Raw genomic sequence first — 52,387 nt, 5'->3', positions numbered from 1 at the left:
TCTCCCAGGTCAGCAAAACCCGGGGAGAGTGACATTCCAACTTTGCAGGATCAGGACACTTTAACTTTGCGGCTACACACAAGGATCACATAAGATAGATTATGGAACTATCGGATATGCCGGAAAACATGGATTGCGGCTGATCCTTGCCTTGCCGCGCTTGACCCGGCCTTTCCGGCCTGCTTAGCGTTCCAGCACCGAAGCACCACTTTCAAGGCCAGATGTGATGAGCGAATTGCGCGTTCTTTCAGATGCTTTCATTCCAGAACTGCCAAACCGCTACAAAGGCAAGGTTCGCGAAAACTACGATCTGCCCGATGGCAACCGTATCATCATCGCCACGGATCGGCTGAGCGCCTTCGACGTCATCCTGACCTCGATCCCGAACAAGGGTCACGTGCTGACCCAGACCGCGCGCTACTGGTTCGAGGAAACCGCCGACATTTGCCCGAACCATGTGGTCAGCTATCCGGACCCCAATGTCGTCATCGGCAAGCGGCTCGACATTCTGCCGGTTGAGGTCGTCGTGCGCGGTTATCTTGCCGGCACCACCAGCACCTCGATCCTGACCAAGTACCGCAATGGCGAACGTGAGATGTACGGCATCACCTTGCCGGACGGCATGCGCGACAACGAGAAGCTGCCGCAGCCGATCATCACGCCCACCAGCAAGGCTTTCGACGGCGGTCACGACGAGCCGCTCTCGGCCGAAGCGATCCTCGAGCAAGGACTGCTGACGAAAGAGCAGCTGGATACGGTCTGGCAATATGCGCTGGCCCTGTTTGCCCGTGGCCAGCAGCGCGCCGCCGAACGTGGCCTGATCCTCGTTGACACCAAATACGAGTTCGGTACCGACGAAAACGGCACGATCATTCTTGCCGACGAGATCCATACGCCCGATAGCAGCCGCTATTGGATCGCCGACAGCTACCAGCAGAGCTTCGAACGCGGCGAGCGCCCGAAAAGCTTCGACAAGGATTTCGTGCGCGCCTGGGTCACCGCGCGCTGCGACCCTTACAAGGATCCGATCCCAGAAATTCCAGTCGATCTCATCGAGCAGACATCTGCGGTCTATATCGAGGCTTTCGAGACGATCACCGGTCAGCGCTTTGTCCCGGACCTTTCAGGCGCATCGGTTCTGGAGCGTATCCGCACCAATCTGGCGCCCTATTTCTCCAAGTGAATCCGTATCTTAGATAAGAATGCTAATCTGATTTACGCGTCACCAGACGTCGGATCGCCGACGTCGAATTCGAGCCGCATCATGTCGTAGGCCGGCTCGATATGATCGGGCGTTTCGCCCTGAACCGTGTCGTAATCCAGCGGCACATGCATGTGCGTCAGTACCGCCCGCTTCGGCTGCAGTCTGGCGATCCAGCCGAGCGACTGCACCAGCGACAGATGGCTCGGGTGGAACTTATACTGCAGGGTGTCGAGAACCAGCAGATCGAGACCGTCGAGCTTGGCGACGGTTTCGGCGGGAAAGTCGCTGACATCGCTGCAATAGGCAAAGTCGCCGACCCGGAACCCGAGCGAATGGATGTTGCCGTGAAACTGCATCAGCGGCCGGAACGGGATCGGCCCGCCGGCACCGTTGATCACCACAGGCGATAGATCGTCGGGAATGATCCGCGGCTCGACGATCGGTGGGTAACCGCTGCCGGGCGGTGATTCCAGGCAATAGCCGAATCCCTCGCGGATTCGCCCCATCGTATAGGCATCGGCCCAGATCGGCACCCGCCTCCGGTTTTCAATGACATAACCGCGCAGATCGTCGATGCCATGCAGATGATCGGCATGGGAATGGGTGTAGAGCACCGCATCGATGTGGTGCACCCCTGCTGCAACCATCTGCGCGCGAAAATCCGGACCGGTGTCGATGACGACGGTCGTCTTGCCACCATCGGGCGCGGTCTGCTCGACCAGCAAAGCGGCGCGCATGCGCCGGTTCTTCGGATTGTCCGGATTGCAGGCGCCCCAGTCACCGGTGATGCGCGGCACGCCCGGCGACGAGCCGCAGCCGAGAATGGTGAAGGCGCGCCGGAACGCCACGTCAGACCCTCGGCATCTTGGAGAAGATGCGGAAGGCGTTTTCCGTGGTGATCCTAGCGATCTCCTCGTTGCTCACACCGATCGTTTCGGCGAGCACGGCAGCCGTATGGGCGACATAGGCCGGCTCGTTGCGCTTGCCGCGGAACGGCTTCGGCGCGAGATAAGGCGCGTCGGTCTCGACGATCATCCGGTCGTGCGGCACGGTCTTGGCGATCTCGCGCAACTCTTCGGATTTCGGAAAGGTCAGGATGCCCGAGAAGGAGACGTAGCCGCCGAGCTCGACGCCGATACGCGCGAGGTCAGGGCCGGACGAGAAGCAGTGCAGAAGGAAAGGGAAGGCCCCCTTCCCTGTTTCCTCGGTCAGGATCGCCGCCATGTCTTCGTCGGCCGAGCGGCTATGAATGACGAGCGGCAAACCGGTTTCGCGCGCTGCGGCAATGTGCCGGCGCAGGCCTTCGACCTGGGCGTCACGCGGAGCGTTGTCATAGAAATAGTCGAGACCCGCCTCGCCAATCGCGACCACCTTCGGATGCACCGACAGCCGGACAAGATCTTCAGTCGTGATGTCCAGTTCCTCATCCGCATTGTGCGGATGCGTGCCGACGGAACAGAAGACATTCGGATAGGCCTCAGCGATCGCAAGGATCGTCTCGAACCGCTTCACGCGGGTCGAGATCGTGATCATCTGCTCGACACCCGCCTCATGCGCCCGCGCGACGATGGCGTCACGCTCCGCTTCGAAATCGGGAAAATCCAGATGGCAATGGGTATCGATCAGCATGCTCAAAGTGCCTTATTGCGCTTCCGGTGCAATGTAGCGCGGGAACACCGGCTTCGGCGCTTCAAGCGGCGTGCCCGACACGAGACGTCCCGCCTCGCCGAGGGCTGCGAAGTCGCGCTTGTCGGCGGGCGCCGCCACCAGGTCGAGCAGCTTTGCCGACGAGTCCGGCATGAAGGGCTGCAAGAGGATGGCGATCTGGCGCACCACTTCCGCCGTTACATAGAGCACGGTTCCCATGCGGGCCGGATCGGTCTTCTTCAGGGCCCAGGGCTCCTGGCCGGCGAAGTAGCGGTCCGTCTCGGAGACGACGGCGATGATCGCGGCCAGCGCCCGGTGGATCATCTGCTTGCCCATCTCGTCGCGCGTGATCTCGTGCAGCGCATCTGCGGCCGCCAGCATCGCCTTGTCCTCGTCGGTCAGGGTACCGCAGACCGGGACCTGGCCGTCGCAGTTCTTGACGATCATCGACAGCGAGCGGCTCGCCAGGTTGCCGATGCCGTTGGCGAGGTCGGAGTTGATGCGGGTCGCGATCCCCTCCTCGCTGTAGCTGCCGTCCTGGCCGAACGAGACTTCGCGCAGGAAGAAGTAGCGGATCTGGTCGAGGCCGAAATGCTCGACGAGGTTGAACGGATCGACAACGTTGCCGAGCGACTTCGACATCTTCTCGCCCTTGTTGAGCAGGAAGCCATGGGCAAAGACGCGCTTGGGCAGCGGCAGGCCGGCCGACATCAGGAAAGCCGGCCAATAGACTGCGTGGAAGCGGATGATGTCCTTGCCGATCACATGGATGTTGGCTGGCCAGAACTTGGCGCGTGGACCCTTGGGATCGTCGAGATAGCCTGTTGCGGTGATGTAGTTCGTCAGCGCGTCGACCCAGACATACATCACGTGCGCCGGGTCGTTCGGAACCTTGATGCCCCAGTCGAAGGTGGTGCGCGAAACCGAGAGATCCTTGAGGCCCGATTTCACGAACGAAATCACCTCGTTGCGGCGTTCGGCCGGACCGATGAAATCAGGATTTTCCTCATAGTGCTTCAGGAGCTTGTCCTGATAGGCGGAGAGGCGGAAGAAGTAGCTCTGCTCCTCGACCCATTCGACGGGCGTTCCCTGCGGGCCGTAGCGGACGCCATCGTCGCGCAGTTCGGTCTCGTTCTCCTGGTAGTAGGCTTCGTCCCGCACAGAGTACCAGCCGGCGTAGGAATCCTTGTAGAGGTCGCCCGCCTCGCCCATGCGAATCCAGATGTCCTGCGACGCATCGTGATGGCGCTTCTCGGTCGTGCGGATGAAGTCGTCGTTGGACGCATTCAATAGCACGGCCATCTTCTGGAATTCCGCGGAGTTGCGGTCGGCCAGTTCCTGCGGAGTCACGCCTTCCTTGCGTGCCGTCTGCTGCATCTTCTGGCCGTGCTCGTCGGTGCCGGTCAGGAAGAACACGTCACGTCCATCTAGGCGCTGGTAGCGCGCCATGGCATCCGTCGCGATCAACTCATAGGCGTGGCCGATATGCGGCCGGCCGTTCGGGTAGGAAATCGCGGTGGTGATGTAGAAAGGGGACGTGTCTCTCATAGGCGGATTCGATCTATCTCGGATTAAGCTACGCACGCTCTTAGCGCATACGCCGCAAGGAAGAAACATGCGATCCGTGAAAAGCCCGGTCGGAGAGGTCGCCGCTGGCGCTGCCAGCCTTGCATAATCCGCATGCGCGATCTAGAACAAAACAGAAACAAACGAAAGAGGGTGAATCATGCTGGAGCGACTTGGCAGCCAATTTGAAACCGCCTCCGCCGGCTATGCCGGCGCGCACGGAATCGAGCGCGACCCCGACTGGTTCATCCTGAAGATGCAGGAGGAATTGGGGGAGCTGACGCAGGTCTGGAACAAGCTCAGCGGCCGCGGCCGACGCAACGGGAAATCAACGGACGAACTCAGGTCCCTGATGGCCGACGAGACCGCCGACCTGCTCGGGCATGTGCTGCTTTTCGCCCACCACCACAAGCTCGACCTGCAGGCGGCAATCGAGCGCAAGTGGCGCTTCCAGGCGGCGCTATAGCGCCGCTTTCAAATCGTCGAGCAGCGACAGGATGGTCTGCTTGCGGTCGAGATTGTAGGCGTCGCTGACGGTCAGCCGCTCGGTCACGGAAGCCGAAAGCCGCGCGAAGCGCTCGGCGCGCACGATGTCTCCCGCAATCGCGGCCTCCCGCGCGTCGCGCATGATGCGGTCACTTGCGAGAGCCTGGAAGAATTCGAAGATCGTTTCACTGTCCTTGCCCGAGAGCACGTCGGCCAGCTTGTGCATGTCCTTGCGGACCGCCGGGCCCTGCCCTGCGAGGATTCCTTCGAATGTCGCGGCAATTTCCAGTCCGCCATAATTGATGAGCTTCAGCGCTTCGGCGACGCTGCCATTGGCGGCCGCGACGATGCGCACGGCGTTCTCGCCTTCGAGATCGAAACCGAGATGCGCCATAGCCTGACTGAGCGGCGCGACGTCGAGCGGCTTCAGCCGCAGCGGCAGGCAGCGCGAGCGGATCGTCGGCAACAGTTTTCCGGGCGCATGCGTCAGCACCAGGAAGAGCGAGCGGCGCGGCGGCTCCTCGAGGATCTTCAGGATGGCATTGGCCGCATTCCGGTTGAGGTCGTCCGCCGGGTCGATGATGACGATGCGCCAGTTGCCCGTACCTGACGTCTGGCTGAAGAACTTGCCGGCGCGTCGGACCTCGTCAACGGTGATCGCGCCCTTCGCCCTGCCCGTCTTCTCATCGATCGGGCGGCTCAGGTGCAAGAGATTGTGCGAGGCGCCCGAGGCGAGCTGCCGCCCGATGGCGGAAGCCGGATCGGGATCGGAAATCGCTTCAGGCGCTTCCGCGGGTTCCGGATGTTTCAGGATGTGATGCGCAAAGCGAAAGGCAAGCGTCGCCTTACCAATCCCCTCCGGCCCTTCGATCAGGATCGCGTGGTGTCCCTTGCCGGAGCGATAGCTCTGCGCCAGGAAGCTTTCCGCCTGTTCGTGGCCGAACAGTCGATTGTTCTCGGCGGGCGCGATGGCGCCATCCAGGACGCCGCCTCTTTCCGCGCTCATGACACGACTTCCTCGGTCGACGTGTCGGTGCCGTCGCCATGCGGCAGGAGGGCCTCGACGAGGGAAAGCACCTCGGTGGCGATGGCCTCGACAGGCTGCGTCGCATCGACGACCCGGCATCGCTCGGAATCGCGCCTGGCGATATCGAGAAAGGCGTCCCGCCGTTTCTCATGCGTCTCCAGCTGCTCCTTCTCGAAACGATCAGGATTGTCGTCCCCGGCGCGGCGTTGCGCCCGCTCGAGGCCGATGCTCGCCGGCAGATCGAAAATCACGGTCCGATCCGGCACGACACCGTTGATCGCCACACGCTCCAGACTTTCGACGAAGCTTTGCTCCAGGTTGCCGGTGATGCCCTGATAGACGCGCGAAGAATCCATGAAACGGTCGCACAGCACGATCGTACCCTTGTCGAGCGCCGGCCGGATGACCTCTTCGACATGATCGCTGCGGGCCGCTGCAAAGAGGATCGCCTCCATCCTGACCCCGAAGGCCTCCGCGGCTCCCGAAAGAAGCACGTGGCGCACCGCTTCGGCGCCGGCTGAACCGCCAGGCTCGCGTGTCGTCAGCACCTCGTAGCCGCGCCCGCGCAGGGATTCGGCAAGAAGACGAAGCTGCGTCGACTTGCCGGCACCTTCCCCACCTTCGAATGTTACGAACAGACCTTTTTTCAGCGACACCATGCGTTCCCATATCGGCATGCGACCCAGGTCACGATGATTTCAGGTCGAATCGACCTGAAATCATCGTGACCTGTTCTAATAAGCTAGAGCGGAACGCGGGCGGAAAACCGCGCACACTTTCCTCATTCCGCTCTGGCCCTGTTTAACCGATTGGTCCGCCGTGTGAAACCGTCAGGTGGCGATGAATTGGCAGGAACCGCCCTCGCCGCAACCAGCTGCGGCTAAATCCAGAAAAACAGCAGTTCCTGCAGCGCATCGAGAGCACGGCTGGTCAGCGTGCCCTGCCCGACGGCGTTGGCGGTCTTGACCGGCACTTCGCGCAGCAGCTTCTCGCCGTTCCACAATTTGACGACGCCGACTTCCGTCCCCGCAGTCACCGGCGCCCGCAAGGGCCACTTATAGACGATCCGCGCCGTCAGCCGTTCCGGATTGTCGACCGGCAAAAGCACGTCGACCGGACCGCCGGCAACCAAGGCGACGTGGGCGGCATCGCCGCCATAGACGGCCGCTTCGCCAATCGCCTCCCCGTCGGCAAAAATCCGCTTCTTCTCGAAGGCGGTCATTGCCCAATCGAGCACCTTGCGGCTCTCCTCGATGCGCTCCTTGTCGGTTTCGAGACCGCCCATGGCGAGATAGACCCGGCGGTCGCCGCGCTGCAGCGAAGCGGCCAGGGAGAAACCGAAGCCTTCGGCAAAGCCGGTCGCCAGGCCGTCCACACCGATATTGGCCGCGATCAGCGGGTTCTTATTGCGTTGCAGGATCTTGTTCCATTCGAACTCCGGCTGCGAATAGAGCCTGTAGAGATCGGGATGTGCCTCGTGGAGGTGCCGAATGAGCGTTACCAGTTCGCTCATCGTGATCTGGTTGCCGGGATCCGGGAGCCCAGTGGCATTGCGGAACGTCGCAACCGGCATGCCAAGCTCGCGCGCGCGCGCCGTCATCCGCTCGGCAAAAGCGCCCTCATTCCCGGTCATGCCTTCAGCAAGGATAATGCAGGCATCGTTGGCAAGCTGGACCGCCACACCCTGCAGGAGGTCGGCGACGCGGATGCGGGATTTCAATGCGGCAAACATCGTCGAGGTGCCGGCGGGCGCACCGCCGGTGCGCCAGGCGTGCTCGGACACCTCGAAGGTGGTTTCGGCGGAAAGCTCGCCCTTGCCGAGAGCCTCGGCCACGACCTCCATCGTCATCAATTTGGCGAGCGATGCAGGCGGTATCGGTTGATTTTCGGCGCGTGAGAAAAGCACGGTGCCGGTTTCGGCATCGACAAGCAGGATCTGCTTTGCCTTGGTATCGAAAGCGGGCGCCGGTGTCTGCGCGAATACGGCGCCTGTAAACAGCGCAACGCCGAAAAACACCGCCGAAAACATCTTCATGCGCATGGGAAACTCCGGTTTCCCCTTGGGCATAGCAGCGTGGTCATTTTGGCACAACGCCGCCTGCGGTTAACGGACAGAGCCGCTTGCTTTCTGGCGCTCGGCGTAATCGACAATCACTTGGGGGGTAAGCTGCTTCCGGTCGACCATAATTGCTTCAAACGGCGACTCGGCATCGCTGACGCGGACTTCGACGTAAGCTGCAGCATAGGCCATGTTGCCGTCGGGCATCGGGATGAACTCGGGCCGCTCACGCGGGATCGGGCCGATTTCCGGCAGCATCACGAACTCGTTCAGCGATTGCGGCTGGGCGAACTGCGGCACGGGAGCTGCGAGCGCCGTCACCGGTTCGCCAACATCGAGCGAGGCCTTTGCGGGGACGGTGATCGTGCCAAGGCTCTGTTTGCGGAACGGCTCGTTCGAGGCGACCATTACGCCGGTCTCGATCTGGCCTTCCGGCATCACGCTCGGGCCACGTTCGCCCTTCTGAACGTAGGACGCCATCAGATAGGGCATGTCGTTGCCTTCAAGCGGCGCGCGGCCGACATATTGCACGCGCACCTGCGCGCTGCCCTTGCGCTTGATATCGAGCATGTCGGCCGTCTTCGAGGAAACGTCGATGATCCGGCCGAATTCATAGGGGCCGCGATCGTTGACGCGCACAATGACGGACGTACCGTTTTCCATGTTGGTGACGCGCGCGTAGCTCGGCAGCGGGAACGTCGGATGGGCGGCCGACAGATGGGCCTTGTCATAGACCTCGCCGTTGGCGGTCAGGCGACCATGAAAGGCCGAGCCGTACCAGGAAGCCGTACCGGTCTTGTTGTAGCCGAAGTCTTCCCTCGGCTGATACCACTTGCCCTTGACCTGATAGGCCTTGCCGACCTGATAGCGTCCGCCGCCCTTGGGGATGTTGTTACCGGTGGCAACGCGCGGGCTCGCCTTCACGCCGTAAACGGATTCGGCGAAGTATTCCTTGCTCCGCGGCTTCTTTTTGATGCTCGACGTGGATCCGCAGGCCGCGAGCGTTACGCACAGCGCAGGAATTGCCGCAAGGCGCAGTCCCTTGACCAGATATGCCGCATTTTTACTGGATGTCATCTGTCCCACAACATCGATCGAATAAGCCGTACTCGAAACCTTCCGCTCGTGCCCCCAGCGGAAATCTCGGCGTCCCGAAACGGAACAGTCGATTAAACATGACAGCAACAAGGCGAAAATGCGAACTCATCCACAGATCAGCGCCGGATTTCATGCGTTATGGTTTACAGATGGTTACCGGCAAAGCGTGCCCGCACGCTCCAGTCCGGCCATCGAGAAAATCTTTCAGCGACGCATGTTAAATCTTGCAAAGCGACGGGGCTTCGCGCAATAACGCCGTGCCCGGTAAGCAGTTGACTGCGAGCTCAGGCAAGGACAGGTGGCCGAGTGGTTTAAGGCTCTGGTCTTGAAAACCAGCGTACGGGAAACCGTACCGTGGGTTCGAATCCCACCCTGTCCGCCATTTTCCCAAGAAATATAGTCCGACGATGGACCGCCATCCCTGGCGGTGCTTCATTTTAACGAGCGCTTGTCGGCAGGCGTCAGCGCCGTGTGGTTCGCCTCGGGCAGACGACGACTGGGCCCTCCGCCTTTCACTCAAGCCGCGGGTTAGAGGCTGAACGGATCACGCGCTGAGCGCTCCCGCTCGGCGCGTTGAACGGATCGGCCTTCTTCTCCTTGGATTTGCGGCCCTCGCCGGCGATGATCTCATCCACGGCCCGCTGGCATTTGAGGAGTTCTTCCGCCAACGTCCTTTTGCGCACGAACCCCGTCAGGAATTCCGCATCGGTGACGTTCACGAAGAGGAACTCGCCGGTCTCGTCGCCGGCGGCGGTGGCCGCCGCACTCCAGGGATCGCCCTTGCAACCTGTCGAGACGGAGACATCTTCACAACACGGATTTGTGCACGCCGGCAGCGAGGCCGCGACCTGGCGCAACCGAAGCGATTGCGACGCGGCCGGCGCGCCGGGCTGAGGCGGCTTTGCCGCTGCGTGCCCCTGGCGCAAAACGGCCACAGCCTGCACTCAAAGAGCTGTTGAACATATGGCAGTGATCGCCAAGCTTGCTGGACTTCGGAACGAAAGCGCGGTTCACATCGTTAACCGCCCCGTAGTCCCACCCTTGCATCAAAGTGGACGATCACCGTGCTTGCCGCCCTGCTTCTCGCTTCGATAGTCGCATCGCCTAATATGCCTGACGTCAAGCTCAGCGCTGCCACGGTGGACGAACTTCAGACCGATTTCGAGAGCGCCGTGCCGTGCCATCAGATCGATGGACGCAAGGTGTGGAAGGGTGCGATCGCGTTCTACATCCAGTCGTTCGTCTATGATGGCGACAGGCCGGTCGCGACCGATGCGGCGGATGCCGTACTTCCAGAAGACAACAGCGCCGAGACGGTGAAGGAATTCGAAGACGCCTGCGCCGCCACGCAGCCCGCCTAGCCTCTTTGCACAAAAACGCTCGCGATTCGTTCGAATCGCCGTGCCGTCGCGCAATGCGCTCCGCCGCCGCCCTCCGTTTGGGCACGATCATCGCCCAAATCCGCTCTGCTCCCGTAAAAGTGACCAATCGACACGCACAGACGCGCCAATTGTCTGAATTCACGGAATTTTAGGCACTTGCGGAACACATATGGAACAGATAGTGTCTGTTCTTGATTTGTTTCACGCCTCTGGGAGCGACGTGCCATGCTGACCCGCAAGCAACAGGAATTGCTTCTCTTCATTCACGAACGCATGAAGGAGTCGGGCGTCCCACCATCATTCGATGAAATGAAGGATGCGCTCGACCTGGCGTCGAAGTCCGGCATTCACCGTCTGATCACGGCACTCGAAGAACGCGGGTTCATTCGCCGTCTGCCGAACCGGGCTCGCGCGCTCGAGGTCATCAAGCTTCCGGAAGCCTACGCGTCCAGCCAGCAGCAGCCCCGCCGCGGCTTCTCGCCCAGCGTGATCGAGGGCAGCCTCGGCAAGGCGCCAGCGGCCGCACCGCCGAAGCCCACGCCCGTGGCCGACAACACATCGGTTTCCGTGCCGGTCATGGGCCGCATCGCTGCCGGTGTGCCGATCTCGGCCATCCAGAACAACACGCACGACATTACCGTTCCGCTCGACATGATCGGCAACGGCGAACACTACGCTCTCGAAGTCAAGGGCGACTCGATGATCGAAGCCGGCATCTTCGACGGCGACACCGTGATTATCCGCAATGGCAATACGGCCAATCCCGGCGATATCATCGTGGCGCTCGTGGATGATGAGGAAGCGACGCTGAAGCGCTTCCGGCGCAAGGGCGCATCGATCGCGCTCGAAGCCGCGAACCCTGCCTACGAAACAAGGATTTTTGGGCCCGATCGGGTGAAGATCCAGGGCAAGCTCGTCGGGCTGATCCGCCGCTACCACTGATTCCGAGGGAAACTTGGCATCCGACAGAGCCTCGCCACCGCTTGCGGCGGCGAGGCTCTGTTTATTGAAGGCGACCTGATGCGCGTCCAGGGCGGCTATTAGCGCCTTGATCTCGTCTCGGCTAGGTATGTCGACGCCAATCTCCAAGCGGCCCTTCTGGCGCCTCTCTGCACGTCTCTCGCGGCCTTTCCGGCCGCCGCGCATGTCCCGCACCGGATTGCGTGTCGCCAGCCCTCGCTCGTTCGCATCGGCAAGGATGGAGCCGAGCGAGGTGATGATTTTCTTTGTCATGGCCGGCGAGCGGCCTTCCTTGCGTAGCCGGTCCTCGAAGTCGCGCACGGCCGGCAACGTCAGCTTCGACAAGAGCGTGCTGCCGATCAGCGGCTTGATATGGTTCTCGAGGTGGTTCTTGCGCTGGTTTGTCGTCGAGCGCTCCAAGCCTGAACTCTCGCCAGATGAGATCCAGAGCGAGCCGGATTTCTCCACCGTCACGGTGTCCCGATCGGCGACGTGCGTTCCCTCTCGGACCTCGACAGAGGCCGTAGCGGCGAACGCGTCGGCCTGCTTCTTAAGCTTGAAGGTCTTCTGGCGCCGTATTCCCTTGGCGTCGACATAATCAACGATCCAGGCGGTCTTCTCTTCGCCCTTAGCGGTCGTCCATGTGCGCTTGCGGACGGACATCGCGGCTCACTTTTCCGGCTTCTTCAAAGGACCATCAGCGTCGTCGGCTCGGCTGTCAGGGTCATTCGCCTCTTGGCTGCCTTTGGCAATTTCTTCAGCTAACAGGCCTGCACGGATGCGCTCCAGCTTTTTTGCCAGCTCATCAATCTCATCCATGAAGCGGAGTTCGCGTGCGAAAGGGTCAGGATAGGCTTCTTCCAAGGTCGCCACGATCTCAGCGTTCGCGCTTCGGCCGCGGCGGTCCGCGGCGGCCTTTACCCGCTTGCTCTCCGGTTCCACGGCTAGCGCAAACGATCTCTCAGCCGCCATCACCGGCATAGCAACCGCTGCCCAGGCGGCAAATACCGGCGTGGTGGACGTCACCCAAAGCTTGGCGATGGCTCAGATGCAGCAGCTTTCGGCGTTGCAGCAGTCGAGCACCAATCTCCGCACCATGGAAAAGGAGTTGAAGGATATCAACGTCGCGCTCAGGGCCGCCTCTGATATTCCGTCGTCGGAAATCTTCGGTGGTCTGCTGAGTGATGCAGCAGGGGCTAAAGCGATCGACAACGCCGCCACGAGCATCGAGAAGGTTATGACTGCTATCGGAAAGGGCGGCACGACTGCGGCGATGGCGCACGAGTCCATCGAGCTTGCGCGTCAGAGCCTCATGGCCTTGGGCGGCGATACCGTGGCCGTCGATCGGCTCATCAACTCCATGGTTGCCGGCTACATGGAAGTGAGACGCCTGGAAGGTGGCATCAAATCCCTTTCTCAGTCGATCATGAACATCCCGAACAAGATCGTCTCTATCGGCATCCAGCAATACGAAGTACCGGCCTCTGGCGGCGGCACTACGGGTGTCAGGGTCCACGGCGGCGAGGCTGATATGAGCTATCAGTCCTACAGCCTTGGCGGCAAGACCATCGGCGTATCGTCTGGCAATGGCCCTGCCGTCCGTACGCAAGGCTATCTTGTCGACCAGTCCGACATTCAGACCATGCTCGAACTACAGGGCAAACGCGCAGCGGGTGGTCCGGTCTCGGGCGGCGATCTGTACCTCGTCGGCGAACAGGGCCCGGAACTCCTGAAAATGTCCGGCGCAGGCAACGTCACCAACGCGAACAGCACGGCGTCGATCCTCTCCGGTGGCCGAGACATGCTCTCCCTGATCGAAGACAACACGTACAACATCATGGCCGAGCTGCGCATTCACACCCGTTTCTGGGAGACAAATGACGACGACAACAATCAGATCCTTGCCATGCTGAAGAAGCTCGAATCCTACGGCGTCAGTTCCTCCTCCTCTGGTGGTGGTTCGCGTTCTTCGTACTCCTCTGGCAGCTCCTACAGCGGCTCTTCGGGTTCGGAAGGCCAGAGCCATTTGGACCCGTTCGCGCCCTATTACTTCAACGCTGCGCGGAACAACGCCGGCCGCGGCGGTGACCGATATGATCCCGTCGCCGATGCGCTGATGAACGGCAACACGGAAGCCTTGCGCGGTCTCAGCGGTGGCCCGACAGAGGCTCTGAGCCGGGCACTCGGTGCCATCAGCGGCTCGGGCGGCCCTTCGCTCCTTGACCGTCTGAAGAAGCATGCGGGCTTTGCCACGGCGGTCAGATCATGGCCGGCGAAGATCAACGAATCGAGTTTTTCAAGCGCCGTCGGGAAAGAGTGATCATCGTCGACGATACCAACGTCTCCGATCAGCGCGGGGCAGCGGCGTCGGCTGCGCGGTCTGAACATCCGATCCAGATCGTCAACCACTTCAACGGCGGTAATGTCGGCAACGACCTGTCTCGGCGAGCTATGGCCGATCAGTTCCGTAACGCCGTCAGACAAGCCATGCTGGAACGGTGACGCCCATGAGCGCCCCACTGACAGAAATCGAAATCGAAGACGTCGGGATCATGCGACTGCCGAATATGTGGCAGTACGATCGGATCAGGGCGATGCCTCCTGGCCACAACAAGGCCATTGCGCCGGCAGCATTCGGCCTCGGCATGACGATCCGGCAGTTCAAGAGGTTGCCAGTTGAGAAAGCAACGAGAGGCAATCGCGGCTTCATATCGCCTAACAGAGCCGCCCATTCCCGCTGTCCAGCCAGAGCAAGCCCGTCGGCGCATCCCCAGGCGCAATGAGCGTGTATCGAAGGAAAGGATGATCGAACTTGGCCGGGAACTCCTCGCCATCAAAAAGAGGCTCCCCACAGGCCATTTTCAGCCGTGGATCAACGAGAAGAGCGGGATCTCCTACCATGCAGCACTGCGGTTCATGCGCGCAGCGAAAGAGGCAGACCGGCAATAGCGATCGATGGCGGGCAACCCGAACCTATGAGCGGTTGATCAGATTGTTATACTCAACCTCAGCGGCGGCCTTTGCCTCATCGACGCCCCGAAAGCGCTTCGAGAGTTCCCTTGCTAGGACTGTAACCGAGTAAACATCATTATTGATTTTCGTGTGCTTGTGAGTGCCAAGAGTATGGACTTCAGCCACAATCTCATTGCCCACTCGTCCGCGTCTCACCTTTGCGTGTCTGCCCTTTTCCCACTCGATTGCCATTATCTTTCCCCCATACTTATCCGCATCAGGACTGTTTGAACCCAATCCAACGGTGCGCCAGCCCCTCGTCGACGAGTTGAGAGCCGAGCGATTGACCGCCGCGGTAGACTTCGCGCAGTTTCCGGCCGTATTTGTCCTCGTCACGCAAGCCGGCCTTGAGACCGAAGGCGCCGGCATTCAGAAGCGACTGTAGACGGAACTTGGCTTGCTCACCCAGCGCCTTCTCCTCGGCGCAACGCGGCTCGCTGATCTCGGGCGTGTCTATGTCCGCGATGCGGTACTTGGTGCCTTCGAGCCAGAACGTATCACCGTCCACGACGCACGTTGTTCGCACGCTCGATGTGCATATGGGGAAGGATGCGGAAATGGTATCTTCCGGCGGCACGGTTGCCCAGCCGTAGGCTCCACCTATCACGACGCCAGCTAGAGGCAACACAAACACCCAGGGCGATAAACCGCTTCTCGGCGCCGCCGTGCGTTTGGTCGAATTGAATTTGGTGGACCTCCCCACAGCCTCAGGCGACGCTTGAAGCTTGCCTGTCCCTTTTGAAGGCAGGCTTTTATCAAACACGGAATTGGCGACAAGTATCGCGCAAACTACCACGCCACCTATGAGCAGCGCGAAGGGCGAACGACCTCCGCCACCGCCTCCCCATCGCCCGCTACGACGGCGCGCCTCAGCGTCTTTTGGAAGTAAAAGCAGAAGTGGGCCGAGCACTAAAGCACGGCGCCTTAACTGGGATGGTTCGCGTAAATCTGGTCCCCTCAAACCAACTGCAGATTTCCCTGCTTTTGACCGATCGGCGGCTTGGGCCCCTAGCGCTTGTTTTGGTAACAAGACAGTTCCGCCTGGTTACGGAATTCGGCAACCGCCTCTTGCTGGTTTTCCTCGACTGAAAAATCGGGCTTCTGATAGGCCATGATGATTAGCAGGCGGGCGAGAGGTCTCGTTGCTTCATCGACACCGTCAATGCTTTGCATCAACGTGGACATCGGAAAATCGGCTTGACGTTTTGTCATGATGACTCGGGCGAGTTCACCAACATTGGTGCAGAACTCATTAGTGTCGGCCTTGGCTGATGTCGCCAGTGCAAAGACACAGGTCGCGGCAATGCATGCAGTTAAAGGCCTCATGGTGTCCCCCCACGCCCTACAACCGAGGGTCTTAGGTTCGCACAGCGCACGTATTAGTCAATGGTAAAATATAGGCAACAAAAAAGGCCGGGCTAAACCCGACCTTCCGAGAACCGGTAGCGGGTGGTTCTGGTTCCTCCGATGAGCCTCTTGAAACCCATTGGAGATACCGCAAATCAAGCTTTGTCGTCACTTGACGCGAGCCAGACGCTACCGGCAAGAGGGATTATACTCCTCCCCTAGCTCATTGCCAAATCCTTTGAACGCATTTGCGCCAGGGCGCGGTCGGGCGCTTTGGGCTCTCCTACAGCAGGAAAATGCTCGGGCAACGGACAGCCTATGTCAGACACCGGGCGCCATGCTGGACGGCGAAAATCCGCCTCCTGCACGGGGATTTTGAGGGCGGCGCTCAAACTCCCACATGATATCCTGCGAGGGAAAAATGGGAGGGTGAACGCGATGCCATACACTTACCGGTGCAAGGACTTCCCCGGTATGGAAGCCTGTCCAGGATCATTCACGGCCGAGACTGAAGCCGAGCTTTGGAAGCACATCGAGCTTCACGGCGCGACCGCTCACGGTGAAAAGCCGGAGCAGTGGTCCAAGGAGGATCGCGAACAGGTCGCAAAGATCGTCTGCCAGTCGTAAGGCAGACGCCGCAAGCAAAGCAGGGGGATCTACTCACTGCAACAAAAAAGGCCGGATAACCCGACCTTTCGTGATCGCCTCCCGCCGCTGCCAGTACATCCGTGGTCAGCAGGCGAGAGGGACCGTATGCCTTCAATATAGGTTTGGTTGAAATTTAATCAAATCCCAAAAGTCGGTTATTGGACCGGCTCCGAGATGAGCGCATTGGCGATGTGGCCGGTCACGGTGCTGTGATAGAAGCCAAAGTGTTGAAGTTGGAACTCACCATCATATCGACCGTTCGAAAGCCCTGCCCTTTGCAAATACACCAGCAAGTCGTCTGGCGACTTGTGGCAAGATAGGGTCTTCGTCCACAGATACATCTCGGTCAGACGATCGCCCGCGATGCTCTTTGTCAAGCTCTCGAAGAGAGAGACGCAATTCTCGGAAATGTCGGCAAGATGCATCACTGCATATTCAGGCGAACCCGTTACCTTCGAGATGCGTGTCCCATCCGTCGTATTCATTTCGCCCCTCAGCCACTCCAGTGTCTGGGGTGAGTTTCGCGGAATGCGGCTATCGAAACTTTTCCAATAGGCTAGTGCAGCCTCCGCCAGTGCTTGCCGATCCGCTGCAGGCATGGGTTTTAGGCCGAAGCGGGTCGCCTGCATTGCAGCAATGTCGAGTTCTTTAGTGCTGTCACGATCGAGGGAATCCACCTCAAGGCCGAATACATGATGGCTTGCTTCGTCTTCGTCGGCGGCGAGGATGGAGATCCAGATTTTACGCACGCGCAGTTGGTCAGCGGGTTTCTGCCGGCGGCTACCTGATTCGTCAGATGCTTAACGGCGCCGAAGCGGCCTTATTTGGGCTGGAGGGCCTTTTCGTCTTCGATCGCCCGGAGCAAGGCATCTATTGCTTGCTGAGTCTGCACAAACTGGTCGCGCCAACTCTCAGTTTGGCCCCGGTTATAATCGCCAGCCAATTTAGCAGCTAGAGCCCTTCGATGCTCTCGCGCTTTCTCCAGTGCCGAGTCCAAGGTCTTCAGATGCTCGCCTGCCATTTCCCAAGCCCTCTATGTCGCGTTTCATGTCGCGTGGAGTAGCCGAGTGTCGCAGAAAACCATTTGAAATCAATCGTACTGGCTTGCAACATGACGCGACATGGAAGCGGGGATTTCCCCGCCTCGACATCGCTACAACGTGTTGATTTCGTTGGTGAAAATGTTTGGAGGCCTCGCCCGGAATTGAACCGGGGTACAAGGATTTGCAGTCCTCTGCGTCACCACTCCGCCACGAGGCCTCACAGCTCGGATAACCGAGCGTTGGCGCGGATTTAGAATGATTGCAGAAAAACCGCAAGAGGCATTTTCCGAAAAACGCGTCGTCGATTTGTAAGACGGATACTTTCCACAGAGCGATCGCGAACCTCCGCCGATCGCATCTGGGGTGGCCTCAACACCAGGGCGTCGCGTGTCCTGTCCACGGCCGCACCAGCCCCTCGGATACGAGCACGCGCCCGATGGACTGGTCGCCGCGGGTAACCAGCCGCAGCTTTTCACCGGCCTTGGCATCCTGACGACCGCCCGCCGTTTCCAGCCTGAAGTCACCCGCATTCAACAATTCGCGCAGGCGCTGCTTGGCGTAGAAGCCGCGCGAACGTTCCTTGTCGCAGCTTGCCTGGCGAATACGCGGCGCATCGACGTCTGCCACGCGGATCGTTTCGCCGTGGTAAAGGAAGGTGGCGCCGTCGATCACGCAGTTGTCGTTGCGAATCCCGCAGAAATAGAACTGATCCGTTCGGACGGATGCCGTCTTCACTTCCTCATTGGGCCGCACCACGGGTGTCGGCGCGTTGGCGCCGACGTCGACGGATGGCACCGGAGCGGCAAGGGCAACTCTTGTCACCGGATTCGGCTTCTGCTTCTCCGCCTGCTGCGCGGGACGCTCGTCCGCTTTCTGCGCGACACGAACGGGCTTCGGCTTCGATTCGTGTCGAGACGTGAACGCGGCCACGTCCGATACCACCGGCCAATGTTTCAATTCGGCGCGATGATCGTAAGCGACCACGCCGCCGACAGTGAGTGCGGCGGCCAGATACCACGGCGCCATCCCGCCTTGTTTGCCCCTGCTCCGACCGGAATTCCGGCTTCGACGTTTCGTAGTGGCTTTGGCCATGCGTCCCCATCCTGATTCGCGACCGCATTATGCGATTGATGGGTTGCCGAAAAGTTTTCGGCGGCCTCCCTCAACAAAGGGTTCAGCCGCTTCGCTGGGAATCAATTGGCAGGGAATCGAAGCCGAGGCATCCGGGACGGATGCGTTGACCGAAAATGTGCGTAATCGCTCCGGTTCACGAGCCGTTCGAAGAATTGGCTCGTCCGCGCCAGCGCGCCCACCAGACAGCCAGGCGACGCCGGCGACGGCGGACGGATGGGATATCGTGCGAAAGCACGATGAGGCCCAGCGGTATCATCCAGAAGCCGAGCACCGGCAGAAAGCCGAGAAAACCAAAGAACACCAGGAGCGAGCCCAACAGGATACGCAGCAGTGGCGATTCCGGCAGCGTGATGCGCCACTTCCCGAGCACGATCTGACGCGTCTGCGGATCAATCCCGAAATGCGTCTGCTTCCTGTTTTTATTCATCATTCCCTATCCGGCATCTTTTCCCACAATTGGGGACTTCTCCACAGCCTCGCAACCGAACTTGTCATTTTTTTTGAAAAAACCGCTTGGCAAATCGGAAAAGCATGCGTATTAGCAGCCTCACTTCTGAAGCGCACAGCGAAACAGCGGCGCGGATGATCCCTGGTAGCTCAGCGGTAGAGCATTCGACTGTTAATCGACAGGTCGCCGGTTCGAATCCGGCCCGGGGAGCCAGTTTCGAAAAGAGCCATTTGCAGAAAATGCGAATGGCTCTTTTTCATTTTGCACCTAAGTTCCCCCGGTGATCAATCCCAGTCCTAGACGGCACCTATGACAAAGGCGGCGCCCATCATCGTCTGGTTCCGCAAGGACCTGCGCCTTGGCGATAACAGGGCCCTTGCGGCTGCGGCCAATGAGGCTGCCGTCATTCCGCTCTATATCCGGGAGCCGAACGAAAGCGGCAACGGTCCGCTGGGCACGGCGCAGCAATGGTGGCTGCACCATTCGCTGGAAGCATTGGGGGCTCGACTGGGCCGGCTCGGCTCGCGACTCATTCTCCGCTCCGGCGACCCGCTGGACGTCCTCAGCGAGGTGTCGCGCCTATCGGGAGCGAAGCGTGTCCATTGGAATCGCCGCTACGACCCGTGTGGCATCGCCACCGATATAGCCCTGAAGAAAACACTCGCAGCTCAGGGCATCGCGGCCGAGAGCTTTGCCGGGCAATTGCTGCACGAACCCATGCGCTTGCTGACGACGACCGGCGGGCCCTATCGCGTGTTCACGCCTTTCTGGCGCGCTCTCGAAGCGAAGGTTGAGCCGGCTTCACCGATCGACGAGCCGCAAAAGATCGCGACGCCGGAAAGCTGGCCCCCTTCAGAACGGCTTGAAGCGTGGTCGCTTCTGCCAACGAAGCCGAACTGGGCAGCGACGTTCAGCGAAGTATGGGCGCCGGGGGAAAAAGGCGCGACCACCCGCCTCGACGAATTTATCGACGAAAAGCTTGCAGACTACAAAGTGCGCCGGGACCGTCCAGAGGCTGACGGCACCTCCCTGCTCTCTCCTCACCTCGCCTTCGGAGAAATCTCGCCAGCGCAGGTCTGGCACGCGACGCAGGGAATCGAGACCGATGGCGGTGAAGGTGTTGCCACCTTTCGCAAGGAGATCGCGTGGCGCGAATTCTCCTACCATCTGTTGTTTCACTATCCCGAACTCCCGCGTCGCAATCTCGATCGGCGGTTCGATCGTTTCCGCTGGCTGGACCACGAAGGCGATTTTTCCCGCTGGGCCAAGGGTTTGACCGGATTCCCGATCGTCGACGCCGGCATGCGGCAGCTCTGGCGGCATGGCCACATGCACAATCGCGTGCGCATGATCGCCGCCTCGTTCCTCATCAAGGACCTGTTGATCGACTGGCGGAAAGGCGAGCAATGGTTTCGCGACACGCTCGTGGATGCGGATCCGGCCAACAACGCCGCAAGCTGGCAATGGGTCGCGGGATCGGGCGCGGATGCGGCGCCGTTCTTCCGTATTTTCAATCCTGTTCTCCAAGGCGAAAAATTCGACCCGGACGGAGCCTATGTGAAGCGATTCATACCGGAACTCGATCGGCTGGAACCACGCTATATCCATCGCCCCTTTGCGGCTCCGGCTGCCGTGCTTTCGGGCGCCGGCATCGAGCTTGGCGCAACCTATCCAAAGCCGATCGTCGACCACGCCCTTGCGCGGGATCGGGCGCTTGTAGCGTTCCGCGAGATCACAAGCCCGCCAAGAGAACCGTAACGGATACGCGCCCCCGGTAGAAATCCATGGTTGGCGTCTCGGGCGATTGCCGCTAGGCTCACCTTACGGATGCAACAGCTGAGGGGGTGGTGTATGCGTGAGCTGGAAGCAAGCCTCGCCGCGTTCAACGGCGCACAGGAGCTTTCCGCCGAGAATCTCTCGATGGTCCTGCGGGATTTCCCATTGAAGGCACGGATGGTGCTCAGCGCGCTCGTGCATCTTCAGGCCGGGACATTGATGCTCACGGTGCCGGATGGCCGCAAACTGGTGATCAGGGGCAAGAGAGCGGGCCCAAGCGCTATCCTCACCTTGAACAACTGGAACCTGCCGCAACGCGCCATGTCAGGCGGCACAATCGGGGCGGCCGAAAGCTATATCGACGGCGACTGGGACAGTCCCGATGTCGGCGCTTTTCTCGAGCTCTTCCTCGTCAACGCCGAGATTGGCAAGCACTTCCCGAACCGGGCGCGTGGCCCGATTCATCTTGTCGAAAAGTTCCTGCACTGGCGCAACGCGAATACGAAAACCGGCGCACGCCGCAACATCTCAGCTCACTACGACCTCGGCAACGCCTTCTACAGCGAATGGCTGGATCCGAGCATGACCTATTCGTCCGCACTCTACGCCACCGGCGCCAACGACCTTCGCTCCGCGCAGGCGGCCAAATATCGCGCACTGGCGGAAGCCACCAACCTGCGCACCGGCGACCACGTGCTGGAGATCGGCTGTGGCTGGGGAGGCTTTGCGGAATTCGCGGCGAGCGAGATCGGCTGCAAGGTGACCGGGTTGACGATCAGCCGCGAGCAGCTGGCCTTCGCCCGCGAACGCATCCACCGGGCCGGCCTTGCGGACCGCGTCGAACTGAAATTCCAGGACTACCGCGAGGAAAAGGGCACCTATGACCGCATCGTCTCGATCGAAATGTTCGAGGCGGTCGGCGAAAAATTCTGGGCGACCTATTTCTCGCAGCTCAAGCGATGCCTGAAGCCCGGCGGCAAGGCCGGCCTGCAGATCATCACCATCAAGCCCGAAGCCTATGAGGAGTACCGCTCCAATCCGGATTTCATCCAGAAATACGTTTTCCCGGGCGGAATGCTGCCGACGCGCGAACATCTCATCGACCTTGGCCGCCATGTCGGCCTGCGCATGATCAACGATTTCGGCTTCGGCATCGATTACGCCCGGACACTCGGCGAATGGCGCGAGCGCTTCTGGTCGGTCTGGAACAGGATCGAGCCGCTCGGCTTCGACCTGCGCTTCAAGCGGCTGTGGGAGTTCTATTTCTACTACTGCGAAGCCGGCTTTCGCGCCCGCAACATCGACGTCCGCCAGATCGTCTTCGAATAGGGACGCGCATCGCGCGTCTTTACCGCGTCACGCGTAGCGCTTAAGAGGCGGTCGTTCCAATTCTCTTGTGAAGGTTCCGCATGCGCCTTGCATGGTTTTTCCTCGCGCTCGCCATCGCGACCGAAGTGGTGGGGCTGACGGTGATGAAGGCCGCCTCTTCGAGCGGCTCTTATCTCGGCCACATCGTCATGTATGTCTCGATCGCGCTTTCCTACGTCTTCCTGGCCAAGGCCGTGAAGACGATCTCCGTTGGCGTCGCCTATGCGATATGGGAAGGTTCAGGCGTCGCGATCATCACGCTGGTTTCCGTCTTCGTCTTCGGCCATGTGTTGACCGGATGCGAAATGCTGGGGCTTTCGATGGCGATCGTCGGCATATTGCTCGTCAATGCCGGCGAGCGCCATGACGAGGACGAAGCCGCGGTGGAAGGAGCAGCCAATGAGCGCGCCTAGCATCTACTTCGCCTTGGCCGTGATGGCTGGCATCCTCGATGTCGCCGCCAACCTCGCCTCGACGAAATCGGAAGGGTTTGCCCGCCGCGGCTGGGGCGCCCTCTCCATCCTGCTGGTACTTGCCGCCTTCGCGCTGCTTGCCGAGGCGATCAAGGGCATGGAACTCGCGATCGCCTATGCCGTGCTTGGCGCGACCGGAATCTTCGGAACGGCCATCTGCGGACGGCTGCTCTTCGGACAGAAACTGAAGCCGATCGGCTGGGTCGGGCTTGGCCTCATCTTCGGCGCCGTGCTGGTGCTTCACACGGCCTGACGCCGACGCTCGCCGGAGCCGGCGTGCTTCTTCGCTTCTCTTGCCTCGGCTACGACACCCGTCAGCCGCCTGATAAGAGCGAAATAGAGGCTATAGGGCAGCAGACGCATCAGCTTCACCGCATAGGTGAAATGCCGCGGGAAGGTTATTTCGAAGCGCCTGGACTTCAAACCCGCGATGATGCGATCCGCCGCGTGTTCGGAGCTGACGAGAGCCGGGCGCGGAAAGCGGATTCGCGCGGTGCCGGGCGTATCGACAAAGCCGGGGCAGATGATTTGCAGACGGATGCCGATCCGATCGAGATCAAACTTCAGGCTTTCGGCCATATTGATCAGCGCCGCCTTGGAGGCGCCGTAGGCGGCGCTGGTGGGCAACCCGCCATAGCCGGCGACGGAAGACACGATGGCGATGTGGCCGAAGCCCTGCGCCTTCATATGCGCGACGGCCGGCAGCAGGCAGTTGACCACCCCATTGAGATTGACTGCGAAACTCTTCTCGAAGGCTTCGCGATGGAGATCATCGCCTCGCACCGGGACGGCCACTCCGGCATTGAGGATCACCAATGACAGGTGGCCATGATCGTACTCGATCGCAGCCAACACGCGCTCCATGTCCTTTGGGTCGGTGACGTCGCCGTCGAGAACCGTGATCCTTCCCTCGCCCGCCGCCTCATGCTGCAGGTCCACCAGCTTCTCGTGACTTCTGGCAGTGACGACCACCGCATAGCCTTCACGCACCAACTTGAGCGCCAGCGCCCGCCCGATACCCGCGCTCGCGCCGGTAACCCAAGCCAGTTTATGTTCGGATTTCGCAGACTGAATACTCATCACTCACTCCTCGGCGTGGGCGAAAAAGACTTGCCCGGCCCTTCATCGCGGCAACGCTCCTTGCCGCTGAGCCCCACATGCCTTGGAGACGATTTTTGTTCGGGACAGAGCGGCGGCGAAACGCTATTTCTTGCCTGAAGTGCAGGCTGAGCCGAAAACACGCCAACATTTCGGCGGTCCGGGATCGTTGTTGATTTTCGTCAGCCGCCGTTCGTATTTCCCTGGTACGTGTCGCCCTGCCCCGGCGCCTGTCCTCAAACACGAGGTTCTGAAAATGGCCATCCTACCGTCCGTCCTCGAAGCGATCGGCAACACACCCTTGATTCGGCTGAAGGCCGTGTCGGAGGCCACGGGCTGCGACATCCTCGGCAAGGCCGAGTTCCTCAATCCGGGGCAATCGGTGAAAGACCGCGCCGCACTCTGGATCATCCGGCAAGCGGAACGGAGCGGACAGTTGCGCCCGGGCGGGGTCATCGTCGAAGGCACGGCCGGCAACACCGGCATCGGGCTGGCGCTGGTCGGCCAGGCACTTGGCTATCGCACCGTCATCGTCATTCCGGAAACCCAGAGCCAGGAAAAGAAGGACGCCTTGCGGCTGCTTGGCGCCGAGCTCGTCGAAGTGCCGGCCGTTCCCTACAAGAACCCCAACAACTACGTGAAGATCTCCGGCCGGCTCGCCGAGCAACTGGCGAAGACCGAGCCGAACGGCGCCATCTGGGCCAACCAGTTCGACAACGTCGCCAACCGCGACGCGCATGTGGAAACCACGGCGCCGGAGATCTGGCGCGACACGGACGGCAAGGTCGATGGCTTCATCTGCGCCGTCGGCTCCGGCGGCACGCTCGCCGGCGTTGCACAGGGGCTGAAGGCGAAGAACCCGGCGATCAAGATCGGCCTTGCGGATCCGCAAGGGGCGGCACTCTACAACTTCTATACCAACGGCGAACTGAAGTCCGAGGGCAGCTCGATCACCGAGGGCATCGGCCAGGGCCGCATCACCGCCAATCTCGAGGGCTTCACGCCGGATTTCTCCTACCAGATTCCCGATTCGGAAGCGGTCCCCTATGTCTTCGACCTGATCGAGCGCGAAGGCATCTGCGTCGGCGGTTCGACGGGCATCAACATCGCCGGTGCGGTTCGTCTCGCCAGGGAGCTCGGTCCAGGACATACGATCGTGACGATCCTCTGCGACTATGGTAACCGCTATCAGTCGAAGCTCTTCAACCCGGACTTCCTGGCCTCCAAGGGACTGCCTGTACCGACCTGGTTGAAGACGTCTTCCCACATTGCAGTGCCATACGAATCAGTTGGATAGGAATGCGATGACCAGGACCGTGACCGCCCTTTTCCGAGACGATTTCTACCTCTCGACCTGCGAAGCAAGCGTCACCGGAATTCTGGAAGATGGCGGGATCGAGCTGGATCAAACCTGCTTCTATGCAGCCTCCGGCGGCCAGCCCGGCGACACCGGCTTTCTGGAGCGGGCCGACGGCAGCCGGATCGACATCGCGGTCGCCCGTCACGGCGAAACCAAGGACATCATCGTCCATGTGCCGGCCGAAGGGCAGCCGGTACCCGCCGTTGGCGAGAAACTCGTTCTGCATATCGACTGGCCCCGCCGCTATCGCCTGATGCGAATGCACACCGCCTGCCATCTGCTCTCGGTCGTCTGCCCCTTCCCGATCACCGGAGCCTCGGTCGGCGAAGACGAGAGCCGTGTCGATTTCGACATGAGCGAGACGATCGACAGGGACGAAGTCACCACGGCGCTGATGAAGCTCGTCGAAGAAAACCATCCTGTCTACGTCCAGTGGATCACCGACGACGAACTCGCCGCCAATCCCGGCATCGTCAAATCGAAGAATGTGCGCCCGCCTGTCGGCCTTGGGCGCGTCAGCCTTGTCTGCATCGGCGAAAATTCGGCAGTGGATAGCCAGCCCTGCGGCGGTACGCATGTGTCGGAAACGCAGGAAGTGGGTGCCGTCCACATCGCCAAGATCGAGAAAAAGGGTAAGGAGAACCGTCGGTTCCGTATCCGCTTCGGCATGCCCGAAGATCGCGCATCAGTTTGAGTAGGGAGTTGCGACTGTGACCAACAACAAAAGCGCCTTTGTCGTATCGGCCGATTGGCTGCAGGAGCGCCTCGGCGATCCCTCGATCCGGATCCTCGACGCCGCCTGGTATCTGCCGGCTCAGAACCGCAACCCGAAGGCGGAATACGATGCCGGGCATATTCCCGGTGCCGTCTTCTTCGATCAGGACGTTATTGCCGACCACACGAGTGGCCTGCCCCACACCCTGCCCTCGCCTGAAGCCTTTGCCTCGGCGGTTGGTGCGCTGGGCGTCAGCGAAAAGGACACGATCGTCGTCTACGACGGTCCCGGCATCATGACCGCTCCGCGCGTGTGGTGGATGCTGCGCATCATGGGCGCCAGGAACGTCTACGTGCTCGACGGCGGCATGGACGGCTGGAACACGGAGGGGCGCCCCGTCAGCACCGAGGTACCCTCACCCAAGCCGGCGACGTTCAACGTCAATTTCACCCCGGCGGCCGTGACCTCCTTCGCGCGGATGACGGAAATCGTTGCGGATGGCTCGATCCAGATCGCCGATGCCCGCGGTGCCGGACGTTTCTATGGCGAGGAGCCGGAGCCGCGTGCCGGCATGCGCTCGGGCCATATGCCCGGCGCGCACAGCCTTCCCTCCGGTACTTTCTCGGAAAACGGAAAGTTCAAGGATCTCGCGACGCTTCGCCAAACCTTCGCCGACGCCGGCGTCGATCTTTCCAAACCTGTCGTTACGACCTGCGGCTCCGGTGTCACCGCCGCCATCATCACGCTGGCGCTGCAATCGCTCGGCCACACGGACAACACGCTCTATGACGGTTCCTGGTCGGAGTGGGGTGGTCGCGCAGACACGATGATCGTAACCGGTCGAGAGTGATATCATGCGTTCGCCGAAGCTCGCCTCCCTGACAGCACATGTAACCGAACTCGAGATGACGGCGCCGCCGAAGCAGAGCCTGCCGATGCCGGTCAATATCCAGACGGCGATCCTGCGTGTCTCGGACATCCCGCTCAGCTACTATCGCTTCTTGTACCTGCGTGTCGGCCGCCGCTGGCACTGGACCGAGCGGCTGCGGATGAACGACGAGGAACTCGCCGCCGTGCTCGGCGACAAGCGCACGAGTGTCACGGTGCTCTATGTCAACGGCGCGCCGGCCGGGTTCTTCGAGCTGCACCAGGGCGAGGATGACGTCGTCGAGCTCGTCCATTTCGGGCTGATGGAACATGCGCTCGGCCTTGGCCTCGGCAAGTGGTTCCTGCTCCAGACGCTGTTTGCCGCCTGGGCGCTGAACCCGAGCAAGCTGACGGTAACGACCAACAATCTGGATCACCCCCGCGCACTGCAGCTTTACCAGCAATTCGGCTTCTCGCCGGTCGCCACCCGTGAGACCACGGTCGAACCTTTGACCGACGACGAACTGCTGACCCTGGCGAAAAATCTCTGACGCATCTCGCCCGGCAAGTTCCGGGTGTCGAAACGATCGCGACCGGCGCAATCTCCTGATCTAACAATCAAACCGATCAAGGAGATGCGCCATGACGTTACGTTACATTCCAATGTCCGACGACGAAGCGCGGCGGATCCGCGAGGGCGGGCCGGATGCCTATGGCAACCGGCCGGAGCGAGAGATTTCCGATGGTGACGGCGTGCCCTGCCGGCACTGCCTGCGCAATGTCGGAGCCGGCGAGCCCTATCTGATCTTCGCTCTGCGGCCGTTTTCGACGTTGCAGCCCTATGCGGAGACCGGCCCTGTGTTCATGCATGCCGAGGAATGTCCGGCGCATGACGGCGATACGCTTCCGCCGATCTTGGCTTCGAGTGTCAGCTATCTGCTGCGCGGTTATGGCGAGAGCGAACGGATCGTCTACGGGACCGGCGGTGTCGTTCCGACGGAGCAGTTGCAGGCGCGAGCGGAAGAACTGCTGGCCCGACCGGACGTTTCCTCCGTGCATGTGCGTTCGGCCAAGAACAATTGTTACCAGTGCCGGATCGAGCTGACCTGACCACCAAATTCGGCCCGGCATTGCTGCCGGGCCGAAAGCATCTTTCCGTCAGGCGACGCTCAGCACCGCCTCGGGTGCAAAGGCATCATAACCGAGCGCTTCGGCCACCGGCGCGTTGGTGACGCGTCCGCGATGAACGTTCAGACCGGCACGCAGATGCCGGTCCTCGGCGATCGCCTTCAGGCCCTTATCCGCGAGCTGCAGGCCGTAGTGCAGCGTGGCGTTGTTGAGCGCATGCGCAGAGGTCACCGGCACGGCGCCCGGCATGTTCGCCACGCAATAGTGCACGATGCCATCGACCTCGTAGGTCGGGTCGGAATGCGTCGTCGCGTGGGACGTCTCGAAGCAGCCGCCCTGGTCGATCGCGACGTCAACGATGACGGCCCCCTTCTTCATGCCGGTCAGCATTTCGCGGGTCACGAGCTTCGGCGCCGCAGCACCCGGAATGAGCACTGCCCCGATTACCAGATCGGCGGAGAAGACTTCCTCTTCCAGTGCGTCGATGGTCGAGTAGCGTGTGTGCACGCGGCCGGCGAAGAGATCGTCCAGTTGGCGCAGGCGCGGGATCGAGCGATCGATAATGGAGACGTCGGCGCCAAGCCCGGCCGCCATGCGCGCCGCATGCAGGCCGACGACGCCGCCGCCGATGACGGCCACCTTCGCCGGCAGTACGCCCGGCACGCCGCCGAGCAGGATACCGCGGCCGCCATTGGCCTTCTGCAGCGACGTCGCGCCCGCCTGGATGGCCAGGCGTCCGGCAACCTCGGACATCGGCGCAAGCAGCGGCAGACCGCCGCGGTCGTCGGTGACGGTTTCATAGGCGATCGCCGTGACGCCGGAATTGAGCAGGCCCTTGGTCTGTTCCGGATCGGGCGCAAGATGCAGATAGGTGTAGAGAATTTGGCCTTCGCGGAGCTGCACCCATTCGGAGGGCTGCGGCTCCTTGACCTTGACGATCATGTCCGACTTTTCGAACACTTCTTTTGCCGTCGCGACAATCTTCGCGCCAGCGGCACGGTAAGCATCGTCATCCGCGCCGATCCCTGCCCCGGCCTTGGTTTCCACGATCACCTCGTGGCCATGGGCAACGTATTCACGCACCGAGCCGGGCGTCAGGCCGACTCTATATTCATGGTTTTTGATTTCCTTCGGGCAACCGACACGCATCCTCGCGTTCCTCTCCTGTTATGGGCTTTTCGCCACTTTTGACGAGGTATTCAGCAAAACACGCCGTGAATCGAATGTCCTTGCAAAGACGAAACCCGGGGCGCATTGATTTCGAAGAATATTGCGTGAAGTGACGCATGATTGGGGGGAAACACGAATGAGTGAACTCGATGCCATCGATCATGCGATTCTGCGCATTCTCCAGCAGAATGGCCGCATCTCGAATGCCGACCTCGCGGCGAAGGTCGGGCTCTCTCCGTCAGCCTGTTCGCGACGAGTCGATATCCTGGAGAAATCAGGAACGATTGCCGGCTATCATGCCCGCATCGCCCATAAGGCGCTCGACTACCAGATCATGGTGATCGTCCATATTTCGCTGTCGGGCCAGTTCGCCAAGACGCTCGCCGAGTTCGAAGCGGCGGTGAAGCTCTGTCCGAACGTACTCGTCTGCTACCTGATGTCAGGCGAGTACGACTACATCCTGAGGGTCGCCGCCAAGGACCTTCAGGATTACGAGCGCATCCACCGCGACTGGCTCTCGGCGCTACCCCATGTGGTCAAGATCAATTCCAGCTTCTCGCTGCGGGAAGTGATCGACCGGCCGAATGTCGGCATTTGAAGGATTGAATGCAGCCTAACGGCCGACGACGCAGTCGCGGCCCCGTCCCTTGGCGGCGTAGAGCCGAAGATCTGCCTCCGACAGCAGGTTCTCGATCGCCGCCCCGTCGTCCGGCGTCGACGATAGACCGATGCTTGCGGTCACCGGCTGTCCGTCCGGGGTCGAGACGCGATCCGACACGGCAATACGAATCTCGTCCGCGCGCCGCAAAGCATCGCCATGAGCCATTGCCGGGCAAAGGATCACGAACTCCTCGCCACCATATCGAAACAGTCGGTCGACCGGACGCAACTTCGACTTCACCGTCTCGACCAGCCGCTGCAGGACGCGGTCGCCCTCCTGGTGGCCGAAGCGGTCGTTGACGCCCTTGAAATGGTCGACGTCGATGATCATCAAGGTGACGGCCGCATTGTCGGCGCTCGCCGCGCGCAGCATTGCCGGCGCTTCGATCTCGAACCGGCTGCGATCGAGCGAACCCGTCAGCGTATCCTGCCCGGACCGGGACAGCAGGTCCTCGTAGCGTTCGCGGAACGTCAATGCATTGAAGATGTCGCCAAGCGGCCGGCCCGACATCGCCAGGAACGGATGGCGCGAGGCATTGAGATAAAGTCCGATCGCGATCGCATAGAAGGGTGCTGCCAGCATCTTCGCCATCCAACCACCCCAGAAGACCTCGAAGGGTGCACCGTTCCACCAGCGAAGTGCCGCGTAGAAGGCAGCCTGATCGAATGTCAGCACGACGACGCCGCAGATGAGAAATCGGAGCGTCACGAAGCGCCGCAACCACCGGCCCAGTCGCTCGTAAAGCAGAATGATCATCAGCGAATCGAAATAGAGGATCGTCGTGCCCCAGACCATCAGCCACCCCATCTCGTCGATGAAGGCGAGGTCGGCGGACCGCTCCGCCACGATCGCTACGGTGTCGTGCTGGCGCAGCAGAAGGCTGAGCGCGACCGTCAGGAAATTACCGGCGAGCAAGCCGTAGATCGGCTGGCGAACGGTTGCCGCGTCTTCCTTCACATAAAGCAGCAGGATCATCATCAGCTTGCCGGAGAAAAGGACAGCAGAGCCTGGCGAGATCACGCCGAACGGCAGTTGCACATAGAAGACGGCGGCGAGATAGGTCTCGATGAAGTGCATGACGCCGAGTGCGGCGACGAAGACGCCAAGCCCCAAGCGGGCGCGAAGATGCAGCAGCCCGATCATCGCCGTAACGTAGACCAGCGCCTCGCCGACGAAGAGAAGAAGGTTGGCGTTTGGCATGTGCTTGAAAAAGTTCCGTTTCCCGAAGCACGGTTAAACAGGAAGTTTGAAGAAAACTTTAGCGGAACCCGCGGCTGTCAGCCGCCGGAATGCGAAAATCTGCCGCTTTCGGAAATGTCGCCTTTCCGGCATAGTCGCCGCCAACCCACCGTGGTTCGCGTATCTGCGAACAAAACTCCGGATTGCACTCGTCTCGGAAAAACCGGGATCCTTGATAAATGGAGGACCGCATGCCATCGATGACATCCCCGCTCCACCTTACGCGCCGTTCGCTTCTCGCGGGGGCCGCGGCTTCTTCGGCGCTTGTCATGCTGCACCCCTTCTCCGTCCGCGCCGCCGCCAACCAGGCGCATCTCAGAATCATGGAAACGACGGACCTGCACGTTCACGTCTTTCCCTATGACTATTACGGCGACAAGCCCAACGATACGGTCGGCCTTGCGCGCACCGCCTCGATCATCGACGCCATCCGCGCCGAAGCGACAAACTCCATCCTGATCGACAATGGCGATTTCCTCCAGGGCAACCCGATGGGCGACTATATTGCCTATCAGCGCGGCATGAAGGACGGCGATATCCACCCTGTCATCGCCGCCATGAACGTGCTTGGCTATGATTGCGGCACGCTTGGCAACCACGAATTCAACTATGGCCTGGACTTCATGTTCAAGGTCCTGAACGGCGCGAACTTCCCGCTCGTCTGCGCCAACCTGACGAAGGGTACGCTTGCCGCCAACGGGCGTCAGGATGAGCTGTTTCTCAAGCCCTACGTCATTCTCGACCGCAAAGTGAAAGACGGCTCCGGCGCGGAACATCAGGTCCGCATCGGGCTCATCGGCTTCGTTCCGCCGCAGATCATGACCTGGGACGCCAAGAACCTCGAAGGCAAGGCCAATGCCCGAGACATCGTCAAGGCCGCCGAAGCCTGGGTGCCGCAGATGCGCGAGGAAGGTGCTGATATCGTCGTCGCTCTCTCGCATTCGGGCATCGGCCAGCAGGGCTATGCCGAGAACCTGGAGAACGCTTCGGTGCCGCTTGCGGCGGTCGCAGGCATCGATGCGATCGTGACCGGCCATAGCCACCTGGATTTCCCCGGGCCGAAGTTCGACGGCATCGCGGGGGTCGATAACACGAAGGGCCTGATCTCCGGCAAGCCCGGCGTCATGGGTGGCTTCTGGGGCTCGCATCTCGGCCTGATCGACCTGCTGATCGAACGGGAGGGTGGCGCCTGGCGTGTCGTCAGTTCAACCAGCGAGGCGCGGCCGATCTACCGTCGCGAAGAGAAGAAGGTGATCGCCGAGGTCGCCGACAAGCCGGAGGTCCTGGCCGCCGCGAAGAAGGACCACGAGGCAACGCTCGCCTATGTGCGCACGCCTGTCGGCAAGACCAGTGCGCCGCTCTATTCCTACTTCGCCCTGGTCGCCGACGACCCGTCCGTGCAGATCGTCAGCCAGGCGCAGACCTGGTACATCAAGGACATGCTGAAGGCGACCGAGTATCGCGACCTGCCGGTACTTTCGGCCGCCGCCCCCTTCAAGGCCGGCGGCCGCGGTGGCGCGGACTACTACACCGACGTCCCCGCCGGCGACATCGCGATCAAGAACGTCGCCGACCTCTATCTCTATCCGAATACGGTGCAGGCCGTCGTCATAACCGGCGACCAGGTGCGCAACTGGCTGGAAATGTCAGCCGGCATCTTCAACGAAGTCAAACCAGGCGCCTCGGACGCGCCGCTAATCAGCGGCGGTTTCCCGTCCTACAATTTCGACGTCATCGACGGCGTCACCTATCAGATCGACCTTTCCGTGCCGCCGAAGTTCGACAAGGACGGCAACACGATCAATGCATCGTCGAACCGTATCAAGAACCTGCAGTTCAACGGGCAACCAATTGATGCAGCGCAGAAATTCGTGGTCGCGACCAACAACTACCGGGCGGGGGGCGGCGGCAATTTCCCCGACATCGCCGCCGACAAAGTGGTATTCGTCGCCCCCGACACCAACCGCGACGTCGTGGTGCGCTACATCATCGATCAGGGCACGATCAATCCATCTGCCGACGCCAACTGGACCTTCGTGCCGCTCGCCAATACGACCGTCACCTTCGACAGTGGCCCGAAGGCCCGGCAGTTCCTGGCGCAAGTGAAGGATGTGACCATCGAGGATGCCGGTGACGCCGCCGAAGGCTTTGCCCGCTTCCGGATCAAGCTCTGAGCTTCAGGCGAACCAGGGTCGGGCCGCCCGTCTCGAGGCGGCCCATCATATTGACCGGACGATGAAGATTCAACTCGTCCGGCGATCCGTACGCAGGCCGATGAAAATTAGCGCGAGACATTAAGAATGTCCGCTAACCATCTGAGACAATTTAGCTACGCCGCAGGCGCGACTGATCAAACCTGACGCGACTGGGCGTCGTCGGAAAACAGCGACGGGCCGGTCTGATCGATGATCTGGCGTCCCTTGCGCAGAGCGGCATCGATCGCGTCCTGCTCCGAGGTGAAGAGATCGGCGCGGATGAAGCTGCGGGTTTTGGTGCCGCCATCCGCCGAGGCCTTCTCGATGCTCCCAGCCAGACGAAACTGCGAGCCTTCGCGCATGGGCGTCGCGCGGATGGTGCATTCGGCATAGGCCACGGTCTTTCCAGGCGCAGCCTGCGTCTGGTTTTCAGAGGAGCCCGAACGGCCGAACAGTTTCGAGAAAAACGATGCCATGCCCAAGACTTAGACGCCGCGGCCAACCCTGTCAAAGCCTAAGTGCCGATAATCAACCGCAGCGCCCTGGTCCCGATTAAATGATGAGATTGGAGAGGATTTCGTTCTCGGTGATGTCCTGGTAGCGAAGCCCCGCGGCGTCGAAGCGAGCCTTCAACACCGGGAAGTTCTCGGCGTGTTTGGTCTCGATGCCGATCAGAATCGAGCCGAAGTTGCGCGCCGATTTCTTCAGATACTCGAAGCGTGAGATGTCGTCCTCGTCGCCGAGCAGATTGAGGAAGTCGCGAAGCGCGCCGGGCCGCTGGGCCATGCGCAGGATGAAGTACTTCTTCAGCCCGGCATGGCGCATCGCCCGCTCCTTGACGTCGGGCAGACGATCGAAATCGAAATTGCCACCGGAAACGACGGCAACCACCGTCTTGCCCGCCAGTTTCTCGGGGCCGAGTACGTCCAGGGCTGCAACCGAAAGCGCCCCTGCCGGCTCCAGCACCACACCTTCGACATTCAGCATGTCGACGATCGTCAGGCAGATTGCATTCTCCGCTAGAAGCATCACCTGATCGGCGGAAAAGCGCCGAAGCGCTGCAAAATTGAGGTCGCCAATCCGTCCGACGGCGGCACCGTCAACGAAATTGTCGACCTGATCGAGGGTCACGACGCTGCCTGTTTCGAGGCTTTCGCGCAGGCTGGGTGCACCGGCGGGTTCGCAAAAGATGAAATGATCCGCTGCAACCACGTCCTTGAGATATCCCGTCACGCCGGCAGCAAGGCCGCCGCCGCCAACGGGTAGAACAACGAGATCGGGCGTGACGCCATCAGGCAGTTGCCAGGCGATTTCGGCGGCGACGCTTGCCTGACCCTCGATGATGTCGGCGTGATCGAAAGGTGGCACCATGACGCCGCCGATCGCTTCGACATGATCGCGCGCCGCCTTGTAGCACTGGTCGAAGATATCGCCGACCAGGCGGATGGTGATGAACTCACCGCCAAACATGCGGGTCTTGTCGATCTTCTGCTGCGGCGTCGTCACCGGCATGAAAACGACGCCCGGCACGCCGAAGTGACGGCAGACAAAGGCAAAGCCCTGGGCGTGGTTACCGGCCGAGGCGCAGACGAAGGTCTTGCCGGATGCGTCGGCGCCCAGCGCCTTGCGGAAGAAGTTGAAGGCGCCGCGGATCTTGTAGGAACGGACGGGCGACAGGTCTTCGCGCTTGAGGTAGATGTTGGCGCCGTAGCGCGCGCTCAAGTGTTCGTTGAGCTGCAGCGGCGTCGGCGGGAAGATCTCCCGCAAGGCTTCGGTTGCGGCTTCAACATCCTGCTTCATCGCGTGCTGTCTTCCGTTGAGTTGGCTAGAGCATCCCGCTCTCAAGTGGAATCACTTGAGGCGGACAGATGCTCTAGAATCAAAATGCTAGAGCGTCCTTAGTGCGTTAATCTGAACGCACGGCGCTCTAGTGGCTGTGGCTATTGCACATTGCAACGCCCGAAGCCATCGCTTTGACTCGAATCGGACCGCCGTGAACAATGCAGCCGCATCCCCAACGGCTGGGACGTCCGCAACGCTTTCCGGGAAATTGAACGCTTGAACGCAACTCTGATCCGGCATGCTGTGCACATCGCGGCAATCCTCGGCATCTATCTCGCATGCGCGATGCTGGTGCCGGCGATGGTTGATCTCTACTACGGCCATCCCGACTGGCAGATCTTCGCCGCCTCGGCCTTCCTGGTTGGCGGGTTGTCGCTTGCGACCTTCATGGCGACCCGCATGGGGCCGCCGCCCTTCTCCAAGAAGTTCGGCTTCGTCCTCGTCAACCTGCTGTGGGCCGTGTTTTCGGTGGTCGGCGCGATCCCGCTCTGGCTGTCGTCGCTCGACCTCGATTTTGCCCAGGCGCTGTTTGAGTCCGTATCGGCAATCACCACGACCGGCGGCACCGTCATCGTCGGGCTCGAAGTCGCGCCGCCCGGCCTGCTCGTCTGGCGCTCGCTACTCTGCTGGCTCGGCGGCATCGGCATCGTCGTGCTCGGCCTCTTCATCATCCCCTATCTCAGGGTCGGCGGCATGTCCTTCTTCAAGATGGAATCCTCCGATACCAGCGACAAGCCGTTTGCACGCCTCGCCAGCTTCAGCCGCGCGTTCCTGATCGTCTATGTCGTCATCACGCTCCTCTGCACCATCGGCTACTTCCTGACCGGCATGAACCGCTTCGACGCGATCAACCACGCGATGTCGACGGTGGCGACCGGCGGCTTTTCCACCCATGATGCATCCTTCGCCTATTTCGGCAGTATTCCACTGCTCTGGACGGCGACCTTCTTCATGGCGCTTTGCAGCCTGCCGTTCTCGATCCTGATCGTGCTGGTGGCACGCGGACGCTTCGTTGCGCTCCGCGATCCGCAGATCATCGTCTTTCTCGGCTATCTCTCTGCCTTTTCGGTCGCAGTGGCGGTGTATCACCGCCTGGCGAATGGCGTCGAATTTCACCTGGCGCTGGCGCATTCCTTCTTCAACATCACCTCGATCCTCTCGACGAGCGGCTATGCCAGCCAGGACTACAGCCTCTGGGGGCCCTTCGTCGTCATGGCCGCCTTCATCGCGACCTTCATGGGCGGTTGTTCCGGATCGACCGCCGGCGGCATCAAGGCCTATCGGTTCATCGTGCTCTTCAACGCGATCCGCTCAGGGCTCAACAAGCTCGTCTATCCCAATGCGATCTACGCCGTGCGCTACGGCAACAGCACCGTCGATGCCGACACGCAGCGGGCCATCTTCCTGTTCTTCATCACCTATATCCTGCTCTGGGTCTTCGGCAGCCTCGCCATGGGTGCGCTCGGCTACGACCTGGTCACGGCGACATCGGCGGTCATCACCTGCCTTTCGAATGTCGGTCCCGGGCTTGGCCCCATCATCGGGCCGGCCGGCAACTTCTCGACGCTCGGCGATCCCGAGCTCTATCTGCTGTCGCTGATGATGCTTCTCGGCCGTCTGGAAGTGCTGACCGTGCTCGTGATCCTGACGCCGGTGTTCTGGAAGCATTGACCATTGGCCGGCCAGCCCTATCGTCTTGACTTGATGCGGCAGATGCCGAAAGTCGGTGTCATCCGGCGATGGGGGAACGTCATGGTGAAACATATTCTTCTTCTGGCGACGCTGAGCGCCGCCACGACACTATCCGGACACTCCATCGCCCACGCCGGACCGCTCACCGACGCGGCGGCGCAGGCGGAGAAACTTGCCGCTTCGGGCGATGCGGCAAAGGCGCGAGACCTGCTTCTCAAGGCGATGAGCGACTTTTCGCAAACGCTGCCCTTCGCGATCGGCAAGGCGATCTTCGTCTCCAAGCAGCCGACTGGTTATGCGATGTACCAGCCGCGAGACGGCTCGGTCTTCAAGGAGGGAGAGTCGCTGATCTCCTACATCGAGCCGATCGGCCTCTCCTGGAAGGATGCGGCAGAGAAGGGCAAGCTCGAGAGCCATTTCACCGTCGACTTCGATATCCTCAATCCGAAGGGTGACGTTCTCGCCGGCCAGAAGGCCTTCGGCGACTTCACCTTCACCGGTTACCTCAGGAACCAGGAAATCTATTCGACGCTGACCATCGATGTTTCCGGCGCGCCGGCCGGCGACTACGTGCTGCGCTTCCATTTCAATGACGTCAACAGCGGCAAGACCGCTAGCGTCGACCAGCCCTTCAAGATTGCCGGACCGTAAGATCATGCCCCATGCAATAACGACTGTTGGTTTCGATGCCGACGATACGCTTTGGCAGAACGAACAGTTCTTTCGCCTGACCGAGGCACGCTTCGCCGAACTTCTGAGCCCCCACACCGACACCGAGCATCTGTCCGAACGGCTGCTTGCCGCGGAGAAACGCAATCTCGCTCTCTACGGTTTCGGCATCAAAGGCTTCGTTCTGTCGATGGTCGAGACCGCGGTGGACGTGACGGATGGGAAAGTCCCCTCATCCGTGATCGCCGAAATCCTGGCGGCCGGCCGCGACATGCTTGTCCATCCGGTCGAACCCCTGCCCCATGTCCAAGAAACACTCAGTGCCCTTCACGGCACCTTCCGCCTTGTCATGATCACGAAAGGCGATCTCTTCGACCAGGAGCGCAAGCTCGCGGCCTCCGGCCTTGGCGATTATTTCGACGCCGTCGAGATCGTCAGCGACAAGAATGCGAGCACCTACGAACGCCTCTTCAAGCGCCATGGCGACGGGCCGCTGAAAAGCCTGATGGTCGGCAACTCTCTGAAATCCGACATCGTTCCGGCCCTCGATGCGGGAAGCTGGGGTGTTTACGTCCCACATGCACTGACTTGGGCATTCGAGCATCACGACAAGCCGGAGAACCATCGGAGATTTCGCGAGATCGACGATCTCGGCGGATTGCCGCCGATCCTTGAACGCTTGCCGCTCTAGGCACGCGGGCTAATTGCCCTCCTGGGGCCACACCACCAAAAGGCTGTTGGCGAGGCGTCGGAGGCTATCGCGACCGCATCCGCGCTAGCGCGTCGAACGAAATCAGCGGTTGTACTCCCTATCCACCGCACTCCGAATCAGCGCGATATACCATCGCGATTTCGTCAGGGGGGAGTGACAATGGCACAAATATTCGGTGCAACAATTTCAATGCTGCTGCTCGGCACGCTGATCGGGTGGCTGCTGCGCAAGGTCTCCGCTCTCAGCGTGCTTTCGTCCCGTCTGGCGGGCTTGGTCGTCTTGGCGTTCGTGGCTCCTGCCATCTACTCATTCAATTCGGGCCGCCCCTATTTCGAAATGTTCATCCTCTGCGGCATCGCCGCGCTCATCGCAGCTGTCGTCTTCTACTTTCTGAAGCCTAAGCAACAGAGCGCCTGAGCGGCAATCCACCTTTCACCTGTCTGATGCACTTGACTGTTCCCCTTGAGTGTTTGATCTAGGGGGCAAAGCGGGCGTGGCGAAACTGGTAGACGCAAGAGACTTAAAATCTCTCGGCCTTGGCTGTGCGGGTTCGATCCCCGCCGCCCGCACCAGACATCCGGCTTTCAATGATTATTCCGCGCACGTGTAGCCGCTCGCTGAGAAGCGAGAGGTTGCTTCAGAGAGCGCGACCGCTCAGCTGTTGTAGTAGTAGCAATCGCATTCGGCCCGGTAAGCATCGTCGTGCCATACCCGGACGGCGAGCTTCGTTGCGCATCCCTGGTTTTCCAGCCTCAGGCCGAGAAGGGAGACCGCTGCCGCCTTCGAATTGGGGGCGTCCACCTCGATTGCCGATCCGACCTGGTGGACTCCCTGCCGCGGGGTCCAGGTGAAGATCTGAACGTTATAGTGCATCGAATATCCTCCGTGGGAGAGATGGTGTGCACGCAATACTCACGCTTGTGTTCGGATTGAGCCGGCCTGCCTTGAAGCGTACTAGCCGTCTTCTACGGTCGCTTCCGGCCGATCGCCGCCGTCTGTGTGCTCGAAGTGCCAGTGGCCTTCGTCATCCTGGAAACTGATATCTTCGTCGTCGCCGCCGACCTGTTGTTCGGCGGCGGCAGCCTTGGCGGCGGCTAGCGCCATTTCGCGGCTGGGAAAGGGCTCCGAATATGCTTCGGCGGCCTTATAGGCCCATCCTCCGTCATGAGGAACGATGGTGTAAGTGATCCGCGCCATACTTCCCTCCCAATCGTCCGAAAACGCTTCGGTCTTCGGCGGGCCGTTGCCGCACGGCCGTTCTTTCCTCCTCGTCAAAGGCATGTTCATGCCGAACGCCGCGGATATTACCACAGGTGCGGTGCGAATTGCCACCTTCGCGAATCACTCCGAAACGGCGTGTCGCGAATCAAAAGAGCGGCCCCTTTCGGAGCCGCCCTTGATCAAGAAATCCAATATCTTGAGCGATCAATCGGCGAGCTTCGCGGCGATCTTGGCGACATGTGCGCCCTGGAAACGAGCGGCTTCGAGTTCAACCTCGGAGGGCTGGCGCGAACCGTCGCCGCCGGTGATCGTCGAGGCGCCGTAGGGCGAGCCGCCCTTGATCTCGTCGAGGCCCATCTGGCCCTGGAAGGCATAGGGAAGACCGACGACGACCATGCCGTGGTGCATCAGGGTCGGGATGAAGCCGAGGATCGTCGACTCCTGGCCACCATGCTGCGTCGCAGAGGATGTGAAGACCGAGCCGACCTTGCCGACCAGCTTGCCCTTGGCCCACAGGCTGCCCGTCTGGTCGATGAAGTTGCGCATCTGCGAGGCAACGGTGCCGTAGCGCGTGCCTGCGCCGAAGATGATTGCGTCATATTGCGCAAGTTCTTCGACGGTGGCGATTGGCGCTGCCTGGTCCAGCTTGTAGTACGAAGCCTTGGCGACTTCTTCCGACACAAGTTCGGGCACGCGCTTCACGTCCACTTCGGCGCCGGCCGATTTCGCGCCTTCGGCCACCGCATAGGCCATCGTTTCGACGTGTCCGTATGCCGAATAATAGAGAACAAGAACCTTGGCCATAAAATGCTCCTTTGGATTCAAGCGATCCCACTTGATCACCGCTGCCGGGAAGATTTATCAAAATGCGGCCGCTTGCCAGAAGCTGTCCGAGAAACAGACTGTTCTCGCCCGTCGAACAATAGACAATCACTGTTAAATGATTGGCTTATATAAGTAGGAATTACCGATGAGCACAAAAATCGTCACTGCCGCGATGGTCGCCATCGGCGATGAACTTCTGTCGGGTCGCACCAAGGACAAGAACATCGGCCATCTCGCCGACATGATGACCATGGTGGGCATTGATCTGCGCGAAGTGCGGATCGTCGCCGATGACGAAGCCGCCATCGTCGAAGCGATCAACGCCGTACGCAGCCGCTACGATTACGTCTTCACCTCGGGCGGCATCGGCCCCACCCATGACGACATCACCGCCGACGCGATATCACGCGCCTTCGGCGTCGAGTGCGTCTACGAGCCCGAGGCGATGGCCCTGCTCGGCGCGATGTACGAGCGCCGCGGCATGGAGTTCACCGACGCCCGCAAGCGCATGGCGCGCATGCCGCTTGGCGCACGCCACATCCCGAATCCCGTCTCCACCGCGCCGGGCTTCGCGATCGGCAATGTGCATGTCATGGCCGGTGTGCCGCAGGTGTTTCAGGCCATGCTCGACGCCTTGCTGCCCGGCCTTCAGGTCGGTTCGCCCCTCCTCTCGCGCACCGTTCGCTCGCCATTCGGCGAAGGCGATATCGGCAGTCCGCTGACGGAGGTGCAGAAAAACCATCCGGAGACCAGCATCGGCTCCTACCCCAAGTTCGACGGCAAGAACTTCTCGACCGATATTGTCGTGCGTGCCCGCGATCCGCAGGCGCTGGCTGCGGCCGAAGCCGATGTGCAGGCGATGATCCAGGCAATCACCGAAGCACGCGCAAAAGCGTGACTTCCCTGTATAGCGCCCTTAGCGCGTCTTAAAGGACGCGCGGCGCTGTAGAGCCTTGCACTTTGACCGCTATTGCCGTTATTGCATGTCGGCAAATCAGGATGACGCGTTCCCGCCTGCCCGATCTGCCGGACGCTTCGTCTTTACCAAGTACAGACAAGCCGGAGCCCACTGATGTCGCTGCCCGATAAAGCCTTTCCCGTCTCCTGGGACCAGTTCCACCGTGACGCGCGCGCGCTTGCGTGGCGCCTCGCCGACAACGGCCAGGAATGGCGCGCCATGGTCTGCATCACACGCGGCGGCCTGGTTCCTGCGGCGATCATCTGCCGCGAGCTCAATATCCGCATGATCGAGACCGTCTGCATCGCGTCCTACCACGACTATGACACGCAGGGTCAGATGAAGGTGCTGAAGGGCATCGCACCCGAAATCGCCGAGAACGGCGGCGAAGGCGTGCTGATCGTCGACGACCTGACCGACACCGGCAAGACCGCCGCGGAAGTGCGCGCCATGCTGCCGAAGGCGCATTTCGCCGCCGTCTACGCCAAGCCGAAGGGCCGGCCGATGGTCGATACCTTCGTTACCGAAGTGAGCCAGGACACCTGGATCTACTTCCCCTGGGACATGGGCTTCACCTATCAGGAGCCGATCGCCAAGGGCACCCGCGGCTAAGAGCAATTCCAGGAAAAGTGTGAAACGGTTTTCCGTCCGGAATTGCGTAATTTCAGAGACTTAGATCATATCAGTGTTTCGATGAAACAATGAAATGATCTAAGAGCCGGGCAAACAGACAAAAGCGCCTCGAGCGGTCCCTCCCATGAAGTCCGGCTGCTCGAGGCGTTGCATTTCCAGCCTCACGCCAATGGCGGTATGACGCCAATCAATGTCTCGGCGGTGAGCCCCCGCCCGGCCTGGCTGCCGGCCGCGCCATGTCGCCACACGGCGGCCGCCGCTGCCTCGAAGGCCGGCATCCCTTGAGCAAGATGTGCGCCGATGATGCCGGCGAGAACGTCGCCCGAACCGGCCGTTGCCAGCCATGCTGGCGCATTGTTATTGACCACGGCCCGACCGTCCGGTGCTGCGATCACCGTGTCTGCTCCCTTGTAGACGATGACCGCATGGCTCTCGCGAGCCGCCTTCTGCGCCCTTTCGATCTTGGAGAGTGCGCCGTCGCCGGCAATTTGGGGAAAGAGGCGCGCGAATTCGCCCTCGTGCGGCGTCATGACCATCTGCCCTCCGCCCCTCGCAAGCGCGGCGAAGAGTTCCTCGCGGTTCGCCTGAAACGACGTGATCCCGTCTGCGTCGAGCACCAGCGACCGATCGCACAAAGCAAGCGCAAAGTCCCTCGCCTTCTTGCCGACACCGAAGCCGGGCCCGAGGACGAAGCTGCCCAAGCGACGATCCTGCAGCCATTTCGTCAGGTCTCGCTTACCTTCCACTTCGTTGACCATCACAGCGGTCAATTGCGACGCATTGATGCCGAGCGCAGCCTTTCCCGTTGCCACCGTGACCAGTCCGGCGCCGGCCGCGAGCCCTGCCGTGGCCGCCAGGCGCGCGGCCCCCGTTGCTTGCCGGTCGCCTGAAAAGACGACGAGGTGACCACGCCTGAACTTGTGCGTTGACGGCGCGAGATCTCCACGCCAGCCGGACCAGACCGTCGGCGAATTCAGACGCAGCGGGCCGGCCTCGGCCAGCACGATGCGCGGCGGGATTCCGATATCGAAGACGTCGAGCTTTCCGCACAGGGATCGACCGGGCAAAAGCCAGTGGCCCGGCTTCGGCGCCATGAAGGTTACCGTGTGGCGGGCTGCGAAGGCGGCGCCACGGACTTCACCGGTCCGCCCATCGATGCCGCTCGGCAGATCGACCGCGATGACCGGGAGCCCGCTCGCGTTGATCCGTTCAATGAGCTGAACGACGTCCCCCGAGAGACCGCGCGAGAGCCCGGCCCCGAACAGCGCATCGATGACGACATCGCCGGCCCGAAGTTCGATTGCGTCAAGCGACGCCGCCGGTCCCTTCCATTCCGACCGTGCGCGTGCGGCGTCGCCTTGAAGTGCCGCGGGATTGCCGAGTGTAAAAACCGCGACATCCGCCCCACTTTCCGCAAGACCGCATGCCGCGACATAACCATCGCCGCCATTGTTGCCCGGCCCGCAGAGCACGAGGAAACGGAGGGCATCCGGGAAGTGTCGCAAGGCCGCCGCGGTCACGGCCAGGCCGGCGTTGCGCATCAGTGTGAAGCTTTCGATGCCGGATTGGGCGGCCGCCTGATCGATTGCCGTCATTTCCGAGGGCGTGATCAACAAGTGCTGAAGTTCGGAGCGCATGTCGTAGACTTATCCATGCCCGACGGCGTGACGCAAGGCCTCACACCCAGCACGGATTTGCCCCAAAATTATGCATTTGCACATATTTGTTGCTCAAATAACGTGCTTCACCCTGTTGATGACTGAAAGCATCGACCGATGCCGGGCAACTTTCGATCGAAAATCATAAAAATTAGGCAGATCCCAGCCAGGAAATGGCATGGAAACCCCGCAATCCACGTCGTGGCAGTAGATTTTTTGTCGTTCTGACAGATTTTCGCAGAAAAACTGGCATGCAACGTGCATATTCAGGGCGAGCGGGCATGATCCTGCTTTAAAGGGAGAAGCGGAGAGACATTTTCTCATGAAAAAGATCGAAGCGATCATTAAGCCCTTCAAGCTCGACGAAGTGAAGGAAGCCCTTCAGGAAGTCGGCCTGCAGGGCATCACCGTCACGGAAGCCAAGGGCTTCGGGCGGCAGAAGGGTCACACGGAGCTGTATCGCGGCGCCGAATACGTGGTGGACTTCCTGCCGAAGGTTAAGGTCGAGGTCGTGCTGGCGGACGAAAACGCGGAGGCCGTCATCGAGGCAATCCGCAATGCCGCGCAAACCGGCCGCATTGGTGACGGAAAGATTTTCGTTTCCAATGTGGAAGAAGTCATCCGAATTCGCACGGGCGAAACCGGCCTCGACGCCATCTGATATCACGGGCCGTCCGGCCCGGTTCTTTTCAAACCTCGTCATCTCACACAGGGAATAACGGCAAATGACGACTGCAAGCGATATTCTGAAGCAAATCAAGGACAACGACGTCAAGTTCGTCGACCTGCGCTTTACCGATCCCAAGGGCAAGCTGCAGCACGTAACGATGGATGTGGTCTGCGTCGACGAAGACATGTTCGCCGATGGCGTCATGTTCGACGGCTCCTCGATTGGCGGCTGGAAGGCCATCAACGAGTCCGACATGGTGCTGATGCCCGATCCGGAAACAGCGCATATGGACCCGTTCTTCGCGCAGTCGACGATGGTCATCATCTGCGACATTCTCGATCCGGTTTCGGGCGAATCCTATAACCGCGACCCGCGCGGCACGGCCAAGAAGGCGGAAGCCTACCTCAAGGCATCGGGTATCGGCGACACCGTCTTCGTCGGCCCGGAAGCCGAATTCTTCGTCTTCGACGACGTCAAGTACAAGGCCGATCCGTACAACACCGGCTTCAAGCTCGACTCCTCGGAACTGCCGTCGAACGACGACACCGACTATGAGACCGGCAACCTCGGCCACCGCCCGCGCGTCAAGGGCGGCTATTTCCCGGTTCCGCCGATCGACAGCTGCCAGGACATGCGCTCGGAAATGCTGACGGTTCTGTCCGAAATGGGCGTAACGGTCGAAAAGCATCACCACGAAGTGGCCGCCGCCCAGCACGAGCTCGGCGTCAAGTTCGACGCGCTGGTGCGCAACGCCGACAAGATGCAGATCTACAAGTACGTCGTGCACCAGGTCGCCAACGCCTACGGCAAGACGGCAACCTTCATGCCGAAGCCGATCTTCGGCGACAACGGTTCGGGCATGCACGTGCATCTGTCGATCTGGAAGGACGGCAAGCCGACCTTCGCAGGCGACGAATATGCCGGCCTGTCGGAAACCTGCCTCTACTTCATCGGCGGCATCATCAAGCACGCCAAGTCGCTGAATGCCTTCACCAACCCGTCGACGAACTCCTACAAGCGTCTCGTCCCGGGCTACGAAGCACCGGTTCTGCTCGCCTATTCGGCACGCAACCGCTCGGCTTCCTGCCGCATTCCGTTCGGCACGAACCCGAAGGCCAAGCGCGTTGAAGTCCGCTTCCCGGACCCGACCGCGAACCCCTACCTCGCCTTCGCAGCCATGCTGATGGCCGGCCTCGACGGCATCAAGAACAAGCTGCATCCGGGCAAGGCCATGGACAAGGACCTCTACGACCTGCCGCCGAAGGAGCTGAAGAAGATCCCGACGGTTTGCGGCTCGCTGCGCGAAGCGCTCGAAAGCCTCGACAAGGACCGCAAGTACCTGACGGCCGGCGGCGTGTTCGACGACGACCAGATCGACTCCTTCATCGAACTGAAGATGCAGGAAGTGATGCGCTTCGAAATGACGCCGCATCCGGTCGAGTACGACATGTACTACTCGGTCTAAGACCATGCAGGCCGGCAGCAACACCGCTTCCAGCTAAGCACCCCATGCAGAAGGCCGGCGCCTCGATCGAGGTCGCCGGCCTTTCTTTTTCGGCTGATGCTCGCGCTCTTGGAAACGCCGCACCTTGTGGTGGGCGGCACGCTTTGCCGAATTGTGTGATATTATGTTGACGGCAACTTGTGCGCGTCTATCCGGACAGCTAGCGCAATTGCCCAACGCGGGGCGGAAGGGAGATCCCTATTGATGTTTTGGGTTCGCCAACCCAGATAATCTCCTGAAAGGATGTGTTGCGTCATGAAACAAAGAAACGCCAAATTCGAGATCGGACAGGTGGTTCGCCATCGGATTTTCCCGTTCCGAGGCGTCATTTTCGACGTCGATCCGGAATACGCCAACACCGAGGAATGGTGGAACGCCATTCCGCAGGAGATCCGCCCGAGCAAGGATCAACCCTTCTACCATCTGTTCGCCGAAAACGACGACAGCGAGTATGTCGCCTACGTTTCCGAGCAGAACCTGGAGTTCGACGACAGCGACCGGCCGATGCGCCACGCCCAAGTCGATGCCCTGTTCGACAAGGACGGCGTCGGCCACTACAGGCCCAAGGCGGCTTTCCGTCACTAGGGCTTTTCGCCCCGGACAAATAAAAACGCCCGGACGCTAAGTCCGGGCGTTTCTTTTTGGGAATAGCGAGAGATCGCTTAGTTCTTCTTGGCAGCCTTCTGGGCTTCTTCGAGCTTCTTGCGGGCGTCTTCCGCCTTCTTCTGCATTTCTTCCTGCAGAAGGCGCTGACGCTCTTCGAGCTGCGACTGCTCGATCGGCTCGCCGTCGAAAATACCGGTGAAGCCCGTGAGGGCCATCTTGATCGGGTTCGGAGCGCGCTGGAAGTTGACCGAGGTGAAGACCACCTCGTTGCCCTTCTTCAGGCTGGCGATCAGCTGGTCGGACAGCGGCGCTTCGGCGACGCACTTGTCCGGCATGCAGATTGCGTAGTCGAGCTTCACCGGCTTGCCGCCGTCGATCTGCATCTGGACGCCCGTCGGGATGAGGCGTGCGGACGGTACGGAAACCTGCAGGACCTTACGGTTGACCTTGCCGCTTACGGTGATGAGGCCGACGGCGGTCACGAGCTGGCCGTTGTTGGCGGTCAGGAGGTTCTGAACGATGCAGACGTCATTGTCTTCCTGCTTGGTGCAGATCTTGAACCAGCCCTGCGGCGGCTTGCCACCCGCCTGCTGGGCGGATGCAACACTCGGTACGCCCGCAGCAGCTACAGAGAGCGCCAGCGCTGCCATAGCCGAGCGTTTGGTAAAATTCGACTTGAAGATCATTGTGATTCCGTCTCCTGAAATCCGGTAACGGAACAGTTCGTTCCGCAGGTGAGTATCGTCAGCCGCCGTTGTCCTGTTGGCCAAATAAGGCAAATGCATGACCCCGTTTCCGGAAACACCTGTTACATTGGCTCGCTTCGATTATCCAGTGTTTCCTGTCATTTTTTGACTTGCTACTGGGCGGAATTTGGGCGGCTGATCGGTTGGCTTCATCGGTCTCCATTGGTAACGTTCAGGGAATCGGCCTGTTGATACCCCTTCACGGGAGGTGACTTTGCGTGCATTTCTTTCCGGTCTGGCCCTGCTCATGACCGTCACTTCGTTCGGCAATGGTGCGGTAGCCGCGCCCGTGCATGCCATTGCCATGCACGGCGAGCCGGCGCTGCCAGCCGATTTCAAGAACTTCCCCTACGTCAATCCGAACGTGAAAAAGGGCGGGAAGATCGCCTACGGCGTCGTCGGCAGCTTCGACAGCCTCAATCCCTTCATTCTGAAAAGCATGCGCACGACAGCGCGCGGCATGTGGGATCCGGAATACGGCAACCTCGTCTACGAATCGCTGATGCAGCGCTCGCGCGACGAAGCCTTCACCATGTACGGCCTGCTCGCCGAATCGGTTGAATGGGATGACGACCGGACCTTCATCCAGTTCAACCTCAACCCCAATGCCCGCTGGGCCGATGGGCAGCCGGTCACCGCTGAAGACGTGATCTTCAGCTTCGAACTGATGCGCGACAAGGGACGTGTCCCCTTCAGCAACCGCCTGACCAAGGTGGCGAAGATGGAGAAGGTCGGTGACCGCAGCGTACGCTTCACCTTCACCGAAGAAGCCGACCGCGAGCTTCCGCTGCTGCTCGGCCTCTCGCCGGTCCTGCCGAAACACGCCATCGACGTTGCAAGCTTCGACCAGACGAGCTTGAAACCGCCGCTCGGCTCCGGCCCCTATCGTGTCACTGAAGTGAAGCCCGGCGAACGCATCGTCTACAAGAGAAACCCGGACTACTGGGCGAAGGACCTGCCGTCGAAGGTCGGCCAGGATAATTACGACGAAATCTCGGTCGAATACTTCCTCCAGGAAAATTCGCTGTTCGAGGCGTTCAAGAAGGGCGAGATCGACATCTATCCGGAAGGCAGCGCCACCAAGTGGGCACGCGGCTACGATTTCCCGGCGGTCCGCTCCGGCGACGTCGTCAAAGAGACCTTCAAGCCGAAAACGCCCTCGGGCATGCTCGGCATCGTGTTCAATACCCGCAAGCCGATGTTCGACAATCTCAAGCTCCGCCAGGGTCTGGCGCTGGTGTTCGACTTCGAGTGGGTCAACAAGAACCTCTTCGATGGTGCCTACACGCGCACCCAGAGCTATTGGCAGAACTCGACGCTGAGTTTCCTCGGCGCACCGGCAGACGACCGCGAACTCGGCCTCATCGGCGATGCGCGCGATCGCATCAATCCGGCAATCCTCGATGGCACCTACCGGCTGCCGGTGACCGACGCCTCCGGGCGCGATCGCAACGTGCTGCGCGTCGCCGTCTCGCTGATGCGAGAGGCGGGCTTCCAGATCAAGGACGGCAAGATGGTGGACGCCAAGGGCGCGCCGCTCGCCTTCGAGATCATGAGCCAGAACGCGGGCCAGGAAAAGATCGCCCTCGCCTACCAGCGCTTCCTCGCGCCGCTGGGCATCCAGGTGTCGGTGCGCACCGTCGACGATTCGCAATACCAGCAGCGCAGTCAGTCCTTCGACTATGACGTGATCATCAAGTCCTTCCCGTCGACGTTGTCACCCGGCATCGAACAGGCCGGGCGCTGGTCCTCCCAGGCCAGGGATCGGCAGGGCAGCGACAACTTTGCCGGCGTTGCCGACAAGGATGTCGACCGCATGATCAACAACATTCTCCAGGCCCGCACGACCGAGGATTTCACGGCTGCCGTGCGCGCCCACGACCGGCTGCTGATCAACAATTCCTACCTGGTTCCGCTCTATCATCTGGACGCACAGTGGGTGGCCCGACGCAAGCACATCGGCCGCCCCGATGTGTTGCCGCTTTATGGCTATCAGCTTCCGGCCTGGTGGGATCAAAACGCCCAATAGAGGGTTGGTTCCCTTTTGGTAACGCATTGAAAGCCGGATAAAACCGGCTTATCTCGCCGACATACCAAAACAAGGAAAGGCACCCGCACCATGCAAACCGTCAGCATCGATATCGTCTCGGACGTCGTCTGCCCCTGGTGCTATCTGGGCAAGGCAAGGCTGGATCAGGCGATCACCAACGTCCCCGACGTGCTCGTCACCGTCAACTGGCGTCCCTATCAGCTCAATCCCGACCTGCCGCCGGAAGGCGTCGACCACAAGCAGCACCTGGCGGCAAAGCTCGGTGGCCAGGCGGCGGTCGATCGCGCCCATGATATGCTGCGCGAACTCGGAAACGCCGAGGGCATCGCCTTCGACTTTGACGCCGTGAAGATCAGCCCGAACACGCTCGACGCGCATCGGCTCGTCCGCTGGGCTGCAACCAACGGCGAGGCAGCGCAGACGGCCGTCGTCGGCATGCTGTTCAAGGCGAATTTCGAGGAAGGCCGCAATGTCGGCGATCACGCCGTGCTTCTGGATATCGCCGAGAAGGCCGGTCTCGACCGTCCCGTCATCGCGGCGTTGCTGACCTCCGACGCCGATAAGGACGCGGTCAAGGAAGAGGTCGGTTTGGCCCGCGAGATGGGCGTGACCGGTGTCCCCTGCTTCATCCTCGAAGGGCAATATGCCGTGATGGGAGCGCAATCCGTCGACGTGTTGACGAATGCGCTGCGCGAAATCGCCGAGATGAAGGCAAGCGGCAAGCCGAACTGAGCCGCCGCGAACGCTGACGCTGCCGCATCACGCGGCAGCGCGATGCCTGCATAGGCTATTTCGCCAACCCTGCGAGCTGCGTCATCACCATCGCAGCGCCCGAAAGACGCTTCTCCGGCGTTGCCAGTTCCCTTTGGAAGAAGATGCTGTGGTCCGGCCGGATCTTCACAAGCGTACCCTGCTTGGCGATGTAACCGACGAGCGCGGCCGGGTTCGGGAATTCCTTGTTGCGGAACTGCACCACGACACCCTTCGGCCCGGCATCGAGCTTCTCGACATTCGCCGTACGGCACAGCGACTTGATGTAGACGATCTTCAAGAGGTGCTGGACCTCGATCGGCAACGGGCCGAAGCGGTCGATCATTTCGGCGCCGAAGCCGTCGATCTCCTTGAGATCCGTCAGTTCCCCGAGGCGGCGATAGAGACCGAGCCTCAGATGCAGATCCGGCACGTAGTGTTCGGGGATCATGACCGGGGTTCCGACCGAGATCTGCGGCGACCAACCGGTATCGTGGATTTCTTCTTCACCCTTGAGCTCGGCGACCGCCTCTTCCAGCATCTGCTGGTAAAGCTCGAAGCCGACCTCCTTGATATGGCCCGACTGTTCCTCGCCGAGCAGGTTGCCGGCGCCGCGAATATCGAGGTCGTGGCTCGCCAGCTGGAAGCCGGCACCGAGCGTGTCGAGCGACTGCAGCACCTTCAGCCGTCGTTCGGCAGGTCCCGTCAGCGTCTTGTTTACCGGAAGCGTGAAAAGCGCGAAGGCACGCACCTTCGAGCGGCCGACACGACCGCGCAGCTGGTAGAGCTGCGCAAGTCCGAACATGTCGGCGCGGTGCACGATCAGCGTATTGGCCGTCGGCACGTCGAGACCGGATTCGACGATCGTCGTCGAAAGCAGCACATCGTAACGCCCATCGTAGAAGGCGTTCATGATGTCTTCGAGCTCGGTTGCCGGCATCTGGCCGTGAGCAACCGCTACCTTCAATTCCGGAACGTCCGATTTCAGGAAGTCGTGGATCTCCGAGAGGTCACTCAGGCGCGGGCAGACATAGAAGCTCTGGCCGCCGCGATAATGCTCGCGCATCAGCGTTTCGCGAATCACCAGCGCGTCGAAGGGTGAGATGAAGGTGCGCACCGCCATGCGGTCGACCGGCGGCGTGGTGATCAGCGACAATTCGCGAACGCCGGTCAGCGCCAGCTGAAGCGTGCGCGGGATCGGCGTTGCCGAAAGCGTCAGCACGTGGACATCCGACTTCAGCTCCTTCAGCCGCTCCTTGTGCTTGACGCCAAAGTGCTGCTCTTCGTCGATGATCAGAAGGCCGAGATTGGCGAAATTGACCGACGTGCCAAGCAGCGCGTGGGTGCCGACGACGACGTCGGTCTTTCCGTCCGCCACCTCCTTCTTGGTCAACGCCAATTCCTTCGATCCAACGAGGCGGGATGCCTGCTGGATGCGGATCGGCAGACCGCGGAAACGCTCGGAGAAGGTCTTGAAATGCTGGCGCGCCAGCAGCGTCGTCGGCACGACGACGGCGACCTGCACGCCGTTCATGGCCGCGATGAAGGCGGCACGCAGTGCAACTTCCGTCTTGCCGAAGCCGACGTCGCCGCAGACGAGGCGGTCCATCGGGCGGCCGCTGCCGAGATCGTCGCGCACGGCCTCGATCGAGTTCAGCTGGTCCTCGGTCTCATCATAGGGGAAGCGCGCGGCGAATTCGTCATAGACGCCATCCTGCGCTGCAAGAACCGGTGCCCGACGCGTGTGGCGTTCGGCGGCGATACGGATGAGACCGCCTGCCATGTCCAGCAGGCGCTTCTTGAGCTTGGCCTTGCGTGCCTGCCAGGCGACGCCACCAAGCTTGTCGAGGATCGCATCGGTCCCTTCTGCTCCATAGCGCGACAGAAGCTCGATGTTTTCGACCGGCAGGAACAGCTTGGCATTGTCGGCATAGACGAGCTCGAGGCAATCATGCGGTGCGCCGACGGCTTCGATGGTGCGCAAGCCGACAAACCGGCCAATGCCGTGTTCGGCATGCACGACGTAGCTGCCCTCGTCGAGGCCCGCGACTTCGGCGATGAAGTCGGCCCCGCGCTTGCGGCGCCTCGAACGGCGTACCATGCGGTCGCCCAGGATATCCTGTTCGCCGATGATCACGAGATCGCCGGTCTCGAAGCCGGCCTCGATGCTGAGGACGGTCGATCCCGCCTCGCCCGGCTTCAGGCTCTTGACCTCGGCCAGCGCCTTGATCGGCTTGATGTTGCCGAGTCCGTGCTCGGCAAGCACCTGCAACAGGCGGTCCAGCGATCCCTCGCTCCAGCCCGAAATGACCACCTTGGCGCCCTTCGAGCGCCGCTCGGCGATGTACTTGACCGCCTGGTCGAAGACGTTGACGCGCTCGCTATCGGTCTCGCCCTCGCCGGCCGACTTGGCCCAGCGCATGCCCTGGCGCGCGTCGACCGATATCACCTGCCGGGCTTCGCCTTCATGCTCGTTGAAAGGCGACAGACGAATAGCGTCGCGCGAGGTCAGTGCAGCATTGAAGCCCTGCGAATTCAGATAGAGCAGTTCCGGCGGAACCGGCTTATAGGGCGTGCCCTGGGTCGTCTGCGATTTGCCGGGAGAGGCCGATGCCAGACGGGCATCGTAATAGTCGAGAATGAGCTTCGAGCGTTCGGCCGCAGCTTCACGCGCCAGATGATCGGTGACGATGCGGAAACCATGGAGATAGTCGAAGACCGTCTCCAGCCCGTCATAAAA

At 61.0% G+C, this 52,387-nt stretch carries 54 protein-coding genes, 4 tRNA genes and 1 pseudogene (1 of these 59 cut by a window edge); 32 read left to right on the top strand and 27 right to left on the bottom strand.

The annotated features are described in order from the left end of the window. Positions 1–235: 235 nt before the first annotated feature. Complete coding sequence (locus AC070A_RS23730; protein WP_057256106.1) at positions 236–1,183, top strand: phosphoribosylaminoimidazolesuccinocarboxamide synthase; 948 nt, start codon at positions 236–238, stop codon at positions 1,181–1,183. 32 nt (positions 1,184–1,215) lie between these two features. Here AC070A_RS23730 and AC070A_RS23725 read toward each other — a convergent pair whose 3' ends face one another. From AC070A_RS23725 to metG, 3 genes are read right to left on the bottom strand one after another with little or no spacing between them, the layout of a single operon-like run. Then, the gene (locus tag AC070A_RS23725) at positions 1,216–2,052 is read right to left on the bottom strand and encodes an MBL fold metallo-hydrolase (protein WP_057256049.1); all 837 of its coding nucleotides are present in this window, start codon (positions 2,050–2,052) and stop codon (positions 1,216–1,218) included. A 1-nt stretch (position 2,053) separates the two neighbouring features. Continuing rightward, on the bottom strand, positions 2,054–2,833 hold the full coding sequence (locus AC070A_RS23720) for a TatD family hydrolase (protein ID WP_058328207.1): 780 nt from the start codon (positions 2,831–2,833) through the stop codon (positions 2,054–2,056). Positions 2,834–2,845: 12 nt separating this feature from the next. After that, on the bottom strand, positions 2,846–4,399 hold the full coding sequence (gene metG, locus AC070A_RS23715) for a methionine--tRNA ligase (protein WP_058328206.1): 1,554 nt from the start codon (positions 4,397–4,399) through the stop codon (positions 2,846–2,848). Positions 4,400–4,577: 178 nt separating this feature from the next. Here metG and AC070A_RS23710 point away from each other — a divergent pair, with 178 nt between their 5' ends. Next, positions 4,578–4,883: a nucleoside triphosphate pyrophosphohydrolase family protein gene (locus tag AC070A_RS23710; RefSeq protein ID WP_057256043.1), complete on the top strand. Its 306-nt coding sequence runs from the start codon at positions 4,578–4,580 to the stop codon at positions 4,881–4,883. On the opposite strand, the gene AC070A_RS23705 is transcribed toward AC070A_RS23710, so the two are convergent. The 4 genes from AC070A_RS23705 to AC070A_RS23690 all read right to left on the bottom strand — a co-directional run bounded on the left by AC070A_RS23705 (position 4,878) and on the right by AC070A_RS23690 (position 9,066). Next, the gene (locus AC070A_RS23705) at positions 4,878–5,909 is read right to left on the bottom strand and encodes a DNA polymerase III subunit delta' (protein ID WP_113737525.1); all 1,032 of its coding nucleotides are present in this window, start codon (positions 5,907–5,909) and stop codon (positions 4,878–4,880) included. The two genes, AC070A_RS23710 and AC070A_RS23705, sit on opposite strands and share 6 nt — an antisense overlap. Next, positions 5,906–6,586, bottom strand: coding sequence for a dTMP kinase (tmk, locus tag AC070A_RS23700; protein ID WP_373419872.1), 681 nt, complete (start codon positions 6,584–6,586; stop codon positions 5,906–5,908). Before tmk ends, AC070A_RS23705 begins: the two co-directional genes overlap by 4 nt. Before the next feature lie 224 nt (positions 6,587–6,810). Beyond that, complete coding sequence (locus AC070A_RS23695) at positions 6,811–7,971, bottom strand: D-alanyl-D-alanine carboxypeptidase family protein (protein WP_058322492.1); 1,161 nt, start codon at positions 7,969–7,971, stop codon at positions 6,811–6,813. A 63-nt stretch (positions 7,972–8,034) separates the two neighbouring features. Then, positions 8,035–9,066 (bottom strand): septal ring lytic transglycosylase RlpA family protein, encoded by a 1,032-nt coding sequence (locus AC070A_RS23690; RefSeq protein ID WP_113737526.1) that lies wholly within the window; start codon positions 9,064–9,066, stop codon positions 8,035–8,037. A gap of 313 nt (positions 9,067–9,379) precedes the next feature. Here AC070A_RS23690 and AC070A_RS23685 point away from each other — a divergent pair. After that, positions 9,380–9,469: transfer RNA gene (locus AC070A_RS23685), tRNA-Ser, on the top strand. A 130-nt stretch (positions 9,470–9,599) separates the two neighbouring features. Here the strand turns inward: AC070A_RS23685 and AC070A_RS23680 are convergent. Further along, entirely contained in the window at positions 9,600–10,022 is a 423-nt protein-coding gene (locus AC070A_RS23680) for a hypothetical protein (protein ID WP_057256035.1), read from the bottom strand. A 174-nt stretch (positions 10,023–10,196) separates the two neighbouring features. Here AC070A_RS23680 and AC070A_RS23675 point away from each other — a divergent pair, with 174 nt between their 5' ends. Both AC070A_RS23675 and lexA read left to right on the top strand, forming a co-directional pair. Further along, on the top strand, positions 10,197–10,448 hold the full coding sequence (locus AC070A_RS23675; RefSeq protein WP_057256033.1) for a hypothetical protein: 252 nt from the start codon (positions 10,197–10,199) through the stop codon (positions 10,446–10,448). 246 nt (positions 10,449–10,694) lie between these two features. After that, complete coding sequence (lexA, locus tag AC070A_RS23670) at positions 10,695–11,411, top strand: transcriptional repressor LexA (protein ID WP_057256031.1); 717 nt, start codon at positions 10,695–10,697, stop codon at positions 11,409–11,411. Positions 11,412–11,495: 84 nt separating this feature from the next. Here lexA and AC070A_RS23665 read toward each other — a convergent pair. Beyond that, a pseudogene (locus AC070A_RS23665) lies at positions 11,496–12,092 on the bottom strand (phage integrase central domain-containing protein); the annotation flags it as partial. A 6-nt stretch (positions 12,093–12,098) separates the two neighbouring features. Further along, entirely contained in the window at positions 12,099–12,455 is a 357-nt protein-coding gene (locus AC070A_RS23660) for a hypothetical protein (protein WP_156414775.1), read from the bottom strand. Positions 12,456–12,477: 22 nt separating this feature from the next. Between AC070A_RS23660 and AC070A_RS23655 the strand changes: the two genes are divergently transcribed. Both AC070A_RS23655 and AC070A_RS23650 read left to right on the top strand, forming a co-directional pair. After that, entirely contained in the window at positions 12,478–13,749 is a 1,272-nt protein-coding gene (locus tag AC070A_RS23655) for a hypothetical protein (protein ID WP_162770989.1), read from the top strand. Continuing rightward, the gene (locus tag AC070A_RS23650; RefSeq protein ID WP_057256022.1) at positions 13,746–13,931 is read left to right on the top strand and encodes a hypothetical protein; all 186 of its coding nucleotides are present in this window, start codon (positions 13,746–13,748) and stop codon (positions 13,929–13,931) included. Before AC070A_RS23655 ends, AC070A_RS23650 begins: the two co-directional genes overlap by 4 nt. A gap of 727 nt (positions 13,932–14,658) precedes the next feature. On the opposite strand, the gene AC070A_RS23645 is transcribed toward AC070A_RS23650, so the two are convergent. Next, the gene (locus AC070A_RS23645) at positions 14,659–14,949 is read right to left on the bottom strand and encodes a thermonuclease family protein (RefSeq protein WP_309140584.1); all 291 of its coding nucleotides are present in this window, start codon (positions 14,947–14,949) and stop codon (positions 14,659–14,661) included. Between the two features lie 500 nt (positions 14,950–15,449). Continuing rightward, positions 15,450–15,767 (bottom strand): hypothetical protein, encoded by a 318-nt coding sequence (locus tag AC070A_RS23640; protein WP_057256016.1) that lies wholly within the window; start codon positions 15,765–15,767, stop codon positions 15,450–15,452. A gap of 459 nt (positions 15,768–16,226) precedes the next feature. On the opposite strand from AC070A_RS23640, the gene AC070A_RS23635 reads away from it, so the two are divergent. Next, entirely contained in the window at positions 16,227–16,415 is a 189-nt protein-coding gene (locus tag AC070A_RS23635; protein WP_057256013.1) for a DUF1059 domain-containing protein, read from the top strand. A gap of 176 nt (positions 16,416–16,591) precedes the next feature. On the opposite strand, the gene AC070A_RS23630 is transcribed toward AC070A_RS23635, so the two are convergent. From AC070A_RS23630 to AC070A_RS23615, 4 genes are all read right to left on the bottom strand, one after another. Then, a complete protein-coding gene (locus AC070A_RS23630; RefSeq protein ID WP_113737529.1) occupies positions 16,592–17,185 on the bottom strand; it encodes a hypothetical protein in 594 nt (197 codons plus the stop codon). A gap of 437 nt (positions 17,186–17,622) precedes the next feature. Then, positions 17,623–17,696 (bottom strand) — tRNA-Cys (locus tag AC070A_RS23625). A 152-nt stretch (positions 17,697–17,848) separates the two neighbouring features. Beyond that, entirely contained in the window at positions 17,849–18,571 is a 723-nt protein-coding gene (locus AC070A_RS23620; protein WP_255571576.1) for a thermonuclease family protein, read from the bottom strand. 175 nt (positions 18,572–18,746) lie between these two features. Next, the gene (locus AC070A_RS23615; protein WP_093232487.1) at positions 18,747–19,040 is read right to left on the bottom strand and encodes a hypothetical protein; all 294 of its coding nucleotides are present in this window, start codon (positions 19,038–19,040) and stop codon (positions 18,747–18,749) included. A gap of 159 nt (positions 19,041–19,199) precedes the next feature. On the opposite strand from AC070A_RS23615, the gene AC070A_RS23610 reads away from it, so the two are divergent. The 5 genes from AC070A_RS23610 to AC070A_RS23590 all read left to right on the top strand — a co-directional run bounded on the left by AC070A_RS23610 (position 19,200) and on the right by AC070A_RS23590 (position 22,931). Further along, positions 19,200–19,274: transfer RNA gene (locus AC070A_RS23610), tRNA-Asn, on the top strand. A 96-nt stretch (positions 19,275–19,370) separates the two neighbouring features. Next, a complete protein-coding gene (locus AC070A_RS23605; protein ID WP_113737531.1) occupies positions 19,371–20,819 on the top strand; it encodes a cryptochrome/photolyase family protein in 1,449 nt (482 codons plus the stop codon). Between the two features lie 93 nt (positions 20,820–20,912). Continuing rightward, complete coding sequence (locus AC070A_RS23600) at positions 20,913–22,166, top strand: SAM-dependent methyltransferase (protein WP_113737532.1); 1,254 nt, start codon at positions 20,913–20,915, stop codon at positions 22,164–22,166. Between the two features lie 80 nt (positions 22,167–22,246). After that, positions 22,247–22,618: an SMR family transporter gene (locus AC070A_RS23595; RefSeq protein WP_113737533.1), complete on the top strand. Its 372-nt coding sequence runs from the start codon at positions 22,247–22,249 to the stop codon at positions 22,616–22,618. Beyond that, positions 22,605–22,931, top strand: coding sequence for an SMR family transporter (locus tag AC070A_RS23590; RefSeq protein ID WP_057255992.1), 327 nt, complete (start codon positions 22,605–22,607; stop codon positions 22,929–22,931). Before AC070A_RS23595 ends, AC070A_RS23590 begins: the two co-directional genes overlap by 14 nt. Here AC070A_RS23590 and AC070A_RS23585 read toward each other — a convergent pair. Next, positions 22,919–23,758, bottom strand: coding sequence for an SDR family NAD(P)-dependent oxidoreductase (locus AC070A_RS23585; RefSeq protein WP_162770990.1), 840 nt, complete (start codon positions 23,756–23,758; stop codon positions 22,919–22,921). The genes AC070A_RS23590 and AC070A_RS23585 overlap by 13 nt on opposite strands. Positions 23,759–24,032: 274 nt before the next feature. Between AC070A_RS23585 and AC070A_RS23580 the strand changes: the two genes are divergently transcribed. From AC070A_RS23580 to AC070A_RS23560, 5 genes are all read left to right on the top strand, one after another. Then, positions 24,033–25,073 carry a cysteine synthase A gene (locus AC070A_RS23580; protein WP_057255987.1) on the top strand — a complete coding sequence of 347 codons (1,041 nt, stop codon included), beginning with the start codon at positions 24,033–24,035 and terminating at the stop codon, positions 25,071–25,073. A 7-nt stretch (positions 25,074–25,080) separates the two neighbouring features. Continuing rightward, on the top strand, positions 25,081–25,830 hold the full coding sequence (locus tag AC070A_RS23575; RefSeq protein ID WP_113737535.1) for an alanyl-tRNA editing protein: 750 nt from the start codon (positions 25,081–25,083) through the stop codon (positions 25,828–25,830). A gap of 16 nt (positions 25,831–25,846) precedes the next feature. Continuing rightward, the gene (sseA, locus tag AC070A_RS23570; protein WP_309239087.1) at positions 25,847–26,701 is read left to right on the top strand and encodes a 3-mercaptopyruvate sulfurtransferase; all 855 of its coding nucleotides are present in this window, start codon (positions 25,847–25,849) and stop codon (positions 26,699–26,701) included. A gap of 4 nt (positions 26,702–26,705) precedes the next feature. Further along, a complete protein-coding gene (locus AC070A_RS23565) occupies positions 26,706–27,269 on the top strand; it encodes a GNAT family N-acetyltransferase (RefSeq protein ID WP_058322480.1) in 564 nt (187 codons plus the stop codon). A gap of 91 nt (positions 27,270–27,360) precedes the next feature. Then, positions 27,361–27,828 carry a DUF1203 domain-containing protein gene (locus AC070A_RS23560; protein ID WP_093232463.1) on the top strand — a complete coding sequence of 156 codons (468 nt, stop codon included), beginning with the start codon at positions 27,361–27,363 and terminating at the stop codon, positions 27,826–27,828. Between the two features lie 48 nt (positions 27,829–27,876). Here AC070A_RS23560 and ald read toward each other — a convergent pair whose 3' ends face one another. Then, the gene (ald, locus tag AC070A_RS23555; RefSeq protein ID WP_057255974.1) at positions 27,877–28,995 is read right to left on the bottom strand and encodes an alanine dehydrogenase; all 1,119 of its coding nucleotides are present in this window, start codon (positions 28,993–28,995) and stop codon (positions 27,877–27,879) included. A gap of 157 nt (positions 28,996–29,152) precedes the next feature. On the opposite strand from ald, the gene AC070A_RS23550 reads away from it, so the two are divergent. Then, complete coding sequence (locus AC070A_RS23550; RefSeq protein ID WP_057255972.1) at positions 29,153–29,614, top strand: Lrp/AsnC family transcriptional regulator; 462 nt, start codon at positions 29,153–29,155, stop codon at positions 29,612–29,614. 15 nt (positions 29,615–29,629) lie between these two features. On the opposite strand, the gene AC070A_RS23545 is transcribed toward AC070A_RS23550, so the two are convergent. Further along, entirely contained in the window at positions 29,630–30,877 is a 1,248-nt protein-coding gene (locus tag AC070A_RS23545; protein WP_113737536.1) for a GGDEF domain-containing protein, read from the bottom strand. A gap of 239 nt (positions 30,878–31,116) precedes the next feature. Between AC070A_RS23545 and AC070A_RS23540 the strand changes: the two genes are divergently transcribed. Continuing rightward, entirely contained in the window at positions 31,117–33,090 is a 1,974-nt protein-coding gene (locus tag AC070A_RS23540; protein ID WP_162770992.1) for a bifunctional 2',3'-cyclic-nucleotide 2'-phosphodiesterase/3'-nucleotidase, read from the top strand. Between the two features lie 176 nt (positions 33,091–33,266). Here AC070A_RS23540 and AC070A_RS23535 read toward each other — a convergent pair whose 3' ends face one another. Beyond that, on the bottom strand, positions 33,267–33,587 hold the full coding sequence (locus AC070A_RS23535; RefSeq protein ID WP_113737537.1) for an HlyU family transcriptional regulator: 321 nt from the start codon (positions 33,585–33,587) through the stop codon (positions 33,267–33,269). A 76-nt stretch (positions 33,588–33,663) separates the two neighbouring features. Beyond that, positions 33,664–34,911, bottom strand: a complete 1,248-nt coding sequence (gene ilvA, locus AC070A_RS23530) for a threonine ammonia-lyase (protein WP_058322475.1) — start codon at positions 34,909–34,911, stop codon at positions 33,664–33,666. A 258-nt stretch (positions 34,912–35,169) separates the two neighbouring features. Between ilvA and AC070A_RS23525 the strand changes: the two genes are divergently transcribed. The 5 genes from AC070A_RS23525 (at position 35,170) to AC070A_RS23505 (ending at position 38,598) form a co-directional block, all read left to right on the top strand. Then, the gene (locus AC070A_RS23525; protein WP_113737538.1) at positions 35,170–36,624 is read left to right on the top strand and encodes a TrkH family potassium uptake protein; all 1,455 of its coding nucleotides are present in this window, start codon (positions 35,170–35,172) and stop codon (positions 36,622–36,624) included. Between the two features lie 81 nt (positions 36,625–36,705). Next, on the top strand, positions 36,706–37,296 hold the full coding sequence (locus AC070A_RS23520; protein ID WP_057256090.1) for a hypothetical protein: 591 nt from the start codon (positions 36,706–36,708) through the stop codon (positions 37,294–37,296). 4 nt (positions 37,297–37,300) lie between these two features. Continuing rightward, the gene (locus tag AC070A_RS23515) at positions 37,301–38,005 is read left to right on the top strand and encodes an HAD family hydrolase (protein WP_057256088.1); all 705 of its coding nucleotides are present in this window, start codon (positions 37,301–37,303) and stop codon (positions 38,003–38,005) included. Between the two features lie 180 nt (positions 38,006–38,185). After that, positions 38,186–38,443 (top strand): hypothetical protein, encoded by a 258-nt coding sequence (locus AC070A_RS23510; RefSeq protein WP_156414768.1) that lies wholly within the window; start codon positions 38,186–38,188, stop codon positions 38,441–38,443. 70 nt (positions 38,444–38,513) lie between these two features. Then, positions 38,514–38,598, top strand: a tRNA-Leu gene (locus AC070A_RS23505). An 82-nt stretch (positions 38,599–38,680) separates the two neighbouring features. Here AC070A_RS23505 and AC070A_RS23500 read toward each other — a convergent pair. The 3 genes from AC070A_RS23500 to wrbA form a co-directional block, all read right to left on the bottom strand. Then, positions 38,681–38,899 (bottom strand): hypothetical protein, encoded by a 219-nt coding sequence (locus AC070A_RS23500; protein WP_057255959.1) that lies wholly within the window; start codon positions 38,897–38,899, stop codon positions 38,681–38,683. Between the two features lie 81 nt (positions 38,900–38,980). After that, positions 38,981–39,223, bottom strand: a complete 243-nt coding sequence (locus tag AC070A_RS23495) for a DUF2188 domain-containing protein (RefSeq protein ID WP_057255956.1) — start codon at positions 39,221–39,223, stop codon at positions 38,981–38,983. Positions 39,224–39,451: 228 nt separating this feature from the next. Continuing rightward, positions 39,452–40,051 carry an NAD(P)H:quinone oxidoreductase gene (gene wrbA, locus AC070A_RS23490; RefSeq protein WP_057255954.1) on the bottom strand — a complete coding sequence of 200 codons (600 nt, stop codon included), beginning with the start codon at positions 40,049–40,051 and terminating at the stop codon, positions 39,452–39,454. A 166-nt stretch (positions 40,052–40,217) separates the two neighbouring features. On the opposite strand from wrbA, the gene AC070A_RS23485 reads away from it, so the two are divergent. Together AC070A_RS23485 and gpt are read left to right on the top strand one after the other, a co-directional pair. After that, complete coding sequence (locus tag AC070A_RS23485; protein WP_057255952.1) at positions 40,218–40,970, top strand: competence/damage-inducible protein A; 753 nt, start codon at positions 40,218–40,220, stop codon at positions 40,968–40,970. Between the two features lie 174 nt (positions 40,971–41,144). Next, on the top strand, positions 41,145–41,642 hold the full coding sequence (gpt, locus tag AC070A_RS23480; protein WP_057255950.1) for a xanthine phosphoribosyltransferase: 498 nt from the start codon (positions 41,145–41,147) through the stop codon (positions 41,640–41,642). A 182-nt stretch (positions 41,643–41,824) separates the two neighbouring features. Here gpt and AC070A_RS23475 read toward each other — a convergent pair whose 3' ends face one another. Then, positions 41,825–43,300, bottom strand: coding sequence for a bifunctional ADP-dependent NAD(P)H-hydrate dehydratase/NAD(P)H-hydrate epimerase (locus AC070A_RS23475; protein ID WP_057255948.1), 1,476 nt, complete (start codon positions 43,298–43,300; stop codon positions 41,825–41,827). Positions 43,301–43,643: 343 nt separating this feature from the next. Here AC070A_RS23475 and AC070A_RS23470 point away from each other — a divergent pair, with 343 nt between their 5' ends. From AC070A_RS23470 to hspQ, 3 genes are all read left to right on the top strand, one after another. Continuing rightward, the gene (locus tag AC070A_RS23470; RefSeq protein ID WP_003528058.1) at positions 43,644–43,982 is read left to right on the top strand and encodes a P-II family nitrogen regulator; all 339 of its coding nucleotides are present in this window, start codon (positions 43,644–43,646) and stop codon (positions 43,980–43,982) included. A 64-nt stretch (positions 43,983–44,046) separates the two neighbouring features. After that, entirely contained in the window at positions 44,047–45,456 is a 1,410-nt protein-coding gene (gene glnA, locus AC070A_RS23465) for a type I glutamate--ammonia ligase (RefSeq protein WP_057255946.1), read from the top strand. Between the two features lie 294 nt (positions 45,457–45,750). After that, positions 45,751–46,080 (top strand): heat shock protein HspQ, encoded by a 330-nt coding sequence (gene hspQ / locus AC070A_RS23460; protein WP_057255944.1) that lies wholly within the window; start codon positions 45,751–45,753, stop codon positions 46,078–46,080. 77 nt (positions 46,081–46,157) lie between these two features. Here the strand turns inward: hspQ and AC070A_RS23455 are convergent, their stop codons facing one another. Next, positions 46,158–46,787, bottom strand: coding sequence for an invasion associated locus B family protein (locus AC070A_RS23455; RefSeq protein WP_057255942.1), 630 nt, complete (start codon positions 46,785–46,787; stop codon positions 46,158–46,160). Between the two features lie 307 nt (positions 46,788–47,094). On the opposite strand from AC070A_RS23455, the gene AC070A_RS23450 reads away from it, so the two are divergent. Then, positions 47,095–48,876: an extracellular solute-binding protein gene (locus AC070A_RS23450; protein WP_057256086.1), complete on the top strand. Its 1,782-nt coding sequence runs from the start codon at positions 47,095–47,097 to the stop codon at positions 48,874–48,876. Positions 48,877–48,966: 90 nt separating this feature from the next. Next, positions 48,967–49,629 (top strand): DsbA family oxidoreductase, encoded by a 663-nt coding sequence (locus tag AC070A_RS23445; RefSeq protein ID WP_112996229.1) that lies wholly within the window; start codon positions 48,967–48,969, stop codon positions 49,627–49,629. 55 nt (positions 49,630–49,684) lie between these two features. Here the strand turns inward: AC070A_RS23445 and mfd are convergent, their stop codons facing one another. Next, a protein-coding gene (gene mfd, locus AC070A_RS23440) for a transcription-repair coupling factor (protein WP_057256084.1) crosses the window boundary here: on the bottom strand, positions 49,685–52,387 show its 3' portion. 801 nt of this gene lie beyond the right edge of the window; only the last 2,703 of its 3,504 coding nucleotides appear in the window; its start codon lies beyond the right edge, outside the window — the gene reads right to left on this strand; the stop codon is at positions 49,685–49,687.

The organism is Ensifer sp. GW101-20A05, assembly GCF_059424735.1.
The sequence above is the reverse complement of the archived record's forward strand: the minus strand, read 5'-3'. Positions and strand labels throughout refer to the sequence as shown.

What these genes read in the sequence shown, in the direction of transcription:
- AC070A_RS23545 (WP_113737536.1), bottom strand. Translation starts at nt 30,877, where the DNA reads ATGCCAAACGCCAACCTTCTTCTCTTCGTCGGCGAGGCGCTGGTCTAC.
- AC070A_RS23565 (WP_058322480.1), top strand. Translation starts at nt 26,706, where the DNA reads ATGCGTTCGCCGAAGCTCGCCTCCCTGACAGCACATGTAACCGAACTC.
- AC070A_RS23500 (WP_057255959.1), bottom strand. Translation starts at nt 38,899, where the DNA reads ATGCACTATAACGTTCAGATCTTCACCTGGACCCCGCGGCAGGGAGTC.
- AC070A_RS23640 (WP_057256016.1), bottom strand. Translation starts at nt 15,767, where the DNA reads ATGAGGCCTTTAACTGCATGCATTGCCGCGACCTGTGTCTTTGCACTG.
- AC070A_RS23585 (WP_162770990.1), bottom strand. Translation starts at nt 23,758, where the DNA reads ATGAGTATTCAGTCTGCGAAATCCGAACATAAACTGGCTTGGGTTACC.
- AC070A_RS23470 (WP_003528058.1), top strand. Translation starts at nt 43,644, where the DNA reads ATGAAAAAGATCGAAGCGATCATTAAGCCCTTCAAGCTCGACGAAGTG.
- ald (WP_057255974.1), bottom strand. Translation starts at nt 28,995, where the DNA reads ATGCGTGTCGGTTGCCCGAAGGAAATCAAAAACCATGAATATAGAGTC.
- hspQ (WP_057255944.1), top strand. Translation starts at nt 45,751, where the DNA reads ATGAAACAAAGAAACGCCAAATTCGAGATCGGACAGGTGGTTCGCCAT.
- AC070A_RS23655 (WP_162770989.1), top strand. Translation starts at nt 12,478, where the DNA reads ATGCAGCAGCTTTCGGCGTTGCAGCAGTCGAGCACCAATCTCCGCACC.
- AC070A_RS23605 (WP_113737531.1), top strand. Translation starts at nt 19,371, where the DNA reads ATGACAAAGGCGGCGCCCATCATCGTCTGGTTCCGCAAGGACCTGCGC.
- AC070A_RS23560 (WP_093232463.1), top strand. Translation starts at nt 27,361, where the DNA reads ATGACGTTACGTTACATTCCAATGTCCGACGACGAAGCGCGGCGGATC.
- AC070A_RS23695 (WP_058322492.1), bottom strand. Translation starts at nt 7,971, where the DNA reads ATGCGCATGAAGATGTTTTCGGCGGTGTTTTTCGGCGTTGCGCTGTTT.
- wrbA (WP_057255954.1), bottom strand. Translation starts at nt 40,051, where the DNA reads ATGGCCAAGGTTCTTGTTCTCTATTATTCGGCATACGGACACGTCGAA.
- AC070A_RS23575 (WP_113737535.1), top strand. Translation starts at nt 25,081, where the DNA reads ATGACCAGGACCGTGACCGCCCTTTTCCGAGACGATTTCTACCTCTCG.
- AC070A_RS23450 (WP_057256086.1), top strand. Translation starts at nt 47,095, where the DNA reads ATGACCGTCACTTCGTTCGGCAATGGTGCGGTAGCCGCGCCCGTGCAT.
- AC070A_RS23475 (WP_057255948.1), bottom strand. Translation starts at nt 43,300, where the DNA reads ATGCGCTCCGAACTTCAGCACTTGTTGATCACGCCCTCGGAAATGACG.
- AC070A_RS23550 (WP_057255972.1), top strand. Translation starts at nt 29,153, where the DNA reads ATGAGTGAACTCGATGCCATCGATCATGCGATTCTGCGCATTCTCCAG.
- AC070A_RS23615 (WP_093232487.1), bottom strand. Translation starts at nt 19,040, where the DNA reads ATGAATAAAAACAGGAAGCAGACGCATTTCGGGATTGATCCGCAGACG.
- AC070A_RS23690 (WP_113737526.1), bottom strand. Translation starts at nt 9,066, where the DNA reads ATGACATCCAGTAAAAATGCGGCATATCTGGTCAAGGGACTGCGCCTT.
- glnA (WP_057255946.1), top strand. Translation starts at nt 44,047, where the DNA reads ATGACGACTGCAAGCGATATTCTGAAGCAAATCAAGGACAACGACGTC.
- ilvA (WP_058322475.1), bottom strand. Translation starts at nt 34,911, where the DNA reads ATGAAGCAGGATGTTGAAGCCGCAACCGAAGCCTTGCGGGAGATCTTC.
- AC070A_RS23495 (WP_057255956.1), bottom strand. Translation starts at nt 39,223, where the DNA reads ATGGCGCGGATCACTTACACCATCGTTCCTCATGACGGAGGATGGGCC.
- AC070A_RS23635 (WP_057256013.1), top strand. Translation starts at nt 16,227, where the DNA reads ATGCCATACACTTACCGGTGCAAGGACTTCCCCGGTATGGAAGCCTGT.
- metG (WP_058328206.1), bottom strand. Translation starts at nt 4,399, where the DNA reads ATGAGAGACACGTCCCCTTTCTACATCACCACCGCGATTTCCTACCCG.
- AC070A_RS23590 (WP_057255992.1), top strand. Translation starts at nt 22,605, where the DNA reads ATGAGCGCGCCTAGCATCTACTTCGCCTTGGCCGTGATGGCTGGCATC.
- AC070A_RS23540 (WP_162770992.1), top strand. Translation starts at nt 31,117, where the DNA reads ATGACATCCCCGCTCCACCTTACGCGCCGTTCGCTTCTCGCGGGGGCC.
- AC070A_RS23580 (WP_057255987.1), top strand. Translation starts at nt 24,033, where the DNA reads ATGGCCATCCTACCGTCCGTCCTCGAAGCGATCGGCAACACACCCTTG.
- AC070A_RS23515 (WP_057256088.1), top strand. Translation starts at nt 37,301, where the DNA reads ATGCCCCATGCAATAACGACTGTTGGTTTCGATGCCGACGATACGCTT.
- AC070A_RS23455 (WP_057255942.1), bottom strand. Translation starts at nt 46,787, where the DNA reads ATGATCTTCAAGTCGAATTTTACCAAACGCTCGGCTATGGCAGCGCTG.
- AC070A_RS23510 (WP_156414768.1), top strand. Translation starts at nt 38,186, where the DNA reads ATGGCACAAATATTCGGTGCAACAATTTCAATGCTGCTGCTCGGCACG.
- AC070A_RS23705 (WP_113737525.1), bottom strand. Translation starts at nt 5,909, where the DNA reads ATGAGCGCGGAAAGAGGCGGCGTCCTGGATGGCGCCATCGCGCCCGCC.
- AC070A_RS23535 (WP_113737537.1), bottom strand. Translation starts at nt 33,587, where the DNA reads ATGGCATCGTTTTTCTCGAAACTGTTCGGCCGTTCGGGCTCCTCTGAA.
- gpt (WP_057255950.1), top strand. Translation starts at nt 41,145, where the DNA reads ATGTCGCTGCCCGATAAAGCCTTTCCCGTCTCCTGGGACCAGTTCCAC.
- AC070A_RS23445 (WP_112996229.1), top strand. Translation starts at nt 48,967, where the DNA reads ATGCAAACCGTCAGCATCGATATCGTCTCGGACGTCGTCTGCCCCTGG.
- lexA (WP_057256031.1), top strand. Translation starts at nt 10,695, where the DNA reads ATGCTGACCCGCAAGCAACAGGAATTGCTTCTCTTCATTCACGAACGC.
- AC070A_RS23600 (WP_113737532.1), top strand. Translation starts at nt 20,913, where the DNA reads ATGCGTGAGCTGGAAGCAAGCCTCGCCGCGTTCAACGGCGCACAGGAG.
- AC070A_RS23485 (WP_057255952.1), top strand. Translation starts at nt 40,218, where the DNA reads ATGAGCACAAAAATCGTCACTGCCGCGATGGTCGCCATCGGCGATGAA.
- AC070A_RS23710 (WP_057256043.1), top strand. Translation starts at nt 4,578, where the DNA reads ATGCTGGAGCGACTTGGCAGCCAATTTGAAACCGCCTCCGCCGGCTAT.
- AC070A_RS23520 (WP_057256090.1), top strand. Translation starts at nt 36,706, where the DNA reads ATGGTGAAACATATTCTTCTTCTGGCGACGCTGAGCGCCGCCACGACA.
- AC070A_RS23620 (WP_255571576.1), bottom strand. Translation starts at nt 18,571, where the DNA reads ATGGCCAAAGCCACTACGAAACGTCGAAGCCGGAATTCCGGTCGGAGC.
- AC070A_RS23675 (WP_057256033.1), top strand. Translation starts at nt 10,197, where the DNA reads ATGCCTGACGTCAAGCTCAGCGCTGCCACGGTGGACGAACTTCAGACC.
- AC070A_RS23720 (WP_058328207.1), bottom strand. Translation starts at nt 2,833, where the DNA reads ATGCTGATCGATACCCATTGCCATCTGGATTTTCCCGATTTCGAAGCG.
- AC070A_RS23595 (WP_113737533.1), top strand. Translation starts at nt 22,247, where the DNA reads ATGCGCCTTGCATGGTTTTTCCTCGCGCTCGCCATCGCGACCGAAGTG.